Consider the following 57,671-nt stretch of genomic DNA (forward strand, 5'->3'; position numbering starts at 1 on the left):
GGAGGACGTGGCCGCGCTGGCCGCCGCCATCGGCCCGGCCGTGGAGCGCGCCCGCACCGCCGGCCTGAGCTGACCGGGGCGCCCGGCCGCCCCCTGCCCGGCCGCTGCGGCCGGGGCGGTCTCAGCCGAGGGAGCGGCGGACCAGGGCCAGGTAGCGGTCCCAGTCCCAGTGCGGCCCGGGGTCGGTGTGGTCCGCGCCCGCCACCTCGCTGTGCCCCACGATGTGCTCCCGGTCGGCCGGGAACCCGTACCGGCGGCAGATGCCGGCCGCCAGCCGGGCCGAGGCGGCGTACATGGCGGGGGTGAAGTCCCGGGGGCGGTCCACGAAGCCCACGTGCTCGATGCCGATGCTGCGCTCGTTCATCCGGCGGTTGTTCGCGTGGAAGGCCACGTCCAGCTCGCGCACCATCTGCCGGACGTGGCCGTCCCCGCGCACGATGTAGTGCGCCGAGGCCTTGTGCCGTGGGTTGCGGAAGGCGTCCACCGAGCCCTCGAACCCGCCCTGGGTGACATGCACCACGATCCGGTCCACCGGATAGTCGTCGGGCCGGTCGGCCATCCGCCAGTTCGCCGGAGAGGCCGCCGTCCAACTGGCGCCCTTGTGGTCGAGCTCGCCCTCCTTGCGGGGCTTGGAGACCCCCGGGAGCCGCCAGTAGCCGCGCCGTATGCCGTCCCGCTCGGCCACCGCGACCCCCGCCAGCACGCCCAGACCCGTGATCAGCAGCGCCCGCCGCCCGGGCCCCCGCTTGCTGCGGCCCACCCGCACCACCTCCGCCGGATAAGAACGCCCGTGCCCGCGGCACGGTTCCCCCCGTACCCTGGTGGGTGCTATGACTCAGAACCCGCAGCCGCGCCGCCCCCTCCGCGTACTCGCCGCCATGTCCGGCGGTGTGGACTCCGCCGTCGCCGCCGCCCGCGCCGTCGAAGCCGGGCACGACGTGACCGGCGTCCACCTCGCGCTCTCCGCGAACCCGCAGTCGTTCCGCACCGGCGCCCGCGGCTGCTGCACGATCGAGGACTCCCGAGACGCCCGCCGGGCCGCGGACGTCATCGGCATCCCCTTCTACTGCTGGGACCTCGCGGAGCGCTTCCGCGAGGACGTGGTCGAGGACTTCATCGCCGAGTACGAGGCCGGCCGCACCCCGAACCCGTGCCTGCGCTGCAACGAGAAGATCAAGTTCGCCGCGCTGCTCGACAAGGCCCTCGCCCTCGGCTTCGACGCCGTCTGCACCGGCCACTACGCCACGATCGTCGAGAACGCGGACGGCTCCCGGGAGCTGCACCGCGCCTCCGACATGGCCAAGGACCAGTCGTACGTCCTCGGGGTCCTGGACGAGAAGCAGCTGGCCCACGCGCTCTTCCCGCTCGGCGACACGATCACCACCAAGGACGAGATCCGTGCCGAGGCCGAGCGCCGGGGCCTGGCCGTCGCCAAGAAGCCCGACAGCCACGACATCTGCTTCATCGCCGACGGGGACACCCAGGGCTTCCTCGCCAAGCGGCTGGGCAAGGCCGAGGGCGACATCGTGGACGAGGCCGGCAACCGGATCGGCAGCCACGAGGGCGCGTACGGGTTCACCATCGGCCAGCGCAAGGGCCTGCGGATCGGCCACCCGGCCCCCGACGGCAAGCCGCGCTACGTCCTCGACATCTCGCCGGTGGACAACACCGTCACCGTCGGCCCCGCCGAGGCGCTCGACGTCACGGCCCTGACCGCGATCAGGCCGCGCTGGTGCGGGGCCGTCCCGGCCGCCCCCGGCACGTACACCGCGCAGCTGCGCGCCCACGGCGGCGAGACCGAGGTGTTCGCGGAGGTCGTCGACGGCGAGCTGCGGGTGGCCTTCACCGAGCCGGTCCGCGGGGTGGCCCCCGGCCAGGCGATCGTGCTCTACGACGGCACCCGCGTGGTCGGCTCGGCCACCATCGCCGCGACCACCCGGGCCGCCGCCTCGGTCTGAGGCCCGCCGCGGCCCGCTCGGCCGGCCGGCGGGTCCGCCCGGCCCGCTCGGTCGGCGGGCCGGCCCGGCCCGGGTCAGACGACCGACAGGACGATCTTGCCGGTGGTGCGGCCCTGCTCGCCCAGCTCGTGGGCCTTCGCGGCCTCGGCGAGCGGGAGCACCGCCTCGACCAGCGGCTTCAGCCCGCCCTGCTCGACCAGGGCGGCGATCTCCCGCAGGCCCAGGTGGTCCGGCTCGACCAGCAGCCATTCGGCGTGCACCTCACCGGGCTCGGCCGGGACGTCGCCGGGGCCGGGCAGGGTGATCAGCCGGCCGCCGGGCCGGAGCACCTTCAGGGAGCGCTCCGCGGTCTCGCCGCCGAGCCCGTCCAGGACCACGTCCACGTCCGCGACCACGTCCTCGAAGCGCACCGCGCGGTAGTCGACCACCTCGTCCGCGCCGAGGGAGCGCACCAGCTCGTGCTTGGCGGCGCTGGCCGTGCCGATGACGTACGCCCCGCGGGCCTTGGCGATCTGCACCGCGAAGTGCCCGACCCCGCCGGCCGCCGCGTGCACCAGCACCCGCTGCCCGGGCCGCACCCCGGCCGTGTCCACCAGGGCCTGCCAGGCGGTCAGCGCCGCCAGCGGCAGGGCCGCGGCCTCCACGTGCGTCAGGGAGGCCGGCTTGGGCGCGAGGTGCCGGGCCGGGGCCACGACGTACTCGGCGTAGCCGCCCGCCTGGCGCGGGAACAGCGGCATGCCGAAGACCTCGTCACCCGGCCGCAGGACGGTCACCCCGGGGCCCACGGCCTCGACCGTGCCGGAGACGTCCCAGCCGACCGCCGGGACCGCACCCCACTCGATCAGGGCCCCGGTGGCCCGGGTCTTCCAGTCCACCGGGTTCACCCCGGCCGCGTGGACCTTCACCAGGACCTCGCCCACGCCCGGCTCGGGGCGGTCCAGCTCGGCCACGGTCAGGGTCTCGGGTCCGCCCCACTGGTTGACGACGACGGCACGCATGGTGATCTCCAAGGAGTCGAGGAAATAAGGGGTTATCTGGGGGTTTCGGCTGGTTTTCCCAGGCGATGTGCCCAGCATGGCCGCGATCCGGGGTCCGTAGTGCTGGCCGGATGGCCACTATGTGACAGAATCTGGCCATGGCCATGGAACCCGCCGTGCACCGCGTCGCCGTCCTCGCCCTCCCCGGGGTGCCCCCGTTCGAGCTCGGGATCCCCTCCCGGGTCTTCGGCAGCGCCGTGGACGAGGCCGGCCGGCCCCTCTACGAGGTCACCGTCTGCACCGCCGACGGCGGCCCCGTGCTCAGCGACGCCGGTTTCACGGTGCAGCCGGCGGCCGGACCGGAGGCCCTGGCCGCCGCCGACACCGTGATCCTGCCCCCCACCCACGCTATGCCCGAGCTCGGCGAGGGCGGGCCGCTGCCCCCCGAGGTCACCGCCGCCATCGACGGGATCCGGCCCGGCGCCCGGCTGGTCTCCATCTGCACCGGCTCCTACGTGCTCGCCGCCGCCGGACTGCTCGACGGCCGCCCCGCCACCACCCACTGGAACCTGGCCCCCGAGTTCCGCCGGGCCTACCCCGCCGTCAAGGTGGACGAGGAGGTGCTCTTCGTCGACGACGGGGACGTGCTGACCTCCGCGGGCGTGGCCGCCGGAGTGGACCTCTGCCTGCACCTGATCCGCCGCGACCACGGGGCGGCCGTCGCCAACCGGGCCGCCCGGATGTGCGTCGTACCCCCGTGGCGGGACGGCGGCCAGGCCCAGTACATCGACCGGCCGGTCCCGGAACCCGTACTGGCCACCACCGCCGCCACCCGGGCCTGGGCCCTGGAGCGGCTCGGCGAACCGCTCTCGCTGGCGCAGCTGTCCGAGCACGCCCGGATGAGCCTGCGCACCTTCACCCGCCGCTTCCGCGAGGAGGTCGGCCTGACCCCCGTGCAGTGGCTCACCGCCCAGCGCATCGAACTCGCCCGCCAGCTCCTGGAGTCGAGCGACCTCCCGGTGGACCTGGTGGCGCACCGGGCGGGGTTCGGTTCGGCCAACTCGCTGCGCCAGCACATGCGTACCGCGCTCGGGGTCTCGCCCATCGCCTACCGCAGGACCTTCCAGGCCCGGGGCGCCGCCTGATCCCGGCGGCCGCCCGGACCGTGGCCCGGAGTCCCATCTTCCCCAACTGCCGTATTCGGACACGTTGTTGAGCAATGCCCCCGTCCGAGTGATACTGCCCCCTCCGGGGGGCGGGCCCCGTCCCCCGCGCGATGACCTCTTCAACCGGGGGAAGAATTGCGTAGAGAACCGAAACGGGCGGGTGCGGCGGGAGTCGCCGCGGCCGCCGCAGCGGCCCTGCTGGCGGGACTGACCACCCCGTCGGCGGCCCAGGAGGCCGCCGCCGTACGGCCGTTCGCCGCACCGGGCACCGCACGGCCGGCCGCCGCCAAGGGCTTCGCCCGCATCACCCTCGTCACCGGCGACCGCGTGGTCGTCGACGGCCGGGGCCGTCCCGTCGGCCTCGAACGGGCCCCCGGCCGGGCCCGGATGCCCTTCTCCGTCCAGCGCGTCGCCGGCCACACCCGCGTGGTACCGCTCGACGCACAGCGCCTCGTGGCCGAAGGGGTCCTGGACGCCCGCCTGTTCGACATCACCGAGCTCGCCCGGCCCGAGTACCGCTCCGGCCGCGGGGACCGGATCCGCCTGATCGTCGGCTACGAGGGCGCCGCCCCGGCCGCCCGGGCCGCGCTGCGCCGCGCCGGCGGGGCCGAGGTCCGCCGCACCTTCCGCTCCCTGGCCGCCGAGGCCGTCGGCGCGGCCGCCGCGGACGCCCCCGCCCTCTGGGAGGCCCTCACCGACCGGCAGGCCGGCGGCCGCCGCACCGCGGCCGCCGGCATCGCCCGCATCTGGCTGGACGGCATCCGCACCGCGAGCCTCGACAAGAGCACCCGCCAGATCGGGGCCGACAAGGCCTGGGCCGCCGGCTACGACGGCAAGGGCGTGAAGATCGCCGTCCTGGACACCGGGGTGGACTCCGGCCACCCCGACCTGGCCGGCCAGGTGCTCGCCGAGAAGAACTTCACCCCGGCCGCCGACGCCGGGGACCGCTACGGCCACGGCACCCACGTCGCCTCCATCGCCGCCGGCACCGGCAAGGCCTCCGGAGGCGCGTTCAAGGGGGTGGCCCCCGGGGCCCGGCTGCTGAACGGCAAGGTCCTCGACGACAACGGCGCCGGGGACGACTCCGGCATCCTCGCCGGCATGGAGTGGGCCGTCGCCGAGGGCGCCGACGTGGTCAACCTCAGCCTCGGCGGCCGGGACACCCCGGAACTCGACCCGCTCGAAGCCGCCGTGAACAAGCTGAGCGCCGACCGGGGCGTGCTGTTCGCCATCGCCGCCGGCAACAGCGGCCCCGGGCAGGGCACCGTCGGCTCCCCGGGCAGCGCCGAGGCCGCCCTCACCGTCGGCGCCGTCGACGACTCCGACGCGCTGGCGCCCTTCTCCAGCACCGGCCCGCGCACCGGCGACGGCGGGATCAAGCCCGACGTGACCGCGCCCGGCGTGGACATCACCGCGGCCGCCGCCCCCGGCAGCGTCATCGAGCGCGAGGTCGGCCAGCGCCCGCCCGGCTACCTGACCATCTCCGGCACCTCCATGGCCACCCCGCACGTCGCGGGCGCCGCGGCCCTCCTCAAGCAGCAGCACCCGCAGTGGCGGGGCGCCGAGCTCAAGGCGGTCCTGACCGGCTCGGCCGAGCCCGGCCGGTACACCCCGTTCCAGCAGGGCAGCGGCCGGATCGCGGTCGGCAGCGCCCTGCACCAGAGCGTGGTGGCCGAGACCGTCTCCCTCGGCTTCGGCATCCAGCAGTGGCCGCACCAGGACGACCGGCCGGCCACCAGGGACCTCAGGTACCGCAACCTCGGCGACACCCCCGTCACCCTCGACCTGGCGGTCACCGCCACCGGCCCCGACGGCAGGCCCGCCCCCGCCGGCTTCTTCACCCTCGGGGCCCGCAAGGTCACCGTCCCCGCCCGCGGCACGGCCTCCGTCCCCGTCACGGCCGACACCCGGCTCGGCGGCACCCTGGACGGGGCGTACAGCGCGTACGTCACCGCCACCGGCGGCGGACAGCGGGTCCGCACCGCGGCCGCCGTGGACCGCGAGGTCGAGTCGTACGAGGTCACCGTGAAGGCGCTGGGCCGGGACGGCGCACCCGCCCCCGCCGCCCTGTCCACCCTGATCGGCCTCGGCGGCCTGGCCGCCGGCCGCAGCTTCGACGGCTTCGACCCGAGCGGCACGTTCACCGTCCGGGCCCCGCGCGGCAACTACCTGCTCGACACGACCGTCTTCGCGGACGCGGAGGACTCCGGCAGGGGAGCGGACTGGCTGGTCCAGCCCCGGCTGACCGTCCGCGGCAAGGCCACCGTCACCGTGGACGCGCGCGCCGCCCGGCCCGTGGACATCACCGTGCCCTCGGCCGCGGCCGCCTCCGAGTTCGCCTCGCCCTCCTACTCGGTGACCACCCGGGACGGCCAGTACGTCTTCGGCTGGTGGCTCCGCTCCTACGAGGGCTTCCGCACCGCCCACCGCGGCCCCGCCGCCGCCCCCGGTGTCCTCACCCAGCAGTTCGACGGCCACTGGCTCCAGGGCGCGGCCGAGGAGTACCACGCCACCCTCGGCGGCCCCGTCACCCGCCTGGCCACCGGCTACACCCGGCACCTGAAGCCGGCCGACCTCGCCACCGTGAGGGTGGAGCAGGGCGGTCCGGTCCCCGGCAAGGAAGGCGGGACCGCCGCCCTCGGGTGGCTGCCGGCGGGCACCGGCGCCACCTCCGTCAGCGTCCCGCGCAAGCTGCCCGCCACCGCAGTCCTGCACCTGTCCGCCCTCGACGGGGCGCGCTGGGACACCGTGTTCTCCCAGTACGCCTCCCGCGACCCCCAGGGCTTCCCCGTGGTCGAGGCGCAGTACCTCGCGGACGGGCCGCGGAGCTACGAGGGCGGCAAGAGCTACCGCGAGCGCTTCAACACCGGTGTGTTCGGGCCGAAGGTGGACCGCGAGCTCGGCGTCCTGCGCCACCGCAACACCATCACCGGCTTCCTGCCGCTGTTCGCCGACGGCGCCGGCCACACCGGGGCGAGCACCTGGACCCGGGCCGAGACCGTGCTCTACCGCAACGGCGTGCCCGTGGGCCGCAACACCGACCCGCTGACCGGCAGCGCGGGCTTCACCGTCCCGGCCGGCGAGGCCGCGTACAAGCTGACCGCCACCGTCGACCGCAGCCCGCTGCTGTCGCGGGTCTCCACCCGGGTCAAGGCCGCCTGGTGGTTCCGCTCGGAGAAGACGGCCCGGGCCGAGCACCTGCCGGTCTCCTCCGTCCGCTTCGCCCCGCCGCTCGCCCTGGACAGCACCTCTCCGGCCGGGCGCACCGTCCGGGTCCCGCTGACCGTGCAGGGCCCGGCGGCGGGGGCCGGCCTCAAGTCCCTCGCCGTGTACGTCTCGTACGACGACGGGTACACCTGGAAGGCGCTGCCCGTGGCCGGGGGCGGGGTCTCCGTGAAGAACCCGGGCCCGGGCAAGGCCGTCTCGCTGCGGGCCGCGGTCGAGGACCGCGGCGGCAACAGGGCCGACCTCTGCATCATCCGCGCCTACCTCACCCGGTAGGCGCGCCGCCGGACTCCCGCAGGACCCGCGGGAGTCCGGCGCACCGCACGGCGGCCGGCCCGCCGGAGCACGGCTCCGGCGGGCCCCGCCATGACCTCCGGGGTCATCGACCGCCCCGGCCCGGCCCGCCAGGATGGCCGTGCGCCCGGCGCACCGGCCGGGCGGCGAGCGGAACCGACGAACCGAGGGAGCCACCGTGCCCGCCTACGCCATAGCCCACCTGCGCCCCCGGCAGCTGCACGCCGAGGTCTTCGCGTACCTGGAGCGGATCCAGCCCACCCTCGACCCCTTCGGGGGCCGGTTCCTGGTGCACGGGGCCCGGCCCGAGGTGGTCGAGGGCCCCTGGGAGGGCACCGTGGTCGTCATCGCCTTCCCGGACACCGGCGCCGCCCGCGCCTGGTACGACTCCCCGGCCTACCAGGAGATCCTGCCGCTGCGCACCCGCCACATCGACGGCGAGGCGATCATCGTCGAGGGCGTGCCCGCGGACTACGACCCGGCCGACCGGGCGGCAGCCCTGCGGGCGTCCGCACCGGGCGCCTGAGCGGGGCCGAGCGCCCGTACGGCTCCGGGCGGCCCGCACGGCGCCGCCCGGCGGCACGGGCAGCGCCGCCCCGGCGCCCGTACGGCAGCGCCCCCGATCGCGCCCGGCGCTCCTCGCGCGCCCGCCCCGCCGGGTGCGGCCGGGCGGTCCGCGGCGGGGTGCGAGCATGGGGGCATGGCTACTCATCTGATCACCGGTGCCGGCTCGGGTATCGGCGCCGCCGTCGCGCGCCGCCTGCACGAGCGCGGGGACGAGCTCGTGCTGCTGGCCCGCGACGCCGCCCGCGGCAAGGAGCTCACCGCCCGCTTCCCCGGCTCCCGCGCCCTCGTCGCGGACCTCGCCGACCCGGACCGGATCTCCTGGGCCTTCTCCCACCAGGCGCTGCCCGACCGGCTGGACTCGCTCCTGCACGTCGCCGGGATCGTGGACCTCGGCCCGGTCGCCGAGCTGCGGCCCAAGACCTGGCACCAGCAGCTCAACGTGAACCTGATCGCCCCCGCCGAGCTCACCCGCCTCCTGCTGCCCTCCCTGCGCGCGGCCCGCGGCCACGTCGTGTACGTGAACTCCGGCGCCGGGCTGAACGCCCACGCCGAGTGGGGCGCGTACGCCGCCTCCAAGCACGGCCTGAAGGCCCTCGCCGACTCCCTGCGGCACGAGGAGAAGCCCAACGGGGTGCGCGTCACCTCCGTCTACCCCGGCCGCACCGCCACCCCGATGCAGGCCAAGGTGCACTCCCAGGAGGGCAGGGAGTACGACCCGGCCGCCTGGATCGACCCCGAGTCCGTCGCCACCACCGTGGTCATGGCGATCGACCTGCCGCGGGACGCCGAGGTCAACGACCTGACCGTGCGGCCGGGGCGCTGAGCCCATGACCGCCACCGGAGTCGGCTCGCTGCCCGGCGGGGACGCGCGCGAGGCCGCCAAGACCGTGACGGGGACCTTCGAGGAGTTCCCGTACCTCCCCGAACTGCCCGCCCGCGGCCCCGGCGCCGACATGATCGGCCGCTCCCTGGGCCTGCTCGTCGACATGTACGCGCACGTCGAGCCGAGCGGCTGGCGGATCAGCGACCGGCCCGGCCGGGACACCCGGCGGGCCCGGTCCTGGCTCGGCGAGGACCTCGACGCGCTGGAGGAGTTCACCCAGGGCTACACCGGCCCGCTCAAGGTCCAGGCCGTCGGCCCCTGGACCCTCGCCGCCGCGCTCGAACTGCGCAGCGGGGAGGCGGTGCTCCAGGACGCCGGCGCCTGCCGGGACCTGGCCGGCTCCCTCGCCGAGGGACTGCACGGCCACCTCGCCGACCTGCGCAAGCGGGTGCCCGGCGCCGAGATCGTGCTCCAGTTCGACGAGCCCTCGCTGACCGCGGTGCTGCGCGGCCAGGTGAAGACCGCCAGCGGGTACCGGACCTACCGGGCCGTGGACCGGCAGGTCGTCGAGGGCGCCCTGCGCGAGCTGTTCGCCGTCCACGAGGGCCCCGTGACCGTGCACTCGTGTGCCCCCGCCGTGCCCTTCGCCCTGCTGCGCCGGGCCGGTGCCACCGGGGTCTCGTTCGATTTCTCACTGCTCACCGAGCGCGAGGACGAGGCGATCGGGGAGGCCGTCGAAGGGGGCACGCGACTCTTCGCCGGAGTGGTCCCCGGCACCGACACCGCGTTGTCCGACCCGGCCGGTAGCGTCATGGGTGTCAGGAAGCTCTGGCGCAGGCTGGGCCTGTCCCCGGGGACCCTCGCGGAGTCCGTCGTGGTGACCCCGTCGTGCGGTCTGGCGGGCGCTTCGCCCGCCTATGCCCGCGCGGTGCAGGCCCACTGCGTCCGGGCGGCGAGGTCGCTCGCCGACAACCCTGAGTGACGGTTCAACGGGAGGACAGGCATGGCAGCCGAACAGCAGCAGGGCGACTCGGTACCGGTGGAGGCGCGTGAGCGGCACGCCCTGCTCGCCGAGCAGGTCGAGGAGCACCGCTTCCGGTACTACGTGAAGGACCAGCCGGTCGTCAGCGACGCCGAGTTCGACACGCTGCTGCGCTCCCTGGAGGCCCTGGAGGAGGAGTACCCGGAGCTGCGCACCCCCGACTCGCCCACCCAGAAGGTGGCGGGGGCCTACGAGACGGAGTTCACCGCCGTCGAGCACCGCGAGCGCATGCTCTCCCTCGACAACGCCTTCGACGACGAGGAGCTGTCCGCCTGGGCCGACCGGGTGGCCCGGGACGTGGGCAGCTCCGCGTTCCACTACCTGTGCGAGCTCAAGGTGGACGGCCTCGCGGTCAACCTGACGTACGAGAACGGCCGGCTGACCCGGGCCGCCACCCGCGGCGACGGCCGCACCGGCGAGGACATCACGCCCAACGTGCGGACCATCGCGGAGATCCCCGACCGCCTCAAGGGGGACCGGATCCCGGCCCTCGTCGAGATCCGCGGCGAGGTCTTCTTCCCGATGGAGAAGTTCGAGGAGCTCAACGCCCGCCTGGTGGCGGCCGGGGACAAGCCCTTCGCCAACCCGCGCAACGCGGCGGCCGGTTCGCTGCGCCAGAAGGACCCCAAGGTCACCGCCACCCGCCCGCTCCACATGGTGGTGCACGGCATCGGGGCCCGCGAGGGGCTCGCCATCGACCGCCTCTCGCAGGCGTACGAGCTGCTGCACGCGTGGGGGCTGCCCACCGCCCGGCACAACCGGGTGGTGGACTCCCTCGACGAGGTCCGCGCCTTCATCGCCCGGTTCGGCGAGAACCGCCACTCGGTCGAGCACGAGATCGACGGCGTGGTGGTCAAACTCGACGAGATCCCGCTCCAGGGCCGGCTCGGCTCCACCGCCCGCGCCCCGCGCTGGGCGATCGCGTGGAAGTACGCGCCGGAGGAGGTCAACACCAAGCTGGTGGACATCAAGGTCGGCGTCGGCCGCACCGGCCGGGTCACCCCGTACGCCCAGGTGGAGCCGGTGAAGGTGGCCGGCTCCGAGGTGGAGTTCGCCACCCTGCACAACCAGGAGGTCGTCAAGGCCAAGGGCGTGCTCATCGGGGACACCGTGGTGCTGCGCAAGGCCGGCGACGTCATCCCCGAGATCCTCGGCCCGGTGGTGGACCTGCGCGACGGCACCGAGCGGGAGTTCGTCATGCCCGCGGAGTGCCCCGAGTGCGGCACCCCGCTGCGGGCGATGAAGGAGGGGGACATCGACCTGCGCTGTCCCAACGGCCAGACCTGCCCCGCGCAGCTGCGCGAACGGCTGTTCTACCTGGCCGGCCGGCAGTGCCTGGACATCGAGAACTTCGGCGCGGTGGCCGCCGCCGCGCTCACCCGCCCGCTGGAGCCGGCCACCCCGCCGATGCTGGACGAGGGCGACCTGTTCTCGCTGACGGTCGAGCAGCTCCTGCCCATCAAGGCGTACGTGCTCGACGCCGACAGCGGCCTGCCCAAGCGGGACCCGAAGACCGGCGAGGAGAAGATCGTCACCGTCTTCGCCAACCAGGACGGCGAGCCGCGGAAGAACACGCTGTCGATGCTGGCGAACATCGAGGCCGCCAAGAACCGTCCGCTCGCGCGCATCATCAACGGCCTCTCGATCCGCCACGTCGGCCCGGTCGCCGCGGAGGCGCTGGCCCGCGAGTTCCGCTCCATCGAGCGGATCGAGCAGGCCACCGAGGAGGAGCTCACCGCCACCGAAGGGGTCGGCGCGATCATCGCGGCCTCCCTCAAGGAGTGGTTCGCCGTGGAGTGGCACCAGGAGATCCTGCGCAAGTGGCGGGAGGCCGGGGTCCGGATGGAGGAGGAAGGTTCCGCCGAGGAGCAGGGGCCGCGGCCGCTGGAGGGGCTGACCGTCGTCGTCACCGGCACCCTGCAGAACCACACCCGCGACGGGGCCAAGGAGGCCCTCCAGAGCCGCGGGGCCAAGGTCACCGGTTCGGTCTCGAAGAAGACCTCCTTCGTGGTCGTCGGCGACAACCCCGGTTCCAAGTACGACAAGGCGATGCAGCTGAAGCTCCCCGTGCTCGACGAGGCGGGCTTCGCCGTGCTGCTGGAGCAGGGGCCGGAGGCGGCTCGCGAAGCCGCCCTTCCGGTCGAGGGGGAATAGTCCCCGCACGGGACTGGCCAGGCGACCGTCAGCTGTCGGATCATCAGATGGGTGACAGGGGGGTCCTGGTCGGGCCTCACACGTTCGGCGGATACCGTACTGATGAGGATGGCTGGGTCGCATTCGGGCAACCACTGCCGACCGCTGCCCCTGGGAGCCTGCTGCGGCCTACTGTTGAGGGGTGCGCCTGTCGTGCACGGCTGCGTGGGGCAATTCCAGCCGTGATGGCATGACATCGGGGCCATCGCGTGGCATCGGCATTGCCGGCTGTGAGAGGGACGGGCATGAAACCGACCGAAAGCGCCGACCCGTCACCTGAATTCGGCGGGGCGTCCCCCTTCGTGCGGGGCGGACGGCTCGGCGTCCTGGGGTCCAGGACGCCCGAGGCGCACCCGCTCGACACCGGGACCGGGCGGCGCGCCGTCCTGCCGGTCGCCGTCATCGCCGCCGCCGCGGTCGTGCTCGTCGCCGGCATCGTCCGCGCGGTCGACGACGGCCGCGCCCTCTTCCCCGGCGCCACCGTCGGCTGGTGCCTGGCCCTGCTCACCGGGATCATCGTCGGCCACCTCGTCGCCCTCGGCCGGGACCGCTGGTGGGGCGGCACCGGCTCCGGAGCCGCCCTCACCCTCGGCGTCCTGCTGCTCTACGGCTGGGTGCCCGCCGGACTGGTCAGCCTCTCCGTGGTCTCCCTCGTCGGGGCGGCCCGCCGGCACCGCTGGCGGCAGGGCCTCCTGCACGGCGCCGTCGACGTGCTCGGCATCGGCGCCGGAGCCCTGGTCCTCGCCGCCTTCGGGGACACGCCCGGAGTCGAGGAACCCTGGCTGCCCACCACCTGGGACCTCGCCGCCGCCCCCGAGGTGGTCCTCGTCGCCCTGGCCTACCTCCTCGTCACCCGCGTGCTGCTCTGGTGCGCCCTCGCACCGCGCGGCGGCGGACTGCCCACCGTCGCCCGCACCGCGATGCTCCGCCAGGCCCTCGTCGCCGTCGCCCTGCTCGGCATCGCCCCGCTGATCTGCGTGGTCGCCGTCACCCTGCCGGTGCTGCTGCCGCTGTTCGCCGTACCGCTGATCGCCCTCGACTCCACCCTGTGGATCGCCCGGGCCCGCGCCGAGGAGCAGCTGCGCGACCCGCTCACCGGCCTGCCCAACCGGTCCTGGCTGCTGGAGCGCGCCTGGACCGCGCTCGACGAGGCTGAACGTATCGGCACCCGCTCCGCACTGGTCCTGATCGACCTGGACCGCTTCCGTGCCGTCAACGACACCCTGGGCCACCTCGCCGGGGACCGCCTGCTCCTCCAGATCGCCGAACGCCTCCGGCTGGCCCTGCCGCGCAACGCCGAGGCGGCCCGGCTGGGCGGGGACGAGTTCGCCGTCCTGCTCCCCGTGGCCGACTCCACCACCAGCGCCCAGCGCATCGCCCGCCACCTCGTCGCCGAGCTCAGCTCCCCCCTCGACCTCGACGGGCTCACCCTCGTCCTGGAGGCCAGCGCCGGACTCGCCGTCTTCCCCGACCACGCCCTCGACGCCGAGGGCCTGCTGCGCCGCGCCGACGTGGCCATGTACCAGGCCAAGCGGGACCGCACCGGAGTGGAGGTCTACGAGTCCAAGCGGGACAGCAACACGCCCGACCGGCTCGGCCTCCTCGGGGACCTGCGCCGCGCCCTCGACGCCGGCGAGGTGGAGCTGCACTACCAGCCCAAGGTGCGCTTCGACGGGCAGGTGGCCGGACTGGAGGCGCTGGTCCGCTGGGTGCACCCGGAACGCGGCCGGGTCCCCCCGGACGAGTTCATCGCGATCGCCGAGACCTCCGGCCTGATGCCGCACCTGACCGAGTACGTACTGGAGACGGCCCTCGCCCAGGTCGCCCGCTGGCGCGCCCAGGGCCTGAAGGTGCCGGTGGCCGTCAACGTCTCCCCGCGCGACGTCCACACCCCCGGATTCGCCGGTGCGGTCGCCGCCCGGCTGGCCCGCCACGGGGTGCCCGCCGGGGCCCTCCAGCTGGAGATAACCGAGCACGTGCTCCTGGAGGACCCGCAGCGGGCCGCCGACACCATGGCCGGGCTCACCGGCCACGGGGTGAAGATGTCCCTCGACGACTTCGGCACCGGCTACTCCTCCCTGGTCCACCTGCGCCGGCTGCCGGTCAGCGAGCTGAAGATCGACCGCTCGTTCGTGGCCCGGCTCGCCGTGGACGCGCAGGACGCCGAGATCGTGCGCTGCACCGTCGACCTCGCCCACTCCCTGGGCCTCCTCGTGGTCGCCGAGGGCGTCGAGGACGACGAGACCTGGGAACGCCTGCGCGACCTGGGCTGCGACGCCGTACAGGGCTGGCTGGTGGCCGCCGCCATGCCCCCGGCCGAGGCCACCGCCTGGCTGCTGGCCCGCGGGGAGCGCGGCTGGCGCCGCCCGGCCGACGTCACGGCGGAACTCGCGGCCTCCTCGGCCGCCGAGACCGCGGACCGGGTGCGGCGCGCCCTGCCGTGACCCGCCCGGGCGGGCCCGTACCGAAAGGACCCGGGCGGGCCCGCACCGAAAAATAAGTACGAAAAAAGTGTTGTCTGCACCTCGGTGGCGGGTCTCCCTCTGTAGCCGGACATCCCGGCGGAACAGAGAACGGAGATCCATGCCCCAGCACGACGACCCCCGCCCCGCCCCCGCCCGCCACCGCCGCTCCCGGGGCCGCACGACCGTCCTGTCCGTGGCGGCCGCCGCCTCCGCCGCCACCGCGGCCGCGTTCCTGTGGCCCGCGGCCGGCCACGCGGGCACCGTCGCGGACGCCCGGCCCGCGGCCCCCGCCCGTCAGGCGATACCCGCGGCGCAGGCCGCACCGGCGGCCTCCGCCAAGGCCGCCCGCTACGCCCGGAAGGTCATCGAGCTCGCCAACGCCGAGCGGCGCCGGGCCGGCTGCGCCCCGCTGCGCACCGACAAGCGCCTGATGAAGGCCGCCCAGGCGCACGCCGACGACATGGCCAAGCGCAACTACTACTCCCACACCAGCCCCGAGGGCCGCAGCGCCGGGGACCGGATGACCAGGGCCGGCTACCCCTGGATGCGCTGGGGCGAGAACATCTACAAGAGCCCCCGCACCCCCGCCAAGGCCATGGCCGGCTGGATGGACAGCCCCGGCCACCGCGCCAACATCCTGGACTGCCGCTTCAAGGACATCGGGGTGGGCGTGAACCTCAAGGGCAACGGACCCTGGTGGGTCCAGAACTTCGGCGCCCGCCGCTGACCACCGGGGTCCCGCACGGGGGCCCGTGCAGCGGGTCGTACCGACCGCGGACAGGGCCCCGTACGCGCCCCCGCAGCGGTCCCGGAAGCGGTCCGGCGGGGGCCGTGCCCCCGGCTCCCGCCAAACCGTTTCGTGCAGTGAGGGCCCCGCCCCCTAGGATTGGGCCCGAAACCTACACGCACACCACCCTCAGAGGATCGCTGCATGCCTGGCATCACGCGCGAGGAGGTCGCCCACCTCGCTCGGCTGGCGCGTCTGGAGCTGAAGCCCGCGGAGCTGGATCACTTCGCCGGACAGCTGGACGACATCATCGGCGCGGTCGCCCGCGTCTCCGAGGTCGCCGACCAAGACGTCCCGCCGACCTCCCACCCGCTGCCGCTGACCAACGTCATGCGCGCGGACGAGGTCCGCCCGTCGCTCACCCCCGAGCAGGCGCTCTCCGGAGCCCCCGCCCAGGAGCAGCAGCGTTTCAAGGTGCCGCAGATCCTGGGGGAGGACTAACCACCATGTCGGAGATCATCAAGCTCACCGCCGCCGAGATCGCGGAGAAGATCGCCTCCGGCGAGCTCACCGCGGTCGAGGTCACCGAGGCCCACCTGGCGCGCATCGCCGCCGTCGACGAGAAGGTGCACGCCTTCCTCCACGTCGACACCGAGGGCGCGCTGGCCCAGGCCCGCGCCGTCGACGCCAAGCGCGCCGCCGGCGAGAAGCTGGGCCCGCTGGCCGGCGTCCCGCTCGCGCTGAAGGACATCTTCACCACCAAGGGCGTCCCGACCACCGTGGGATCCAAGATCCTCGAAGGCTGGATCCCGCCGTACGACGCCACCCTGACGCGCAAGCTGAAGGAAGCCGACGTCGTCATCCTCGGCAAGACCAACATGGACGAGTTCGCCATGGGGTCCTCCACCGAGAACAGCGCCTTCGGCCCCACCGGCAACCCCTGGGACCTCACCCGGATCCCCGGCGGCTCGGGCGGCGGCTCCTCCGCGGCCCTCGCCGCGTACGAGGCCCCCCTCGCCATCGGCACCGACACCGGCGGCTCCATCCGCCAGCCCGCGGCCGTCACCGCCACCGTCGGCGTCAAGCCGACCTACGGCGGCGTCTCCCGCTACGGCATGGTGGCCTTCTCCTCCTCCCTCGACCAGGGCGGCCCCTGCGCCCGCACGGTCCTCGACGCGGCCCTGCTGCACGAGGTCATCGCCGGCCACGACCCGCTCGACTCCACCTCCATCGACGCCCCGGTCCCGCCGGTCGTCGAGGCCGCGCGCAACGGCTCGGTGGCCGGCATGCGCGTCGGCGTCGTCAAGCAGTTCCGCGGCGAGGGCTACCAGGCCGGCGTCGTGCAGCGCTTCGACGAGTCGGTCGAGCTGCTCAAGGAGCTCGGCGCCGAGATCGTCGAGCTGGACTGCCCGTCCTTCGACCTCGCGCTGGCGGCGTACTACCTGATCGCCCCGTCCGAGTGCTCCTCGAACCTGGCCCGCTTCGACGCCATGCGCTACGGCCTGCGCGTCGGCGACGACGGCACCAGGTCCGCCGAGGAAGTCACCGCCCTGACCCGCGAGGCCGGCTTCGGCGACGAGGTCAAGCGCCGCATCATCCTCGGCACGTACGCGCTCAGCTCCGGCTACTACGACGCGTACTACGGCTCGGCCCAGAAGGTCCGCACCCTCATCACGAAGGACTTCGAGAAGGCCTTCGAGCAGGTGGACGTGATCGTCTCCCCGACGACCCCGACCACCGCCTTCGCGATCGGCGAGCGCGCCGACGACCCGATGGCGATGTACCTCGCGGACCTGTGCACCATCCCGACCAACCTGGCCGGCAACTCGGCCATGTCGCTCCCGTGCGGCCTGGCGCCCGAGGACGGCCTCCCGGTCGGACTGCAGATCATCGCCCCGGCGATGAAGGACGACCGCCTGTACAAGGTCGGTGCCGCCGTCGAGGCCGCCTTCGTCGAGCGCTGGGGCCACCCGCTGCTGGAGGAGGCTCCGTCGCTGTGAGTGCACTGACCAAGGCCAAGGGCTTCAAGAAGTCCAAGTCCGGTACGTACCTGTCGATCGGCACCACCGCCTTCGGTGCCATCAGCGTGATCAAGCAGGCCCGCAAGGCCCGCACCGAGCACGACACGCTGCAGCTGGTCGACGCCGTTGTGTCCGCCGCCGCCATCGTCACCGGCCTCGCGATCCTGTACCGCGAGCTGAAGCGCCTCGGCGACGACGACGTCCTGCTGGGCTGAGAGGGAAAGTTTCAACGTGACCGTCACTGAACTCCTGTCGTACGACGCGGCCCTCGCGGCGTACGACCCCGTCATGGGCCTCGAAGTCCATGTCGAGCTCGGTACCCGCACCAAGATGTTCTGCGGCTGCTCCACCGAGCTGGGCGCCGAGCCCAACTCGCAGACCTGCCCCACCTGCCTCGGCCTGCCCGGCTCGCTCCCGGTCGTGAACGCGGTCGGCGTGGAGTCGGCCGTCAAGATCGGCCTCGCGCTGAACTGCGAGATCGCCGAGTGGTGCCGCTTCGCCCGGAAGAACTACTTCTATCCGGACATGCCGAAGAACTTCCAGACCTCCCAGTACGACGAGCCCATCGCCTTCAACGGCTACCTGGACGTCCAGCTGGAGGACGGCGAGGTCTTCCGCGTGGAGATCGAGCGCGCCCACATGGAGGAGGACACCGGCAAGTCGACCCACGTCGGCGGCGCCACCGGCCGCATCCACGGCGCGTCCCACTCCCTGCTGGACTACAACCGCGCCGGCATCCCGCTCATCGAGATCGTCACCAAGCCGATCGAGGGCGCGGGTGCGCGGGCCCCCGAGGTCGCCAAGGCGTACGTGGCCGAGCTGCGCGAGGTCATCAAGGCCCTGGGCGTCTCCGAGGCCCGCATGGACAAGGGCCAGATGCGCTGCGACGTGAACCTGTCGCTGCGCCCCCACGGCACGCAGAAGTTCGGCACCCGCAGCGAGACCAAGAACGTCAACTCGCTCCGGTCGGTCGAGCGCGCGGCCCGCTTCGAGATCCAGCGCCACGCGGCCGTCCTGGAGTCCGGCGGCACGATCGTCCAGGAGACCCGTCACTTCCACGAGGACGACGGCTCCACCACCTCCGGCCGCATCAAGGACAACGCCGAGGACTACCGGTACTTCCCGGAGCCCGACCTGGTCCCCGTCGCGCCCTCGCGCGAGTGGGTCGAGGAGCTGCGCGCCGCCCTCCCGGAGATGCCGCGCGTGCGCCGCAACCGGCTCGTCCAGGAGTGGGGCATCAGCGAGTTCGACATGCAGTCGATCCTCAACGCCGGCGCCGTGGACTCCATCGTCGCGACCATCGAGGCCGGCGCCGACTCCGTCGCCGCGCGCAAGTGGTGGATGGGCGAGCTGGCCCGCAACGCCAACGAGCAGGGCATCGGCGTGGACGAGCTCGCGATCACCCCGGCCCAGGTGGCCCGGGTGGCGGAGCTGGTCGCGGCCGGCGACCTGAACGACAAGCTGGCCCGCCAGGTCCTCGAAGGCGTCCTCGCCGGCGAGGGCGGCCCGGACGAGGTCGTCGAGAAGCGCGGCCTGAAGGTCGTCTCGGACGAGGGCGCGCTCGGCGCGGCCGTGGACGAGGCCATCGCCGGGAACGCGGCCATCGCGGACAAGATCCGCGGCGGCAAGGTCGCGGCGGTCGGCGCCCTGGTCGGCGCGGTCATGAAGACCACCCGCGGTCAGGCGGACGCGGCCCGCGTCAAGGAGCTCATCCTGGAGAAGCTGGGCGTCGAGGGCTGAGCCCGCACTGCACAGCGGGGAGCCCCCGCCGGCCGTGGCCGGCGGGGGCTCCCGTGCGTCGGTGTGCCCGCCTCCCCGTGCGTACGGCTCACTCCGCGCCGAGGGAGGCCAGGCCGTGGAAGGCGTACAGGGCGAACAGGACGGCGAGGAGCGCCGTCACCGCCGCCGCGGGCAGGGCCCACCGGAAGGTCCGGCGGGCCGCCGGACCCCGGCCGGCCCGTGGTGCGCGTACCGCCATGCCGCCCCCTTCGACCGCCCGTGGATGACCGGGGCCAGCCTCCCGCCCGCGGGCGGTGCGGTCAACCGTCCCGGCGGTCCCGTCAGCGTTCCGGCGGTCCCGTCAGCCGTCCCGGCGGGCCGGAGCCTTCAGGAAGCCCAGCCGGGCCCGCTTCGGGGCGAGGTGGACCTCGGGGAGGTCGATCTCCGGCAGCTCGATCTCCGGCCCCATTTCGAAGCCGATCCGCTCCAGCAGGGCGATCGCCTTGTCGTTGCGCGCGTCGGGCTCGGCGACCAGCCGGGTGGCCCCGGAGCCGAAGAGGTAGCCGAGGAAGACGCCGATCAGCCTGCCCGTGAACCCGCGCTCGGCGGTGCCGGAGACCGGGCCGAGCAGCAGGTGCACCCCGGTGTCCCCGGCCTGCACCTCGTAGCACTCGCCCACCCGGTCCTCGGCGGGCTCGTAGGACTGGAACAGTGCCACGGGCAGGCCGTCGCGGCGCACGAGGAAGGCGTGGTGGGTGGTGCGCCGGTCCACGTCCTCGTAGATCTCCCGGACGAGCTCCTCGCTCGCCTCGGACATGCCCCAGAAGCGGGCCCGCTCCTCGGTGACCCAGCCGTGGATCAGGGGGGCGTCGGCGGCCGGGTCCACCGGGGTGATGGTCACGGTGCCGAAGCCCGCGACCTCCTCGGTGTGGACGGGCTCCCGGGGGGTCCGGGCGGCGGGGGCGGGGGCGGGGACGGGCGAGGTCATGCGGATTCCTTGGTGAGTCGGGCCCAGTCGGTGACGACCGGAACGAGTTCGCCGCGGGCCCAGAGGGCGAGCTGGTCGCGGTGGTGGGCGGCGCCGGTGACCCCGTCGGCGCCCAGCGGGACCACCCACAGGCTGTCCTCGCGGGAGCCGAGGTCCCAGACGTAGCGGGCCGAGGGGCCCCGGGTGGTGAGATCGGTGAAGCCCGGCACGCTGGAGGTGGCGAGCACGCAGTCGTGGTCCCCGCCCAGGCCCGGCCACTCGGCCTCCGGGTCCGGTACGGCCTGCCAGGGGGTGAGGCGGTGCAGCTCGGACCAGGGGGCGGGCTCCCCGGGGCGGGCCGCGACCTCCTCCAGCGCGGCCCGTACCAGCGCGGGCCGGTCCAGGCCGGGCAGCAGCCGGGTGGTCAGGATGCCCTCCAGCGCGTAGCCCACCTTGGGCAGCAGGTACAGCCACGGGTGGAAGACCTCCGGCGCGCCCGGGGTGCCGGCCAGCCCGGCCAGCGCCGGATCGGCGGCGACGGCCCGGACCACGGAGTGGCGCAGGGCGGCGAACAGGCTTGCGTCGGTGCTGTCGGCGTCCATGTGCCGGTCCCAGGCCAGCAGCCGGGCGCGCAGGTCCTCGGCGGCGGGGGAGAGGCCGGTGAGCGGTCCGAGCAGGTCGAGCAGCGGGGCCGCGGAGGCCAGGAAGGTGTCCGTGTGGACGGTGGCCATGCCCTCGGCGGTCCAGTCGGCGGAGCCGCTGAGCAGCTCGCGGATCCGGTTGGCCCGGTGCGGGGGCGCGAACTCGATGCCGAACGGGGAGGCGATGCCGCGGGCGTTGGCCATCACGGCGAAGCCCTGGACCGGCTCGCCGGCGGTCGCGGCCCAGCCCTGCCACTCGTGGCCGGGCTCCCAGGCGGGCACCAGGCGCAGCTTGTTGTCCCGGGAGCGCACCGGGACGGCCCCCGCCACGCGGTGCAGCAGGCCGCCCTCGGTGTCCGCGGCGTGCACCACGTTCACCGGCTCGGCCCAGCCGTCGAGGGCGCGGTCGATGTCGGCGACCGTACGGGCCCGCAGCAGGGCGGGGAGCACGGCGAAGCCGAGGTCGGCGCGGACCCTGGGCGGGTAGCGGAGGCTGACGCACTCCTCGCCGCCGGCCGGGCCGCCGGGGGTCCCGCCCGCAGGGTCGCCGGAGGCGGCTGCGGCAGCGCCCGCGGTGATCCCCGCGAGGTGTCCGGCGATCACCGGACCGCGCGCGGTCTCCGTGATCTCGACCTGCACCGGCTCGGCCCCGGCCACCTCGATGGTCTCGGTGTGCCGGGACACCGGCTCCCAGGTGCCGTCGGGGCCCAGGGCCTCGGTGCCGCCGCCGGGGGCCGGGCGCAGCCGCTCCCGGTAGAGGTCGTGGTAGTCGGCCATGGCGTTGGTGATGGCCCAGGCGGCGCTGCCGGTGTGGCCGAAGTGCGCGAGGCCGGGGACCCCGGGCACCGCCAGGCCCAGGACGTCGTACTCCGGGCAGGAGAGGCGGATCTGCTGGTAGATGCCCGGGTCCTCGATGAACCGGTGCGGGTCGCCGGCGATGAGCGCGGCTCCGGTGGCGGTGCGGTCCCCGGGGACCATCCAGCCGTTGCTGCCGGAGGTGCCGGGGCCGTCGGTCGCGAAGAGGGTGAGGGCCTCGTCGCCGAGGACGCGGGCCACCTGCTCGCGCCAGATCTTGGTGGGGAAGCCGGCGAACAGGATGTGGGTGGAGATCCAGATGCCGAGCGGGACCCACGGCTCCCAGGGGACGGTCTCCAGGCCGGTGCGGGCGAACCGCTCGTCGCGGGCCGCACCCGCGGCCATCCCGGCGTTGACCCCGTCCACGTACGCGCGCACCCAGTCGGCGGTCTGCGGGTCCAGGGCCGCGTGGCAGCGCTGCGCGGTGTCGTCGAGCCGGGCCTGCCGGGCGAACCGGTCCCAGGCCACGGACTCGGGCCCGAGGAAGGCGGCGGTGGTGCCCTGCGAGCGCCGCCGCTCCACCTCCAGCTGCCAGGCACGGTCGGTGGCGGTCACCCGGCCCTGGGCGAAGGCGAGTTCGCGGGCGTCGGCGGCGCGCAGATGCGGGACGCCCCAGGCGTCCCGGTAGACCTCGATACTCACACTGCTCCCCGAAGTGCAATTAGGTTAGGCTTCCCTAAGTGTACGCACGGGGTCGGGGCAGGTGGCAGGGGGTCCGGGCCCGCACTCTCACACCGCTTCCGGCCGCCGCTCCGGCAGCGGCCGCACGGCCGGCCACCGGGCCCGCATGCGCGCACGCAGCGCGAGGGCGAGCGCGCCCACCGCGCGCAGGTCCTCGCGGCCCGCGGCCAGCGCGCCGACCACGCCCAGGCGGTGCGAGAGCCGCTGCCGGGCACCCGCCGTGCCCCACGTCCAGTCCCGGCGGAGCGCCCTGGCCAGGTGGTCGGTGCCGTCCCGGCGGGCCCGCGGCACCAGTGCGTCCCCCCGGATCAGCCAGCCGGCGCACGCGTCCGCCAGTCCGCCCCCGACCTCCGTGCCGGTCTCCGCCCGCCAGGCCTCGGCGTACGCGGACTCGGCGCGGGCGAGCAGTTCCGCGGCCGGGCCGGTCGCGCACCAGCAGCTGGGGAACCCGATGCGCAGATAGGCGAGTTCCGTCACCCCGCTGCCGAGGCAGGCCTGCTCGAAGTCCACGAACCTGATGCCCTCGCCGGTGTGCAGGTCGTTGCCGGGGCAGGGGTCCCCGTGCAGCAGGGCGTGCCCCGGCAGGGCGGCCAGCCGCCCGGCCAGCGCGTGCAGCTCGTCCGCTGCCGCCGCCGGCGCCGGTACCCCGAGTGCGTCGGCGAACCCGAGGAAGGCCGCCACGTCCCGCTCGCCGGGCCCCTGCACACGGGGCAGCGCCCCGGCGTCCTGCGGCCCGGCCGCGGCGTGCAGCCGGGCCAGCGCCGCGGCGTAGCCGACCTGCCAGTGCGGACCCGGCGGCCGGTGCTCCAGCCATTCCAGGACGAGGACCCGCTCGACGGGGTCCGCGCCGAGGACCCGCGGGGCGACCGGACTCCGGCCGGGGCCGCGGCCGGCCCGGGCCGCCAGGCCCAGCGCGGTCCGCTCCCGGAGGAAGCGCTCGTCCGCGTCGGGCCCGCCCGTGCTCTGCTTCACCACCGCGGGCCCGCCGGGCAGTTCCACCCGCCAGACGCGCGAGCGCGGGCTGCTGTCCAGGAGCACGGCGGCGCTCGGCCGGCCCAGCCCGGCGCCGAGCGCCGCCCGCAACGGCACTCCGCGGACCGCCACCTACGCCCCCACCGTCCCGTCGATGGCCTCGCGCAGGAAGTCCGCGTGGCCGTTGTGCCGCGCGTACTCGTGGATCATGTGGAGCATCACCAGCCGCAGGGACACGTCCGCGTTCCAGCGGGGCTGGTGGCCCAGGGTGTCGAGGGATTCCGCGGCCGCCTCGATCCGGCGGGCGCGGGCCACCTCGGCCTCCCACGCGGCGAAGGCCTCGGAACGGGTCGCGGAGCCCGCGTCGTACGCCGCCTGGTAGTCCCCCTCGTCCGACCACAGCAGCGGTACGTCCTCGCCGGCGATCGCCCGGCGGAACCACGCCCGCTCCACCTCCGCCATGTGCCGGACCAGGCCGAGCAGGGTGAGCGTGGACGGCGGGCTGGAGCGCCGCCGCAGCTCCTCGTCGCCGAGCCCCTCGCACTTCAGGGCGAGGGTGGCCCGCTGGTAGTCGAGGAAGGCGCGCAGGGTCTCGCGCTCGCCGCCGGTCAGCGGCGGGGGCACGCGCGGGTCGGACGGCTGCGCCCCGGCCGCTCCGGTGCCGGGTGCCGTACCGGCTCCGCTGCCATTGCCCTTGCCGTTTTCGGGTCCGGTTCCGGCTCCGGATCCGGCTCCCGTTCCCGTTCCGAGGTCCCCGGTCACTGCTCGCCCTCCGGCCGCAGTCCGGGCCAGACGTACGGCACGGTCACCCCGAGCGGCGCGAAGCCCAGCCGCTCCAGGATGGGCCGGCTCTGGTCCGAGGCGTCCACCTGCAGGTACCGGATGCCGTGCGCGGCCGCGATGCCGGCCCGGTAGGCGACGAGGGCGCGGTAGATGCCCCGGCCGCGCCACTCCGGGGCGGTGCCGCCGCCCCACAGGCCCGCGAAGGGCGCCCCCGGCCGCATCTCCAGCCGCGCCGCGCTCACCGGGACCTCCCCGGCCATCGCGACCACCGCGGCGACCCGCTCGGGTTCCCCGGTGACCAGGTCCAGCAGCTGCCGGTGCAGGTCCGGCCGGGGCGCCCCGCCGAAGGCGCGGTCGTGCACCGCCATCATCAGCTCCACCCCGGCCGCGTCGGTGACCGGCCGCAGCTCGATCCCCGGCGGCGGGGTCTGGTCGGTGGACAGCCCGGCCACCTCGGCGACCATGAGGGTCTCCGGCTCCTCGGGCTCCAGCCCGGCCGCCTGCAGCCGGGCGCCCAGGTCCGCCGGGGTGTCGTGCAGGTAGAGCTTCCACTCCCAGGTGCGGCCGCCCTCCAGGGAGGCGAAGTGCGCGATCTGCTCGGCGATCACCCGATCCGCCCCGGACTCGTCCAGGTCCGACCACAGGACCCCGTTGAAGCCGAGCGGCGGGGCGCTCTGGCGCACCACCCGCTCCAGGCGCTCCACCCGGGCCCCCGGCCCGTCGGGCGCGGCGTTGCGCCGCATCTCGAGGTCGTACAGTTCGCGTACCGAAGCATGATCCATGCCCCCACCCCAGCAGGCCCGCGGGCCCGCCTGCAACCGGATTGCCCGCACGCCCCGGCCCTACGCTCCGTGCCATGACAGAGCACACCTCAGAGAACGTGTACGTGGGCAACGCCGGCAAGGACGCCCCCCTCGACCACGGCTGGCTGCTCGGCCACTTCAAGGAGCCGGGTGATCCCCGCCACAGCGCGGACGTCGAGATCAAGTGGGGGATCCACCCCCGGGGGGACCGGCGGGCGCAGTGGGTGCGGGGCGAGGCGCGGACCGCGCTCCAGGTCCTGGTCAGCGGTCGCTTCCGGGTCGAACTCCCGGGCCGCAGCGTGGTCCTGGCCGAGCAGGGCGACTACGTGGTCTGGGGACGCGGGGTGGACCACTCCTGGTACGCCGAGGAGGACTCCGTGGTCCTCACCGTGCGCTGGCCCTCGGTGCCCGGGTACCGGGTGACCCCCGATCAGGGCGTGGACGAAGGTTGACGCCTCACATAAATATTAGGTAAGCCTTCCCTGAGTGATTGGTGCCGAGCGGAGGAGGCGGTCATGGCGGTGGGCATGCCGGAGGTGGCGAAGGGCAGACCGGGACCGCTCCGGGTCTACGACTCCTGGTGGACGGTCTCCGCCACCGGCCTCGGAGCGGTGCTCCTCATCACCGGGGCGCTGTGGGTCTCCGCCCACCTGCGCGTCGACCCCGCACTCCACAACGCCGCCCTCTTCGTCCACCTCGCCTCCCTCGTCCTCGGCTTCGGAGCGGTGCTCTCGGCCGACTGGTACGGAGCGCTCTGGCTCACCGGGCGCTGCACGCTCGCCGAGGTCACCGCCGCCACCGCCCGGCTGCACACCCCGATCTGGGCCGGCCTGGCCGGGCTCGTCGGCAGCGGGGTCATGCTCCACCCGGACCTCGGCTCGCCGCTCACCCAGACCAAGCTGCTCCTCGTCCTCGTCCTCACCGTCAACGGACTCCAGGCCGGCACCCTCGGCGAGCGCCTCAAGGGCCACCTCGGCGCCGAGGGCGCGTCCGGCGCCGCGGCCCTGCCCGCCGCCCTCACCCTGCGCTGCGCCGCCACCGCCGGCATCTCCCAGGTGTGCTGGTGGGGAGCGGTCGTGATCGGCTTCGTCAACACGCGGAGCTGATCCGGCGGCGCGCCCGCCGGGACGTCGCAGGGCGCTCGACGGGCCCTCGACCCCCGCTCGCAGGTCGCCCCCGAGACGCTCGACGGGTGCCCGAAGGACGCTCGAAGGGCGCCTGTAACCGACGGCCGGGGCCACCGTCCCGGGGCGAAGGTCCCCACCGCGCGGAAGCCCCTGTGACGATGCACACGAAACGGACCAACGATCACCAATCGCTGCAATGGTGTCCCTGGTCCGGTGTGACCGTTGAGTGATCAGGCACAGCGTTCTTTGCGTCGGGTGTTCCCGGTAAAGATCCGAACCACCAGGGAGCACGTCCGTTGGCAGCAATCGCACGGTGGTGCATCCGGCACCGCCTCGTCGCCGTCCTCCTCTGGCTCCTCGCGTTCGGCGGCACCGCCGCCGCAGCGGCCGTCGCCGGCACCGCGTACTCCAACGACTACGAGGTACCCGGCACCGAGTCGGGACGCGCGACCGAGCTGCTCCGCGAGGGCTTCCACGGCCAGGGCGGGGACACCGACACCGTCGTGTGGCACACCCCGGCCGGCCGGACCGCCCGCACCCCCGAAGTCGAGCAGCGCATGAGCCGCGTGCTCGACCGGATCGCCGACCTGCCCGGCATCGGCTCCGTCAGCGGCCCCTACCGCCCCGAGGGCGCCGCCCAGATCAGCGCCGACGGGCGCACCGCCTACGCCGTGGTCACCTTCGACCGGCAGGCCGACGCCGTACCCAAGAGCCAGGCCCAGGCCGTGGTGGACACCGCCAAGGCCGCCGAAGGGGACGGGCTCCAGGTCGAACTCGGCGGCCGGGCCGTCGGCCTCACCGAGGCCCCCACCGCCCACCTCGCCGAGGTCATCGGCGTGGCCGTGGCCGCCGTGGTCCTCTTCCTCGCCTTCGGCTCGCTGGCCGCCAGCCTGCTGCCCATCGCCACCGCCCTGGTCAGCGTCGGCACCGCCTACGCGGGCATCGTGCTGCTCGGCCACGCCATGTCCGTGGCCGACTTCGCGCCCATGCTCGGCATGCTCATCGGCCTCGGCGTCGGCATCGACTACGCGCTCTTCATCGTCACCCGGCACCGCAAGGGCCTCAAACGCGGCCTGACGGTCGAGGAGTCCGCGCAGAACGCCGTGGCGACCACCGGCCGGGCCGTCGTCTTCGCCGGCGCCACCGTCTGCATCGCCCTGCTCGGCATGCTGATCCTGCGGCTGAACTTCCTCAACGGGGTCGCCCTCGCCGCCTCCCTCACCGTCGTGCTCACCGTCGCCGCCTCGGTGACCCTGCTGCCGGCGCTCCTCTCCCTCATCGGCACGCGCGCCCTGTCCCGCCGCGAACGCCGCCGGCTCGCCGAGCACGGCCCGGAACCGGAAGTGCTCACCGGCTTCGCCGCCCGCTGGTCGGCCTTCGTCGAACGCCACCCCAAGCTGCTCGGCGCCGTCGCCGCCGTGGTCATGGCCGTCCTCGCGCTGCCCACCCTCTCCCTCCACCTCGGCACCTCCGACCAGGGCAACAACCCGGCCACCTCCACCACCCGGCAGGCCTACGACCTGCTGGCCGACGGATTCGGCCCCGGAGTCAACGGGCCGCTCGCCCTCGTGGCCCGCCTCGACGGGGCCGGCGACCGGGTGGCCCTCGACCGGCTCGCCGAGACCCTCCGCACCACCCCCGGAGTCGCCTCCACCGGCCCGGCCGTCTCCAACCGCAGCGGGGACACCGCCGTCCTCACCGTCATACCGGAATCCGCCCCGCAGTCCCGCGACACCAGCGCCCTCGTCGACCGGCTCCGCGGCACCGTGATCCCCGAGGCCGAGCACGGCAGCACCATGCAGGTCCACGTCGGCGGGGTGACGGCCGGCTACGACGACTTCGCCGAGGTCATCATCGGCAAGCTGCCGCTGTTCGTCGGCGTGGTCATCACCCTCGGCTGCGCCCTGCTCCTGCTGGCGTTCCGCTCGATCGGCATCCCCCTCAAGGCCGCCGCGATGAACGTGGCCGCGGTCGCCTCCTCCTTCGGCATCGTCGTCGCGATCTTCCAGTGGGGCTGGGGCAGCGAGCTGCTGGGCCTCGGCAGCGCCGGCCCGATCGAGCCCTTCCTCCCGGTGATCATGGTCTCCGTGCTCTTCGGACTGTCCATGGACTACCAGGTCTTCCTGGTCAGTCGGATGTACGAGGAGTGGCTGGAGACCGGGGACAACACCCGGGCGGTCCGGGTCGGCCTGGCCGAGACCAGCCGGGTCATCAACTCCGCCGCCGTGATCATGATCTCCGTCTTCCTCGCCTTCGTGCTCAGCGGGGACCGCATCATCGCCATGTTCGGCATCGCGCTGGCCGCGGCGGTGGCCCTGGACGCCTTCGTGCTCCGCACCCTCCTCGTACCGGCCCTCATGCACATGCTCGGCGGCGCCAACTGGTGGCTGCCCCGCTGGCTGGACCGGCGGCTGCCCCGCATCAGCATCGAACCGCCGGACTTCGTACGGCATGCGACACTTCCGACGCAGCGGGCGAGCGAAGGCAGCGCGGAACCCGCCGCCACGACACCCGTGTCCCGGTAACCGCCGAAGGAGCCGCATGTTCGCGATAGACCTGGCCGAAGACGCCCAGCTCAAGCCGCTGGAAATGTGGCACGCCGAGGAGTTCTTCGCGCACATGGAGCGCGGCCGCGAGTTCATCGGCCAGTACGTGGGCTTCCCCGACCGCGCCAAGGACGTGGACTCCGCCCGCGAGTTCCTCCGCCTCAACGCGGAGAAGGCCGCCAACGACAGCATCCGCCTCTTCGGCATCTGGGTGGACGGCACCCTCCGCGGCGGCGTCCTCTTCCCCCATTTCGACGCCGCCCAGGGCAACTGCGAGGTCGGCTGCTGGCTGGAGCCCGCCGCCGCCGGCCGCGGCCTTGTCACCCGGGCCTGCCGGGTCCTGATCGACTACGCCTTCCACGTGCGCGGCATGCACCGCGTGGAATGGCACGTCTGCACCGAGAACACCAAGAGCATCGCCGTCGCCGCGCGCCTGGGCCTGACCCGCGAGGGCGTCCTGCGCGAGAACCACCTGCACCGCGGCAAGCGCCAGTCCACCGAGGTCTGGTCCGTCCTCGCCAACGACTGGCCGAAGCCCTGACGCCCCCCGCTCCATCCGACGGCGCCTGCTCCGCCTGAGGGCAGCCGTCCCGCCCGACGGAGCCTCGTCCGCCCCGCGCCGGGGCGGACGGGCAGCCGGGGGGAACGGCTCCCGGGTGTTCTCAGAAGGCTCTCAGAAAGCCCGCCTACGGTGCCCGCATGGACACCACGAAGACCGCCGGCACCGCGGACGCGGCCCCGGACGAAGAGACCGCCGCGGCCCCCGCAGAGGACCTGCTCGACGCCCTCGACACCGACGAGGACGACAACGACGGCCTCACGCCGGACGAGCTCGACACCCGCCCGCCCTCCGGAGTGGGCGCCGCCACCGCCGCGCTCACCGCCGCCGGCCTCGGCGTGGTCGGCCTCAGCGGCAGCTGGCTGTCCCGCACCCTCGCCGAACGCCAGACCCTCATCGGCCAGATCGACTCGGCCACCGCCGGCTCCACCGCGGCCAAGATCGAGGCCCTCTACGGCAACGCCTGGCACACCACCGCCCTCGTCAACGGCGGCTTCGCGGTCCTCGCCCTCCTCACCGGCCTCCTCGTCCTGGCCCGCCCCGCCTTCGGCGCCCCCGGCCGCACCCTCCCCGTCTGGGTCCGCGCCGTCTCCGGCGCCGCCGTGGCCCTCGGCCTCCTCGGCGTCCTCCTCTCCGCCCTCATGTACGCGGACCTCCTCGCCCCCCTGCCCACCGCCCCCTGACCCGGCCGGGGGCCGGTCTAAGGCCCCGGCCCGGCCCGGGGACCCCGCCTAGGCACCGGCTTAGGCGGCCCCCGGGCGCCCGAGGCCGGGACTAAGGACCCCGGGCCCCGACACATGCGGCACACGCCCGATGTGCCGGCACCCCCTGGCAGGCGAACCTTGGATCACACCGAACGAGGTGCCCGGAAAACCAGCCAGGAGATGACGAGATGTTCGAGTACGAGATCGCCACGATGCGCAGCGCCGACCTGATCCGCGAGGCCGACGCCTTCCGCCGGGCCAAGCTGTTCCGCAAGGCCGTGGCCCGCGGCACGAGCGGCAACGATGAACAGGAAGGCCGGGTGAAGGCGAACCGGCACCGGTTCACCAAGGCCGCGTAACCCGCCCGCCCGCGGACGGATACCGGCCGACCATGACCCCGCCCGTGATAACGACTGCCGCCCGACCGGATCTCTGTGCGATGCTCGGCGGCGTGGAAACCAGGTCCGTCAGCCCGGTGTTCGTCGGCCGAGCCGACGAACTGGCCGTGCTCACCGATGCACTCGCCCGCGCCGCCCGGCAGGAGCCTCAGGCCCTGCTCATCGGCGGTGAAGCCGGAGTCGGCAAGACCCGGCTCACCGAGGAGTTCCTCTCCGAGGCCGCCCGGCGCGAAGCCGTCGTGGCCGTCGGAGGATGTGTGGAGATCGGGGCGGAGGGGCTTCCCTTCGCCCCCTTTTCCACGGCCCTGCGCGCCCTGCGCCGGATGCTCCCCGAGGAGCTCGCCGCCGCGGCCGCCGGCCAGGAGGACGAACTCGCCCGCATCCTGCCCGAGCTCGGCGACACCCCCAAGGGCCCCCACGACGAGGAGAGCACCGCACGGCTCTTCGAGCTGACCGCCCGCCTCCTGGAGAAGCTGGCCGCCGAACGCACCGTCGTGATCGTCCTGGAAGACCTGCACTGGGCGGACACCTCCACCCGGCACCTGCTGTCCTACCTCTTCCGCACCCTCGCCGGCGGACGCCTCGTCCTGGTCGCCACCTACCGCGCCGACGACGTCCACCGCCGCCACCCGCTGCGGCCCCTGCTCGCCGAACTCGACCGGCTGCGCACCGTCCGGCGCGTGGAGCTCGCCCGCTTCACCCGCGCCGAAGTCCGTCGCCAGCTCGCCGGCATCCTGTCCACGGACCCCGACGAGAACCTGGTCGACGCCGTCTTCGACCGCTCCGACGGCAACGCCTTCTTCGTCGAGGAACTCGTCGCCTCCATGGCCAGCGGCTGCCGCACCGGCCTCACCGAATCCCTGCGCGACCTGCTCCTCGTCCGGGTCGAGGTGCTCCCCGAGGCCACCCAGCGCGTGGTCCGGCTCGTCGCCGAGGGCGGCTCCACCGTCGAGTACCCGCTGCTGCTGGCCGTCTCCCGGCTCTCCGAGGACGAGCTGATCGAGGCCCTCCGCGCGGCCGTCGGCGCCAACATCCTCATCGCCACCCCCGACGGCGACGGCTACCGCTTCCGGCACTCCCTCGTCCGCGAGGCCGTCGGCGACGACCTCCTGCCCGGCGAACGGGCCCGGGTCAACCGCCGCTACGCCGAGGCCCTCGAAGCCGACGACTCCCTGGTGCGCGCCGAGGAGCGGGTCATCCGGCTCGCCAACTACTGGTACTACGCCAACGACCCGGCCAAGGCCCTGCCCGCCGCGCTGGAGGCCTCCGTGGCCGCCCGCCGCCGGCACGCCTACTCCGAGCAGCTGCGCCTGCTGGAACGCGCGCTCGACCTGTGGGACGACGCGCCGGCCGAGGTCCGCGAGGAGCTGCGCCCCGCGGACGACGCCGCGGTGTACCCGCCGTGCGGCTGCGACCCCGAGTCCACCCCGCTGCGCCGGCTGGACCTGCTCGCCGAGGCCACGGTCGCCGCCCGGTTCGGCGGCGAGCGCGAACGCGCCCTCAAGCTGACGAAGACGGCGCTGCACATGCTGGAGGAGGAGAACGACCCGCTGCGCGCGGCCTGGTTCTGGACCGAGCGCTCCCGGCTCGTCTCCGGCCTCTCCCGCGGCGACGGCTGGGAGGAACTCGCCATCGCCCAGGACCTGGTGCGCGGGCTGCCCCCGTCCCAGGTGCACGCCGAGGTGCTGGTCCTGGTCGCCGGCTGGGGCATGCTCAACCGCCCCGGACCGGACAACCTGGCCACCGCCGAACGCGCAGTGGAATACGCCCGGATGATCGGCGCCGAGGACGTGGAGCTCAACGCGCGCCTCACCGTGGGCTGCCTGCTCGCCGACACCGACGTGGACCGCGGGGTCGCCGAGATGCAGGCGGTCAAGGACCGCGCCCGCGAACTCGGCCTGTCCCTGCTCGAAGGCCGTGCACATATCAACATCTCCTCCCAACTCGAAAACGCCGGCCGGTCCCACGAGGCCGTGGAACTGGCCGCCCAGGGGGTGGAGCGGGTCCGCTCCTACCGTCTCTACGACTCCGAGGCCTGGGTCAGCGGCAACATGGCCGAGTCCCTCTACAGCCTCGGGCGCTGGGACGAGGCCGCCACCGTCGCCCAGCGCGCCCTGCGCGCCGCCCAGAGCGCCCGGCCGCGCGGCTCGGGCGCGGCCCGCCTCGCCCATCTCGCCCTGGCCCGGGGCGAGCTGACCGAGGCAGCGGCCCAACTGGAGGCCGCCACAGGACACTTCGGTGCCCAGGAGTCCTCTCCGCAGCACCGCATCCCGCTGTTCCGCCTCGCCCTGGGCATCGCCGCGGCCGAGGGCCGGATCCTCGACGCCCGTGCCGAACTCCGGCGCGCCGTGGAATTCGGCTTCCCCCTCGGCCAGCACCGCTACGCCTGGCCGCTGCTGCTGGCCGCGGCCACCGCCGAGGCGGACGCCCGCGGGCTGCCCGCGGCCGAGGCCGGCCGGGCCGAGGCGCTGGCCCTGATCCGCGCCGAGGCCCGCGGACTCCCCACACCCGTCCCGGTGTGGGCGGCCCACTCCCTCTACGTCCGCGCCGAGCTGCGGCGGGCCGAGGGGGAGGACACCCTCGCCGACTGGGAGGAGACCGAAGCGGCCGTCCGACCCCTGCACCGGCCCTACCTGCTGGCCCGGGTCCTCCACCGGCTCGGCGAGGCCCTGCTCGCCGGCGGCGGGGACCGGGAGCGGGCCGCCGGGCTGCTGCGCGAGGCCCTGGAGAGCGCCGAGCGGCTCGGCTGCCGCCGGCTGCGGGAGGACCTGGCGCTGCTCGCGCAGCGGGCCCGGCTCTCCCTGTCGGCCCCGGCCGGGGTCCTCGTCGGCGAGGTCGTCGAGGATCCGGCCGAGGCGCTGGGGCTCACCAGCCGGGAGCGGGATGTGCTGCGGCTGGTGGCGGTGGGGCGGAGCAACCGGCAGATTGCGGAGGAGCTGTTCATCTCGCCGAAGACGGCGAGTGTGCATGTGTCCAACATCCTGGCGAAGCTGGGGGTTGGGGGGCGGGGGGAGGCCGCTGCGCTGGCGCACCGGCTGAGGTTGTTCGGCCCCTCCGCGGCCCCGTCGGCCTGACCGCTTGCCCCGCCCGCCCCTTCCCGAACCGGGGCTCCGCCCCGGACCCCCGCGCCTCAAACGCCGGCGGGGCTGGGTTTGGCTCCCGCGCTGGCGGGGCTGGATTTGGTCCGGCCGGTCCTGAGGGTGCGGGGCGCCGTGTGGTTTCGGGGGCTCCGCCCCCGGACCCCCGCGCCTCAAACGCCGGCGAGGCTGGGTTTGCCTCAAGCGCCGGCGAGGCTGGGTTTGCCCGAGGCGCCGGTGAGGCTGCGTTTGCCTGAGGCGCCGGCGGGGGCTGGGTTTGGCGGGCCTGGAAGGTGCCGGTGTTGCCGTGGGTTCCGTCAGTGGACCGTGAGCGACAGGATGCGGTCGTCTTCCGGGGTGGGGGTGCCGCGGCCGTCCGTTTCGCTTGTTATGAGGAGGAGGTGGTTGCCGCCGGTGGAGAGGACCGTGCGGAGGCGGCCGTATTTCTCCGCGAGGAAGGCCTGGGGGGCGGCTGCGGGCCGGGTGCCGTCCAGGGGGATGCGCCACAGGCGCTCGCCGCGGAGGCCCGCCATCCACACCGAGCCCTCGGCGATCGCGATCCCGCTGGGCGAGGCCTGGTCGGTCCGCCACTGGGCCACCGGGTCCTTGAACCCGCTCCGGCCCGCCTTGCCCTCCACGACCGGCCAGCCGTAGTTCCCGCCCGGCTCGATCCGGTTCAGCTCGTCCCAGGTCTGCTGCCCGAACTCCGCCGCCCACAGCCGCTTCCCGGCGTCCCAGGCCAGTCCCTGCACGTTCCGGTGGCCGTACGAATAGACGACCGAGTCCGCCTCCGGATTGCCGTGCACCGGCTCGCCGTCCGGGGTCATGCGCAGGATCTTCCCGCCCAGCGACTTCCGGTCCTGGGCCAGCGAGGAGTCGCCCGTCTCGCCCGTGCCCGCGTACAGCATGCCGTCCGGGCCGAAGGCGATCCGCCCGCCGTTGTGGATCACCCCCTTGGGGATGCCCCGGAACACCGTGTCCGGCGCCCCCAGCTGCCGGCCCGCAGGTCTCTTCTCCTCGTACCGCATCCGGGCGATGCGGTTGTCCGACTCCGTCGTGAAGTACGCGTACACCAGCCGGTCCGAGGCGAAATCGGGGGAGAGGGCCAGGCCCAGCAGCCCGCCCTCGCCGCCCGGGGACACCCCCGGCACCTCGCCGACCACCGTCACCGTGCCGCTGCCCGCATCGACCCTGCTGATCGTCCCCTCGTCCCGCGAGGCGACCAGCAGGTCCCCGCCGGGCAGCGGGGCCGCGCCCCACGGGCTCTTCAGCCCCTTGGCCACCACGCCCGTGACCGTCACCGACCCCTTCGCCGGCGCCGGTCCCGCACCGCTCGGATCCGCCGCCGACGGGCTCGCGGAAGCCCTCGCCGAGGACTTCGCCGGCGAGGCGCCCCCCGACAGCTCCGGCAGTCCCGCCCCGCCCCCCGACGAACACCCCGCCGCCAGCAGTGCACCGCACCCGGCCAGCACCCCGGCCGCCACCGCACCCCTCGTCCGCCTGCTCATGGCCTGCTCCTTCCCCCGTCCCGCTCCTCCATCCGCCTACACCCTCCTCAACCCCGACCCGCCCCCGCCGAGTTCCGCCACTCGTACACCCGATCGAGTGGGTTTGCCGCCGGCCGCTCAGTCCCAGGAGCCCACCGCGGCCGGCAGTGCCGCTATCTCCGCCAGATCCTCGGCCGTCAGCAGCACCCCGGCCGCCCGGGCGTTCTCCGCCGCCCACCGGGCCCGCTTCGTCCCCGGCACGGGCACCACGTGCGGCCCCTGCGCCAGCACCCACGCCAGCGCCACCTGCGCCGCCGTGACCTGCGGCCCGTGCCGCAGCGCGATCCGCCGCAGCCCCGCCGGCAGCGACTGGTTGGCCGCCATCGCGTACGCCGTGAACCGCGGGTGCCGGGCCCGCACGTCCTCCGGTTCGAAGCCCTGTCCCGGCGTCAGCGTCCCCGGCAGGAAGCCGCTGCCCAGCGGCATGGCCGCCAGGAAGCCCACTCCGCGCGCCGCGCACCACGGCAGCAGCTCCCGCAGCGCCGCCGGCGACCACACCGAGAGCTCGGCCTGCACCGTGCTCACCGGGAACACCTGCTGCACCCGCTCCAGCTGCCCGAGCACCGCCTCGAACGGCCCCGCCCCGCGCCGGGCCCGCGCCCCCACCGCGCAGAACCCCAGCGCCCGCACCTTGCCCGCCGTCACCAGCTCCGCCATCGCCCCCCAGGTCTCCTCGACGGGGACCTCCGGATCCGGCCGGTGCAGCTGGTACAGGTCGATCACGTCGGTCTGGAGCCGCCGCAGCGAGGCGTCGCAGGCCCGGCGCACGTACCCGGGCCGCCCGTTCGTGACCACGTGCTGGTCGCCCACCCGGAGGCCGACCTTGGTGGACACGAAGGCCTCGGACCGCCGCTCCTTCAGCACCCGCCCGACCAGCAGCTCGTTGGTGAACGGCCCGTACATGTCCGCCGTGTCCAGCAGGCTCACCCCGAGGTCCAGGGCCGTGTGCACCGCGCGCACCGACTCCGCACCGCGCCGCTGGGAGGCGGCGTAGGCCCAGCTCATCGGCATGCAGCCGAGCCCGACGGCGCCGACCTCCAGGGCCGCCGCGCCGATAGTCCTGCGCTCCACCTGCTCGCACCCCTCCCTCTCCCGCTCCCCAAACTAACGGTCCCCGCCGCGGGCTTGATCATCGGCGGTTGCCATAGCCTCCTCGCATGACGAAAGACGTGTGGCTGCCGATAGCGGCCGACGAGATCGACGGCCTCCCCGAGGGCCTGCACTACCGGTTCTGGGACGGCGGCCCCGAGTTCCCCGCCGATCCGGCCGACTGCTCCTACTACGTGGTCCCGTACATGAAGGGACCCGAGGTCGCCACCCGCCCGCTGCCCGGCATGACCGGGGTCGAGGTCGTCCAGACCCTCTCGGCGGGCATCGACCACGTCCTGCCCGGCCTCGGCGCGCTGCGCCCGGGCGTACGGCTCTGCAACGCGCGCGGGGTCCACGAGGCCAAGCACCGCCGAGCTGACCCTCGCGCTCGTCCTCGCCTCGCTGCGCGGCTTCCCCGGCTTCGTCCGCGGGCAGGACCGCGAGGAGTGGCGGGACGGCTTCTACCCGGCCCTCGCCGACAAGTCCGTGCTGATCGTCGGCTACGGCTCCATCGGCGCGGCCATCGAGGACCGCCTCGCCCCCTTCGAGTGCGCCCGCATCGACCGCGTGGCCCGCACGGCCCGCACCGTCGCCCGCGGCCCGGTCCACGCCCTGGCCGACCTGCCCGCGCTGCTGCCCGAGGCCGACGTCGTGATCCTGTCCACGCCCCTCACCGAGCAGACCCGGGGCTTGGTGGACGCCGTCTTCCTCGGCCGCATGAAGGACGGGGCCCTGCTCGTGAACGTGGCCCGCGGCCCGGTCGTCGACACCAAGGCCCTGCTCGCCGAGCTGGAGTCGGGACGGCTGCGCGCCGCGCTCGACGTGACCGACCCGGAACCGCTGCCGGCCGGGCACCCGCTCTGGCATGCTCCGCATGTCCTGATCACACCGCATGTCGGCGGCAGCACCTCGGCGTTCATGCCCCGCGTCAAGCGTCTGCTGGCCCGCCAGCTGTCCCTCTTCGCAGCAGGAGAGCAGGTGCAGAACACCGTAATGATCACGGAATGAGTCCGGTTGTGCACGCTCCGGAGCAGATCGTGTGCACTCCGTGCCCATATGTTCCCGCTGGTCACGCAGCGTAGAGGTGCTATGTCCCTGAGTGACGAAACTGGTGTATCGTCCGGAACAAGGGGCTGCGCCGCGAACGTACGGCGCTGGGGAGTGATCGGACACTTTGGGGGGCGACGGGCGATGCACGGCCAATGGACCAAGATTCCGAGGCGGCGAGGCAGCCGCCGGCGGCGCCGCAGGGCGCCGATTTCAGCCAGGGAGCCCCGGTGAGCGCCCCCGGGGCGCTCCTGACCCGCCAGCCGGTCCCCGGCGGGCGGGGCCTCGGCGCCCAGCTCCTCCTCGCCGTGGTGTGCGGCGGGTACGCCGTGGGCGCCGCCCTCGGCTGGGGCTCGGAGCAAGTCGCCTACGTGATGGGCGACTTCGGGCTCAGCGCCGCGGGCCTGCTCGCCGCCGTCGCGTGCCACTCGTACGCGCGCTCCCATGCCGGCCGCGAGCGGCCCGCCTGGCTGCTCTTCGCCTTCTCCTCCCTCATGGGCGCCGGCGGCAACGCCATCTGGGGCTGGTACGAGGTCGTGCTCGGCCGGCAGGTGCCCGAACCCTCCCTCGCCGACTTCTTCTTCCTCTGCTTCGCGCCGCCCGCCATCGTCGGCCTCCTCGTCCTCGCCAAACGCCCGGTCTCCCGGGCCGGCTGGGTGTGCCTGGCCCTCGACTCCTGGCTGATCGGCGGCTCCCTGCTCACCCTGTCCTGGAGCCTCGCCCTCGCGCACACCGCCGAGTCCGTGGCCTCCGGCGGCTCCGGCACCGTGTCCCGGGCGGCCCTCTCGCTCGCCTACCCGCTGCTCGACATCGCCCTCGTCTCGATCGTCCTGGTGCTGCACTTCCGCCGCACCGCCGGCAACCGCTCCGCGGTGAACACCGCCGTGGCCGCCCTCGCCCTGACCGTGCTGAGCGACGCCCTCTTCACCTCCCCGCTGCTGCGCGCCAACTACCAGTCCGGCCAGCTCCTCGACGCCGGCTGGTTCGCCGGCTCGCTGCTCCTCGCGTACGCCCCCTGGGGAGCCCGCAGGATGTACGGGCCGGAGGGCCCCGTCCGGCCCCCGGCCCCGCGCCCGCACGGCCGCCCCCTCACCGGATCGCTGCCCGCCCTCACCCCGTACCTGGCGGCCGCCGTCTGCACCCTCGGGATCCTCTACAACGTGCTCGACGGGCGCCGGGTGGACCGGGTCGTCGTCTTCACCGGCTGCACCGTGATCCTCGCCCTCGTGGTCCGCCAGGGCATCATGCTCCTGGACAACATGGCCCTCACCGCGGAGCTGGCCCAGAAGGAGAACCACTTCCGCTCCCTGGTCCAGGGCTCCAGCGACGTGATCATGATCGCCGCCCCGAACGGCGTGCTCCGCTACGTCAGCCCCGCCGCCGCCGGGGTCTACGGGCGCGAGGCCGAGGAACTCGTGGGCACCGAGCTGGCCGCCCTCATCCACCCCGACGACCTCGGCCGGGTGGTCCACGAGGTGCGCCGCTTCCTCGCCGCGCCGCCCGCCGAGGAGCCCACCACCCGCATCGAGTGCCGCTTCGAGTCCGGCACCGGCGAGTGGCTCAACGTCGAGTCCACCGTCAACCGCCACCAGGGCGGGCTGATCCTCAACAGCCGGGACGTCACCGAGCGCGTCCGGCTCCAGGCCCAGCTCCAGCACAGCGCCGAGCACGACCCCCTCACCGACCTGCCCAACCGGGCCCTGTTCACCCGCCGGGTCCGCCAGGCGCTGGGCGGCCGCCGGGCCGGGGACCACGGCAGCGCCGTGCTCTTCATCGACCTCGACGGCTTCAAGGCCGTCAACGACACCATCGGCCACCAGGGCGGGGACGAGCTGCTGGTGGAGGCCGCCCGGCGGCTCCAGGAGGCCGTACGGGCCGGGGACACCGCCGCCCGGCTCGGCGGGGACGAGTTCGCCGCCCTCATCCTCGGCGACGCCGGCCGAGACCGCTCCGCCCGCGAGCACCAGGCCCGCGAGATCGCCGAACGGCTCCGCATCACCCTCTCCCGGCCCTACCGCATCGCGGACAGCGAGGTCCGGGTGGCGGCCAGCATCGGCGTGGCCTTCGCGGACCCCGGCATCACCCCCTCGGACCTGATGCGCAACGCCGACCTCGCGATGTACCGGGCCAAGGCGGGCGGCAAGGACCGGGTGGAGCTGTACGTCCCCCAGATGCAGTCCGAGACCGCCCGCATGGCCGAGACGGCCGGCCGGCTGCGCACCGCGGTCCACGAGGGCGAGTTCACCCTGCTCCACCAGCCCGTCGTGGCCCTGGCCACCGGCACCGTGACGGCCGTGGCCGCCCAGGCCCGCTGGCGCTCAGCCCAGGGCATCCTGTTCACCCCGGCCGAGCTCCTGAGGGTCGCCGAGGGCCCGGACGCAGCCGCCGGCCGCGGGCTCCCGGCCGGCGACACCTCCCGGATCGACGGGCTGGGCCGCCGACTGCTGGAGGAGGCCGTGGTGCAGGCGGCCGAGCGGCGCCGGGCCGGACACGGCATCCCGGTGGCCGTGCGCATCTCCGCGCACCGGCTGCTGGACCAGGCCGCCCAGGACTCCGTGGAGGCCCTCCTCGCCCGGCACGGGCTCCCCTCGGGCTCCCTGGTCGTCGAGCTCGCCGTCAGCGACCCCCGGGTGCCCTTCGACGAGCTGGAGCGCCGTCTGGCGGCGCTGCGGAGGCTCGGGGTCCGGATCGCCCTGGACGGCTTCGGGAGCGGCTACGCGGCCATCAGCGCCCTCCGCAGGCTGCCCGTGGACCTCTTGAAGATCGACCGAGGACTGGTCGAAGGGGTCGTGGAATCGGCCAGACTCCACAAGATCACGGCCGGGTTGTTGCGCATCGCAAATGACCTGGGCATGCAATCCGTGGCCGAGGGCGTGGACCTGCCGGAGCAGGTGATGGCCTTGCGCGCCATGGGGTGCACCCACGGCCAGGGCATGGCGTTTTCCGGCCCTCTGGACGAGTACCGGCTGCGCCGCGCGCTCGTCCGCGGTACGTTCCCAGTACCTGGAGGAAACGCCATGGCGGTTCTGGCAGGCGGTTCACTGGGGGGCCGTAGGGGCTCAAATAATGAGACGTCCATCCCACCCACTTGACACCGGCCTCCCGCCAGAGGGAGGGTCAGTGCCATGCGCACCCGAATTCTCGTACTTGGAAAGCGCGTCGGCTGAAGCTGGGCCAGTCATGTCCCCGCTGATCGAACCCGACGCGCTCCCCTCGCTTGCCTGCCGGCACGAGGGGTTTTTTGTTGCACTGGCAAAACCGAAACCTCGCTAAAACCCTCAGCTTCGAGAAGAGAATGCCGATGACCGAGCAGGCCACCGGGGCCCACCATCCGCAGCCGCGGGCCCGTACCGGAGGACAGCAGACCGCTGCGACCGAGCGCGTCACGGGTGCGCAGTCCCTCATCCGTTCTCTCGAAGAGGTGGGGTGCGACACCGTCTTCGGCATCCCGGGCGGGGCCATCCTCCCGGCCTACGACCCGATGATGGACTCGACGAAGGTCCGTCACATCCTGGTCCGCCACGAGCAGGGGGCCGGCCACGCCGCCACCGGCTACGCACAGGCCACCGGCAAGGTCGGCGTCTGCATGGCCACCTCCGGCCCGGGCGCCACCAACCTCGTCACCCCGATCGCCGACGCGCACATGGACTCCGTCCCGCTCGTCGCGATCACCGGCCAGGTCTCCTCCAAGGCGATCGGCACCGACGCCTTCCAGGAGGCGGACATCGTCGGCATCACGATGCCGATCACCAAGCACAACTTCCTGGTCACCAAGGCCGAGGACATCCCGCGGACGATCGCCGAGGCCTTCCACATCGCCTCCACCGGCCGCCCCGGCCCGGTCCTGGTCGACATCGCCAAGGACGCCCTCCAGGCCCAGACCACCTTCACCTGGCCGCCGGCCCAGGACCTCCCGGGCTACCGGCCGGTCACCAAGCCGCACGCCAAGCAGATCCGCGAGGCCGCGAAGCTCATCGTCCAGGCCAAGCGCCCGGTCCTGTACGTCGGCGGCGGGGTCATGAAGTCCGGCGCCACCGCCGAGCTGAAGGTCCTGGCCGAGCTGACCGGCGCCCCGGTCACCACCACCCTGATGGCTCTGGGCTCCTTCCCCGACAGCCACCCGCAGCACGTCGGCATGCCGGGCATGCACGGCGCGGTCACGGCCGTCACCGCCCTCCAGAAGGCCGATCTGCTGATCGCCCTGGGGACCCGCTTCGACGACCGCGTCACCGGCAAGCTCGACAGCTTCGCCCCCTTCGCCAAGGTCATCCACGCGGACATCGACCCGGCCGAGATCGGCAAGAACCGCGCCGTGGACGTCCCGATCGTCGGCGACGCCCGCGAGGTCATCGCCGACCTGGTCCAGGCCGTCCAGGCCGAGCACAACGAGGGCCACACCGGCGACTACACCGCCTGGTGGGCCGACCTCAACCGCTGGCGCGACACCTACCCGCTGGGCTACGACCTGCCCGAGGACGGGATGCTCTCGCCGCAGCAGGTCATCGAGCGGATCGGGCAGCTCGCCCCGGCGCACACCATCTACGCGGCGGGCGTCGGCCAGCACCAGATGTGGGCCTCGCACTTCGTCAACTACGAAGAGCCCCGCACCTGGCTGAACTCCGGCGGCGCCGGAACCATGGGCTACGCGGTCCCCGCCGCCATGGGCGCCAAGGTCGGACAGCCGGACCGGACGGTCTGGGCGATCGACGGCGACGGCTGCTTCCAGATGACCAATCAGGAACTCGTCACCTGCGCCCTGAACAACATCCCGATCAAGGTCGCGATCATCAACAACGGTGCGCTGGGCATGGTCCGCCAGTGGCAGACCCTGTTCTACAACCAGCGGTACTCCAACACCGTTCTGCACGCGGACGAGACCGGCCACGGCACCGTCGGCTCCCAGCTCGGCGAGTCCACCGCCCCCCGCCAGGGCACCCGCGTCCCGGACTTCGTCAAGCTGTCCGAGGCCATGGGCTGCGTCGCCCTGCGCTGCGAGGACCCGGCCGACCTGGACAAGGTCATCGCCGAGGCCAACGCCATCAACGACCGCCCGGTCGTCATCGACTTCATCGTCCACGAGGACGCCATGGTGTGGCCGATGGTCGCCGCCGGCACCTCCAACGACGAGGTCATGGCCGCCCGCGGGGTCCGCCCCGACTTCGGCGACAACGAAGACGACTGAGCGCAGAGCGCAGAGAGAGACCGACTCACATGTCCAAGCACACGCTCTCCGTCCTGGTCGAGAACACGCCCGGCATCCTGGCCCGGATCGCCGCCCTGTTCTCCCGCCGCGGGTTCAACATCGACTCCCTCGCGGTCGGCGTCACCGAGCACCCCGACATCTCGCGCATCACCATCGTCGTGAACGTCGAGGACCTGCCTCTGGAGCAGGTGACCAAGCAGCTCAACAAGCTGGTCAACGTGCTCAAGATCGTCGAACTGGAGCCGGCCTCCGCCATCCAGCGCGAACTCGTCCTCGTGAAGGTCCGCGCCGACAACGAGACCCGCTCGCAGATCGTCGAGATCGTCAAGCTGTTCCGCGCCAAGACGGTGGACGTCTCCCCGGAGGCCGTCACCATCGAGGCCACCGGCGGCGCCGACAAGCTGGAGGCCATGCTCAAGATGCTGGAGCCGTTCGGCATCAAGGAGCTCGTCCAGTCCGGCACGATCGCCATAGGGCGCGGCGGACGGTCCATCACGGACCGCAGCCTGCGGGCGCTCGACCGCAGCGCCTGACCGGTCGCCGGCTCCGGCGTGCCCTGCACACCGGACCGGCCGGCCGCTCGTATACCGAGACCGCAAGACTTCCCTTCCGTCCCCCGCCGTACGGTGGGAGCAACACCAGCGCACCAAGGAGATATCCCAGTGGCCGAGCTGTTCTATGAGAACGACGCCGACCTGTCCATCATCCAGGGCCGCAAGGTCGCGGTCATCGGCTACGGCAGCCAGGGCCACGCCCACGCCCTGTCGCTCCGCGACTCCGGCGTCGACGTCGTCGTCGGCCTGAAGGAGGGCTCCAAGTCCAAGGCCAAGGCCGAGGAGCAGGGCCTGAAGGTCCTCCCGGTCGCCGAGGCCGCCGCGTGGGCCGACCTCATCATGATCCTCACCCCGGACCCGATCCAGGCCGAGGTCTACGAGGAGTCCATCAAGGACAACCTGAAGGAGGGCGACGCGCTCTTCTTCGGCCACGGCTTCAACGTCCGCTACGGCTTCATCCAGCCGCCGGCGAACGTGGACGTCGCCCTGGTCGCCCCGAAGGGCCCGGGCCACCTGGTCCGCCGCCAGTACGAGGAGGGCCGCGGCGTTCCGTGCATCGCCGCCGTCGAGCAGGACGCCACGGGCAACGCCTTCGCCCTGGCCCTGTCGTACGCGGCCGGCATCGGCGGCACCCGCGCCGGCGTCATCAAGACCACCTTCACCGAGGAGACCGAGACCGACCTGTTCGGTGAGCAGGCCGTCCTCTGCGGTGGCGCCTCCGCGCTGGTCAAGGCCGGTTTCGAGGTCCTGACCGAGGCCGGCTACCAGCCGGAGATCGCCTACTTCGAGTGCCTGCACGAGCTGAAGCTCATCGTCGACCTCATGTACGAGGGCGGCCTGGAGAAGATGCGCTGGTCGGTCTCCGAGACCGCCGAGTGGGGCGACTACATCACCGGCCCGCGCGTCATCACCGACGCCACCAAGGCCGAGATGAAGAAGGTCCTCGCGGAGATCCAGAACGGCGAGTTCGCCAACACCTGGATGGCCGAGTACAAGGCCGGTCTGCCCAAGTACAACGAGTACAAGAAGGCCGACGAGGAGCACCTGCTCGAGACCACCGGCAAGAAGCTGCGCAAGCTGATGAGCTGGGTCGACAGCGAGGAGAACTAGTCTCCGGCGCGGGGGGGGGGGGAGGGGGCTCCCCCCCCCCCCCCCCCCCCCCACCCCCCCCTCCCCCCCCCCCCCCCCCCCCCCCCCCCCCACGTCCGGCGGCCCCCCGGTTGTCCACCCCGGCCAACCCCGGAAGGGTGATCCTTCCGGACAGGCGGAAAACCGCCCCCACCGCGCCACTACACTGCTCAACACATACGCGTCAGGCCCACAGTGTCGTGCGTCTTCCACGCGGCTACCCCCTCCACCGCCTGCGGCCGTCGGGACGGCCGTCCGCACTGGAATCGTGAGGACCCACGTGAGCTCGAAACCTGTCGTACTCATCGCCGAAGAGCTGTCGCCTGCCACCGTCGAGGCGCTCGGCCCGGACTTCGAGATCCGCCACTGCAACGGAGCCGACCGCGCGGAGCTGCTGCCCGCCATCGCCGACGTGGACGCGATCCTGGTCCGCTCGGCCACCAAGGTGGACGCCGAGGCCATCGCCCTCGCCAAGAAGCTCAAGGTCGTCGCCCGCGCCGGCGTGGGCCTGGACAACGTGGACGTCTCCGCCGCCACCAAGGCCGGCGTGATGGTCGTCAACGCACCGACCTCCAACATCGTGACCGCCGCCGAGCTGGCCTGCGGCCTCCTCGTCGCCACCGCCCGCAACATCCCGCAGGCCAACACCGCCCTGAAGAACGGCGAGTGGAAGCGGAACAAGTACACGGGCGTCGAGCTGAGCGAGAAGACCCTCGGCGTGGTCGGCCTCGGCCGCATCGGCGTCCTGGTCGCCCAGCGGATGTCCGCCTTCGGCATGAAGATCGTCGCGTACGACCCCTACGTGCAGCCCGCGCGCGCCGCCCAGATGGGCGTCAAGATGCTCTCGCTGGACGAGCTGCTGGAGGTCGCCGACTTCATCACGGTGCACCTGCCCAAGACCCCGGAGACCCTCGGCCTCATCGGCGAAGAGGCCCTGCACAAGGTCAAGCCGTCCGTCCGCATCGTCAACGCCGCCCGCGGCGGGATCGTGGACGAGGCCGCGCTGTACTCCGCGCTCAAGGAGGGCCGCGTCGCCGGCGCCGGTCTCGACGTGTACGCGAAGGAGCCCTGCACGGACTCCCCGCTGTTCGAGCTCGACCAGGTCGTCTGCACCCCGCACCTCGGCGCCTCCACCGACGAGGCCCAGGAGAAGGCCGGCATCGCCGTCGCCAAGTCGGTGCGCCTCGCGCTCGCCGGCGAGCTGGTGCCGGACGCGGTCAACGTCCAGGGCGGTGTGATCGCCGAGGACGTCCGCCCGGGCCTGCCGCTCGCCGAGAAGCTCGGCCGGATCTTCACCGCCCTCGCGGGCGAGGTCGCGGTCCGGCTCGACGTGGAGGTCTGCGGCGAGATCACCCAGCACGACGTCAAGGTGCTGGAACTCTCCGCGCTCAAGGGGGTGTTCGAGGACGTCGTCGACGAGACGGTCTCCTACGTCAACGCCCCGCTGTTCGCCCAGGAGCGCGGGGTCGAGGTGCGCCTGACCACCAGCTCGGAGTCCCCTGACCACCGCAACGTGGTGACCGTGCGCGGCACCCTCTCGGACGGTCAGGAGGTCGCGGTCTCCGGCACCCTGGCCGGCCCCAAGCACCTCCAGAAGATCGTCGGCATCGGCGAGTACGACGTGGACCTGTCGCTGGCCGACCACATGGTCGTGCTCCGCTACACCGACCGCCCGGGCGTGGTCGGCACCGTCGGCCGGATCCTCGGCGAGGCCGGTCTGAACATCGCCGGCATGCAGGTGGCGCGGGCGGAGGAGCACGGCGAGGCGCTGGCCGTCCTCACCGTGGACGACACCGTCCCGCAGTCCGTGCTCACCGAGATCTCGGTCGAGATCGGCGCCACCTCGGCCCGTTCGGTGAACCTGGCCGGCTGATCCGGCCGTTGTGACGTGGGCGGAAGGGCCCGGGGACCACTCCCCGGGCCCTTCCGCTTTCGTGCGCCCCGTCTCACCGCCCCCGTCTCACCGCCCCTCCGCACCACCTTCTCTTACGTCGTTCAGCAGACGGGGTCGGCCTGCCGGGGGAGTCGCCGCCCGGCCGGAGCCGGGCTCCGGCGGAGCAGGGCCGCGGTCGCGACGGCCGCCGCCAGGAGCAGTGCGGTGGCCCCCAGGGCCGCGTACTGCATGCCGTGGACGAAGGCCTCCCTGGCCAGGCCGAGGACCTGCTCGCCTGCCGGGCCGCCGATCCGGGTCGCGGTGGCCGCCGCGCCGCCGAGGGTCTCGCGGACCGCGGGCTCGGCGCCGGCGAGGTCGGAGCGGTAGACGGCGGTGCCGAGGCTGCCCAGCAGGGCCATGCCCAGGGCCCCGCCGAACTCCTGGCCGGTCTCCAGCAGGGAGGCGGCCGAACCCGCCTTCTCGGCGGGGGCGGAGGACAGGGCCATGTCCGAGACCAGGGACATCACGGTGACCATCCCCGAGGCGAGCACGGCGCAGCCGGTCAGCAGCAGCCACAGGGAGTCGGTGTCCACGAGGCCGATCAGGGCGAACCCGGCCGCGGCGGTCGCGAAGCCGCCGGCGATGACGGGGCCGCGGCCGAACTTCTGGCCGAGGGCGGCCGCGGCCGGGGCGGCGGCGCCCACCGCGAGCGAGGGGGCCAGGCTCCACAGCGCGGCCTCCAGGGTGCCCATGCCGAGCACGGACTGCAGGTACTGGGTGGAGAAGTAGGCCGAGCCCATTATGGCGAAGGCGGCCAGGGTGTTCAGGCCGATGCCCGCACCGAAGCGGCGGTCGCGGAACAGCGTCCGGCTGATCATCGCGTCCTCGCGGCTGCGCTGGCGGCGGACGAAGACGTACCCGAAGGCGAGGCCGGCCGGCAGGCAGGCGAGGCGGGGGAGGGTGAAGCCCTCGGCGGCGATCTCCTTGAGCCCGTAGACGACGGGGAGCACGGCGGCCGCGGACAGCGGCACGCCGAGCAGGTCGAAGCGGCCGGGCGCCGGGTCCTTGAACTCGGGGACCAGTACGGGGACCAGGACCAGCAGCAGCACCATCGCGGGGACGTTCACCAGGAAGACGGAACCCCACCAGAAGTGCTCGAGCAGCAGTCCGCTGAAGACCGAGCCGAGGGCGATGCCGCCCGCCATGGCGCCGGACCAGACGGCGATGGCCCGGGTGCGCTGGGCGTCGTCCCGGAACAGGTTGCGGACGAGGGCCAGTGTGGACGGCATCAGGGTGGCCCCGCCGATCCCGAGCAGGGCGCGGGCCGCGATCAGCATCTCGGCGCTCTGGGCGTAGGCGGCGCCGACGGAGGCGAGTCCGAAGGCGGCGGCGCCGGCCAGCAGGAGCCGGCGGCGGCCGATCCGGTCGCCGAGCGAGCCCATCGTGATCAGCAGGCCGGCGAGGGCGAAGGCGTAGCTGTCGAAGATCCACAGCTGCTGCGCGGCGCTCGGGTCGAGCTCCCGGGTGATGGCCGGGATGGCGAAGTACAGGACGGAGACGTCCATCGAGACCAGGAGGAGGGGCAGCAGGAGGACGGTGAAGGCGGTCCATTCCCGGCGGCCGGCGCGAGGCGCTGCGGAGTTCGTCATGGGCGGCAATGTACAAGCGTCATAAACGTCTGTCTAGTACGTGTGTATAGAACGGCCGTGTGGAACGCTCGTCTTGGACGGTTGTCTTGGACGGTTGTCTTGCTAAGGTCGGCCCATGGGACACAAAGAGGACCTGCTCGAAGGCGCGAAGAAGTGCCTGACCGAGAAGGGGTTCGTGCGGACCACCGCGCGGGACATCGTCAACGCCTCGGGAGCCAATCTGGCCTCCATCGGCTACCACTACGGCTCCAAGGACGCCCTGCTCACCCAGGCCTTCATCGCCCTGATGGAGGAGTGGGGCGAGGGTTTCGCGGGCTCGGTCGCCGGAGAGCCGGGCTCGCTCGACCGCTTCCGCTCCGTGTGGGAGGGCGTGGTGGCCCGGCGGTCCGAGTCCACCCCGGTGTGGGCGGCGAGCATGGAGGTCGCCCTCAGCGGTGACCGGCTGCCCCAGCTGCGGGAGCTGCTGGCCGCCTCGCAGGGCGAGGGGCGCCGGGGGCTGATCTCGATGCTGACGGGCACCCCGGAGGACGAGATCGACGAGCGGGCGGTGCGCACGCTCGGCGCCTTCTACCAGGCCCTGCTGAACGGGCTGATGATCCAGTGGATGTTCGACCCGCAGTCGGCCGCCACCGCGGAGGAGCTGACCGAGGGCATGCGCCGCGCGGCAGAGACGGCACTGGGGTCGGGGTCGGGGACGGGGTCCGGTGCCGCGGCCGGATCCGGCGCGAGCTCGGAAGGCGCCGGCTCGGAAGCTGCGGGCCCGGAAGGCGCGGCCTAGAGCCGGGCGGCCTTCAGGGCCATGTGGAGCAGCAGCCGGTCCTCGCCCTCGTCGAGGTCCAGGCCGGTGAGCTGCTCCACCCGGGACAGCCGGTAGTACAGGGTCTGGCGGTGGATGCCGAGGGCAGCAGCGGCCCGGCCGGCCTGCCCGGCGCAGTCGAGGAACACCTCGGCCGTACGGGAGAGTTCCGGGTGCGCAGGGGAGAGCAGGGCGGCCGTCGCCGGGTCCTGCGCCGCCTCCGGGGGCAGCGCCGCGAGCATCCGGTACGGGCCGATCTCGGCCCACTGCGCCACCGGGCCCAGCCGCGGCTGGGCCGCGGCCGCGCGGGCCGCCGCCACCGCCTCCTGCCAGGCGCCGCCCAGCTCGGCCAGGCCCCGGCGGGGGGCCGCGATCCCGGCGCTGGGCCGGCCGGGCCCGCCGGGCCCGGTGCCGTTCCCGCCGGCCAGCAGCCGCTCCGCCGCCACGGCCGCCGGCCCCGCGGCCTCCGCGGAACGCAGCCGGACCAGCACCGCGAGGGCCTTCGGGCCCTCCGGCCGCCACGGGGCCAGGCAGACGGCCGCCGCACCCGGCACCGACTGCGGGGGCTCCGCCTGCCAGGGTGTGACGCACACCAGCGCGTGCGGCCCGTCCGCCGCGGGTCCGAGCGCCGAGCGCAGGGCGGCCACCGCCATGTCCTGCTGCCAGCCCCGCTCGGCGGTGAGCACCGCGTGCAGCTCCCGGGACAGGTCCGCCCCCGCCTTGGCCTCGTCGGCCAGCAGCACCCCGATCCGCGCGGCCACTTCCATCGCGGCGTCCAGCTGCTCCTGCCCGGGGCCCGGCTCGGTGTCCAGCAGCCACACGTACCCGTGGACGATGCCGCGGTGGCGCACCGGCAGGCAGATGCGGCCGCGGAAGACCCCCGCCTCGGGGGCGGCCGGGATGCGGACCGGGCCGGTGGCCCGGGCGATGCCGAAGCCCTCGAACCAGCTGCGCACCGCGGCCGTGGACTGGCGGGTGAGGATCGAGCGGGTCCGCACCGGGTCCATCGCCAGGTCGTCGTCGCTGTCGTGCGCGCCGAAGGCGATCAGCCGGAAGTCCCGGTTCTCCAGCGTTGCCGGCGCGCCCAGCAGCGCCGAGATCTCGTCCACCAGATCCTGGTAATCGCCCTTCACCCGGCCATTCTCCCATCGCGCCCGGCCGCCTTCAGACATCTGTCTGAGATCGCGGCCACGGATGCGTGACAGCTGTCGATGGCAGAGGATCGGATCGATCCTTAGGTTTCACGGTGGTTCTCCGTGTCGCGACGGGATAAGGATGATCTGTTCATCTTGATGACGTTCGTGGCGCTTCACTGCTTTTCTGCCACCCGTTGGAGGTGCCCCGTGCTGGGTCCCGTGATCCTCGCCGCGTCGCGCAGCGACAAGATGCGCAAGATCGTCTCTGCTGCCCCGGTGACCAAGCCCGTGGTGAACCGGTTCATCCCCGGCGAGACCGTCGATCAGGTCATCCCGATCGTCACGGAGCTCACCGACAAGGGCCTCGAGGTCACCCTCGACGTGGTGGGCGAGGACATCACCCGGGTCGAGCAGTCGTACGCCGCCCGGGACGCCTACCTGGAGCTGATCGGCCGCCTCAAGGACCTGGGCCTGGGCACCCGGGCCGAGATGTCCGTCAAGCTGTCGATGTTCGGCCAGGCGCTGGAGGGCGGCCACGAGCTCGCCCTCGCCAACGTCCGCCCGGTCGTCGAGGCCGCCGCCGCCATCGGCACCACGGTCACCCTGGACGCCGAGGACCACACCACCCTCGACTCGATGTTCGCCATCCACGAGGAGCTGCGGAAGGACTTCCCGCAGACCGGCTGCGTGATCCAGGCCTACCTGTTCCGCACCGAGGCCGACGCCCGCCGGCTGGCCGCCAACGGCAGCCGCGTCCGCATCGTGAAGGGTGCGTACAAGGAGCCCGCCGAGGTCGCGTACCAGGACAAGGCGGAGATCGACAAGGCGTACGTCCGGATCCTGAAGATCCTCATGGACGGCGAGGGCTACCCGATGATCGGGTCCCACGACCCGCGTCTGATCGTCATCACCCAGGAGCTCGCCCGCAAGGCAGGCCGCAAGCTCGACGAGTACGAGTTCCAGATGCTGTACGGCATCCGCAGCGAGGAGCACGTGCGGCTCGCCGCCGAGGGCCACCGCATGCGCGTCTACACGGCGTACGGCACCGACTGGTACGGCTACTTCATGCGCCGCCTGGCCGAGAAGCCGGCGAATCTGCTCTTCTTCGTCCGATCTTTGATCACCAAGAACTAGCTTCAGGGCCGAGCACCCCCCGGTCGGCAGAACACCCCTCATCAAGGAGTTGCACCCCTCATGGACGCTGTGACCCAGGTCCCCGCGCCGGTCAACGAGCCGGTCCACTCGTACGCCCCGGGCAGCCCGGAGCGCGCGCGTCTCGAAGCGCAGCTCAAGCAGCTGGCCGAGAACCCGATCGAGCTTCCGATGACCATCGGCGGCGTCAAGCGCATGGGCGGCGGCGACCGCTTCGACGTGGTCCAGCCCCACGCCCACAAGTCGGTCATCGGCACCTACGCGAACGCCACGCAGCAGGACGCGCAGGACGCCATCGACGCCGCCCTGGCCGCCGCCCCGGCCTGGCGCTCGATGTCCTTCGACGACCGCGCCGCGATCATCCTGCGCGCCGCCGAGCTGCTGTCCGGCCCGTGGCGCGAGAAGCTGGCCGCCTCGACCATGCTCGGCCAGTCCAAGACCGCCCAGCAGGCCGAGATCGACACCCCCTGCGAGCTCGTCGACTTCTGGCGCTTCAACGTGCACTTCGCCCGCCAGATCCTGGCCGAGCAGCCGATGGCGAACTCCGCCGGCGTGTGGAACCGCAGCGACCACCGCCCGCTGGAGGGCTTCGTCTACGCGATCACGCCGTTCAACTTCACGGCCATCGCCGGCAACCTGCCGACCGCCCCGGCCCTCATGGGCAACGTGGTCGTGTGGAAGCCGTCCCCGACGCAGACCCACGCCGCCGTGCTCCTCATGGAGCTGCTGGAGGAGGCCGGCCTGCCCAAGGGCGTCATCAACCTGGTCACCGGCGACGGCATCGCCGTCTCCGAGGTCGCCCTGGAGCACCCGGAGCTGGCGGGCATCCACTTCACCGGCTCGACCAAGACCTTCCAGTACCTGTGGAAGACGGTCGGCAACAACATCGAGAAGTACAAGTCCTACCCGCGCCTGGTCGGCGAGACCGGCGGCAAGGACTTCGTCGTGGCGCACCCGTCCGCGGACCGCGCCGTGCTGAAGACCGCCCTGACCCGCGGCTCCTTCGAGTTCCAGGGCCAGAAGTGCTCGGCCTCCTCGCGCGCCTACATCCCGGCCTCCATCTGGAACGACGGCTTCAAGGAGCAGTTCGCGGCCGAGGTCGACGGCATCACCATGGGCCCGGTCACCGACCTGTCCAACTTCATCGGCGCCGTCATCGACGAGCGCTCCTTCGCGAAGAACAAGGCCGCGATCGACCGCGCCAAGGCCGACCCGACCTGCACCATCGTCGCCGGCGGCACGTACGACGACTCCGAGGGCTACTTCGTCCGCCCGACCGTCATCGAGTGCACCGACCCGGAGAACGAGGTCTTCACGACCGAGTACTTCGGCCCGATCCTCGCCGTGCACGTCTACGAGGACGAGAAGTACGACGAGATGCTGGAGCAGATGGAGAGCGTCTCGGCCTACGCCCTGACCGGCTCCGTCATCGCCGCGGACCGCTACGCCGCCGCGCACACGATGGAGAAGCTCCGCTTCGCCGCGGGCAACTTCTACATCAACGACAAGTCGACCGGCGCCGTCGTCGGCCAGCAGCCCTTCGGCGGCGGCCGCGCCTCCGGCACCAACGACAAGGCCGGCGCCGCGTCCAACCTGCTGCGCTGGACCTCGACCCGCTCCATCAAGGAGACCCTGGTCCCGCCGACCGAGTACGGCTACCCCCACATGGGCTGACGCCCGAGGGCCGGAAGACGGCCCCAGTGAACCCCGCCCCCGCCCCGGTACCCCCAAGTCCGGAGCGGGGGCGGTTTCCATTGACCGGGCCGTGCCCGCGGCGGCGCGCCGGCTCAGACCTCGATCATCACCTGATCGAGGGACTTGCGGACCAGGTCCGGGACCTCGCAGTCCTCGGCGGGGTAGCCGACCGGGATGACGGCGAAGGCCTTCTCGTTCTCCGGGCGCTTCAGGACGTGGCCGAGGAAGCGCATCGGGCTCGGGGTGTGGACCAGGGCGGCCAGCCCGCTCAGGTGCAGGGCGCTGAGCAGCATGCCGACCGCTATGCCCACGGACTCGTCCACGTAGTAGTGCTTGCGCTTGGTGCCGTCGGGGCCCAGCCAGTAGCGCTGCTGGAAGACGACCAGCAGGGCGGGCGCGTCCGTCAGGTGGTGCTTGACGGAGTCCGTGCCCAGGGGGCGCAGGGCGGCGAGCCATTCGTCGCCGAGCCGGCCGTCGTAGGAGATCTGCTCCTCCTGCTCGGCGGCGGCCCGGATCTGCCGGCGGACCTCCGGGTCCTTCACCAGGACGAACGTCCACGGCTGCTGGTGGGCGCCGGAGGGGGCGGTGGCGGCGCAGGCTATGGCGTCGAGGACGACCTGCTCGGGCACCGGATCGGTCGAGAAGCTGCGTACGGTGCGCCGCTCGTCCATCCGCCGGCGCAGCTCGGCGGCGCGGGCGAGCGACTCCTCGCGGGGCATCCGGGCGGGCCGGTAGGGGACGGGGCGGTAGGGCTGGCCGTGGACCGGCGCCCACGGCTGAGTGGGAGACGACATACGCCGAAGTCTCCCTTCGCGCAACCGCGTTGACCACCCGGACGTCCCGAAGAAGTGTCCGGTGTGTACCGACAGGAGGACTATGACCGACGCGCATGCCAGCCGAATCCTTGCGTGGGAAGGATGTTTCAACGTCCGCGACCTGGGAGGCCTGGGCCGGGTCGCCCCCGGCAGCCTGGTCCGCGCCGACCGGCTCGGCGCGCTCACCGCGCGCGGCTGGGAGCAGCTGTACGCCCACGGCGTCCGCACCGTCATCGACCTGCGCAACCCGGACGAGACCGCAGGTCCGGACCAGGACGCGGCGCCCCGGCCGGCGGGGGTGGCCACCCTGCACATCCCGCTCGACGGAGTCGAGCACCGGGACTTCTGGGACCGCTGGTGGGGCACTCCGGCATTCGGAACCCCCGCCTATTTCCGGCCTTTCCTGCGCCGCTTCCCCGACCGCGTGGCCGCGGTGGCCACCGCGATCGCCCGCGCCGAGCCCGGCGGGGTGGCCTTCCACTGCGCGCTGGGCCGGGACCGCACCGGGCTGGTCGCCCTCGTGCTGCTGCGCCTGATGGGCGCCCTCCCCTCGGAGGTGGCCGTCGACCACGGGCTGAGCGAGCCGCAGGTGCGGGCCCTGTACGAGGCTCTGGGCCGCCCGTACGACCGGTCGGAGGTGGACGCCTACCTGGCGGAGCACAACACCACCGTGTACGAGCAGGCCCGGGCCGCGGCGCACTGGCTGCTGCGCCCCGGGGAGTACCTGCTGCACGCCGGTGTGAGCCGGCAGGACCTCGGGCGGCTGGAAGAGCGGCTTGCGGGTGGGGCGGTTGCGGGGGGCGGTCCGGTCGGGGAAGGGGGAGTGGTCAGCCGGTGATGCTGGGGGAGCCGGTTTCGATGTGGCCGGTGTAGCGGCGGGACCAGGTGCCGTCGGAGTCCGCGAGGACCGTGAAGTCGTACCAGCCCTGGGTGTAGGCCACCGCGTTGAAGAAGTCCTCGCGGGAGGAGTTCGCGGGGACCGTGTAGGTCCACGGGCCGTCGCTGCGGTAGGCGTTGGAGCGGATGGTGAACGTGACCGGGGCGGCGGAGGAGTTGGTCATCCTGAACCAGACCGCCGTCTTGCCCGTGCCCTGCTCCACCGCGTAACGGGCCGCCACCTCCAGGGACTTGCCGGGCTTGTTGGCGTCTCCGATGAAGCGGCGCAGGAAGCGGTTCGGGCCGTACATGGAGATGTCGTACTTCCCCGCGCCCGAGCCCAGGCCGATGGAGAACCAGTCGGACGCGGTGGTGCCGGGGTCCACCGTGTACTGCCAGGCCTCGGTGTTGCGGTACTGGTGCGGATGGATCGAGAAGTGCGCCGCCCGCTTCGCCTCGGTGCCCAGGTTGCTCATGTCGAACCAGGCGAGGATCTTGCCCGCGGCCCCGAACTCCAGCCGGGTCAGGTTGCCGTTCGGCTGGTACGGCAGGGGCCGGGCGGGCCGGGTGCCGGGCTCCTGGACGGGCAGGGCGTTGTTCTGCGGGGCCGGGTTGGGCAGCGGCCCGCAGGTGGCCTGGCCGATGACCTTCGCGGTCGGGGGGAGCCCGGCGGGGATCCCGTAGACCGGGTGGGCGAAGTCGAAGAGCCCGGTGAGGTCCCCGGTCACCTTGCGCCGCCAGGCGCTGATGTGCGGGCAGACCGCGGGGGTGCCCAGGGCGGCGGTCCACTGCTCCAGGAAGCGCAGCACGCTGGTGTGGTCGAAGACCTCGGAGCTGACCCAGCCGCCCCGGGTCCACGGGGACATCACCAGCATGGGCACCCGGAAGCCGAGGCCGACGGGGACCCCGTCGAGGTACTCGCCGGCCGTGCCGGGCGGGGCCACGGGAGGCGGCACGTGGTCGAAGAAGCCGTCGTTCTCGTCGTAGTTGAGGAAGAGGACGGTGGAGTCGAACACCTCCGGGTCCGCGGCGAGCGCCCGGTAGACCAGGTCGACGAAGTGGGCCCCGTCGCCGGGCGGGGCGTACGGGTGCTCGGAGAAGGCCTCGCTCGCGACCACCCACGAGACCTGGGGCAGGGTGCCGGCGAGCACGTCGGCGCGGATGGCGGCGGCGATGTCGTCGGGGGTGGAGCCGGTGACCCGGGGGACCGAGGCCATGCCGCGGTCGTGGAGCGGGTCCCCGGGGCGGGCGTCGGTGAACTTCTTGAAGTAGGCGAGGCCGTTGTCCCCGTAGTTGTCCTGGGCGTTCTGGTAGACCCGCCAGCTCACGCCGGCCCGCTGGAGGGCCTCCGCGTACGTCTCCCAGGTGAGCCCGGACTCCTCGCCGCCGTCCTTGCTGGCGGCGTCGATCTTCCCGCTCCACAGGAAGGTGCGGTTGGGTCCGGTCGCGCTGAGGGCGGAGCAGAAGTAGGCGTCGCACACCGTGTAGTGGTCGGCGAGCGCGTAGTGGAACGGGATGTCCGCGCGGTCGAGGTGTCCGAGGGTGCGGACGTTGCCCACCCCGGTGACCCAGTTGTCCAGCCGGCCCTTGTTCCACGCGGCGTGCTGGGAGGTCCAGCTGTGCGGCAGGTCTCCGGTGCACTGGGCCAGGGTCGCGCCGTCGGCCCCGCCGGCGGGCGGGGTGTCGCCGAGCCGCCACGGGTACTGCCGGCCGCCCCAGGCGGGTTGGTTGAACGTGCCCCAGCCGCCCGGGATGTTGCCCGCCGCCCGGTCGCCGAAACCGCGGACCCCCTTGAGGCGGCCGAAGTAGTGGTCGAAGCTGCGGTTCTCCTGCATGAGGACCACCACGTGCTGCACGTCGGTGAGGGTGCCGGTGGCGGCCGCTGCCGCCGCCGAGGCGGGCGCGGCGGGCAGGGCCGCCCCCGCCGCCAGCCCGGCCCCGATCCCCACGAATCCCCTGCGGCTGATGGGAGTCATGCCCTGCCTCTCGTGTCCCGTGCGTGCCCGGGCGGCACGCCGAGGCAAGGGTGGGGGAGGGCAGTCCAAAGGTCTAGGTCCGTGCAGTAAGGGATCGGTGAACTTCCGCTGCCGGAGCGGGAGTTCGTTCAGTCCTGTACCTGGACGAGCATTTTGCCGGTGTTCTCGCCGCGCAGCATGCCGAGGAAGGCCTCGACCGTGCGGTCGAATCCCTTGACCACGGTGTCGTCGGAGGTGACGGCCCCGCTGCGCAGGTGCGGCACGAGGAACTCCTCCAGCTCCTCCTGGACATTGGTGTGGTTGCGGACCAATACGCCTTCCATGCGCAGCGACTTCTCCACGATCTCCAGCAGGTTGCGCGGGCCGGGGGCGCTGCCGCCCCGGTGGTACGAGGAGATGGCCCCGACGGCCGCGATGCGGCCGAAGGGACGCAGGTTGTCGATCGCGCCCTCCAGGTGGTCCCCGCCCACGTTGTCCACGTAGACGTCGATGCCCCCGGGGGCGGCCTTCGCGAGCTGCTCGCCCACCGGCCCGTCGTGGTAGTCGAAGGCCGCGTCGAAGCCCACGTGCGCGGTCAGGTGGGCGGCCTTGGCGGCCGATCCGGCGCTGCCGACGATCCGGCCGGCCCCGAGCAGCCGCGCGATCCGGGCGGTGGCGGTCCCGACCCCGCCCGCCGCGGCGGACACGAACAGGTCCTCGCCCTCGCGCAGGGCGGCCGTGCGGGTGAGGGCGACGTACGCCGTCAGTCCCGTGCCGCCGAGGATGCCCAGGTGCGCGGAGAGCGGCACCCCCTCGTACGCGCGGACCTTGCGGGTGCCGTTGGCGCCCGCGGTCACCAGGGCGTGGGTGCGCCAGCCCTGCCGGTGGAAGACGAGGTCGCCCTCGCGCAGCCCGGGGTCCGCGGACTCCACGACCCGGCCGACGGCCCGGCCCTCCAGCGGGGAGCCCAGCTCGAAGCCGCCCTCGCCGCCGTCCATCATCTGGCGGTGGTACGGGTCGACGGACAGGAAGAGGTTCTCCACCACGGCGGTGCCGGGGGCGGGGGAGGGGACCGGGGCCGCCACGACGTCGAACTCGGCGGCGGTCGGGAATCCGTTGGGGCGGGCGGTCTGGTGGATGGCGTAGCCGGTCTGCGTGCTCATGACGGTGACGTTAGGAGGGAATGCGGCGGCCGGGCAGGGGGTTGGGTTCATGGCAGCCGCAGTTGCATGAATTCTGCTCATAGAACGAGGTGGGGGACCTGATGGCCGAGCTCGGACCGCAGGAGCTGAGGATCCTGGTGGCCGTCGCGGACGCGGGCGGCTTCTCCGCGGCCGCCGCCGCACTGGGCCTGACCCAGTCGGCAGTCTCGCACTCGGTGCGGGCCAGCGAGGCCAAGATCGGCGCGGTGCTCTTCGAGCGCGGCCGGCGCGGCGCCCGCCCCACCCCGGCAGGCGAGCGGGCCGCGGGCCACGCCCGCCGGATCCTGCGGCTGCTGGACACCCTGGCCGCGGAGGCCCGGGCCGCCGGGCAGGGCGAGGGGGGCGCGGACCGTCCCGTCGACGGGACGGTCCGCATCGCGGCCTTCCGCAGCGCGGCCCTGCACCTGCTGCCGCCGGTCCTGGAGCGGCTGCGGGTCCGGCACCCCGCCCTGACGGCGGAGGTGCGGGTGGTCCGGGAGCTGGGCGCGGGCACCTCGGGCGAGGTCCTGGCCGGCCGGGCCGACCTCGGCATCGCCACCCTCAACGCCAGGGACGGCAAGGACGGCATCCCCGCGGGCCTGACCGGCGGGGTGCTGCTGGAGGAGGACTACGCGCTGGTGCACCCGGCCGGCCACCCCGACCCGCGCAGCCTGCCGCTGCTGGA

The 57,671-nt window shown here is 73.5% G+C and carries 46 protein-coding genes and 1 pseudogene (2 of these 47 cut by a window edge); 32 read left to right on the forward strand and 15 right to left on the reverse strand.

Features of this window, described 5'->3' with window-relative positions; genetic code table 11:
* A protein-coding gene (locus ACZ407_RS25190) for a cysteine desulfurase family protein (RefSeq protein WP_468131938.1) crosses the window boundary here: on the forward strand, nucleotides 1–73 show its final stretch. It extends 1,091 nt beyond the left edge of the window; only the last 73 of its 1,164 coding nucleotides appear in the window; its start codon lies off the left edge, out of view; its stop codon occupies nucleotides 71–73.
* A 48-nt stretch (nucleotides 74–121) separates the two neighbouring features.
* On the opposite strand, the gene ACZ407_RS25195 is transcribed toward ACZ407_RS25190, so the two are convergent.
* On the reverse strand, nucleotides 122–769 hold the full coding sequence (locus ACZ407_RS25195) for an N-acetylmuramoyl-L-alanine amidase (protein WP_468131939.1): 648 nt from the start codon (nucleotides 767–769) through the stop codon (nucleotides 122–124).
* 61 nt (nucleotides 770–830) lie between these two features.
* Between ACZ407_RS25195 and mnmA the strand changes: the two genes are divergently transcribed.
* On the forward strand, nucleotides 831–1,958 hold the full coding sequence (gene mnmA / locus ACZ407_RS25200) for a tRNA 2-thiouridine(34) synthase MnmA (RefSeq protein WP_468131941.1): 1,128 nt from the start codon (nucleotides 831–833) through the stop codon (nucleotides 1,956–1,958).
* 74 nt (nucleotides 1,959–2,032) lie between these two features.
* Here the strand turns inward: mnmA and ACZ407_RS25205 are convergent, their stop codons facing one another.
* The gene (locus ACZ407_RS25205; protein ID WP_468131943.1) at nucleotides 2,033–2,956 is read right to left on the reverse strand and encodes an NADP-dependent oxidoreductase; all 924 of its coding nucleotides are present in this window, start codon (nucleotides 2,954–2,956) and stop codon (nucleotides 2,033–2,035) included.
* Between the two features lie 137 nt (nucleotides 2,957–3,093).
* Here ACZ407_RS25205 and ACZ407_RS25210 point away from each other — a divergent pair, with 137 nt between their 5' ends.
* The 12 genes from ACZ407_RS25210 to gatB all read left to right on the forward strand — a co-directional run bounded on the left by ACZ407_RS25210 (nucleotide 3,094) and on the right by gatB (nucleotide 19,198).
* Entirely contained in the window at nucleotides 3,094–4,080 is a 987-nt protein-coding gene (locus tag ACZ407_RS25210; RefSeq protein WP_468131945.1) for a GlxA family transcriptional regulator, read from the forward strand.
* Between the two features lie 156 nt (nucleotides 4,081–4,236).
* Nucleotides 4,237–7,602, forward strand: a complete 3,366-nt coding sequence (locus ACZ407_RS25215; protein ID WP_468131947.1) for a S8 family peptidase — start codon at nucleotides 4,237–4,239, stop codon at nucleotides 7,600–7,602.
* Between the two features lie 196 nt (nucleotides 7,603–7,798).
* Entirely contained in the window at nucleotides 7,799–8,146 is a 348-nt protein-coding gene (locus ACZ407_RS25220; RefSeq protein ID WP_468131949.1) for a DUF1330 domain-containing protein, read from the forward strand.
* Between the two features lie 174 nt (nucleotides 8,147–8,320).
* Nucleotides 8,321–9,010 (forward strand): SDR family oxidoreductase, encoded by a 690-nt coding sequence (locus ACZ407_RS25225; protein WP_468131951.1) that lies wholly within the window; start codon nucleotides 8,321–8,323, stop codon nucleotides 9,008–9,010.
* A gap of 4 nt (nucleotides 9,011–9,014) precedes the next feature.
* On the forward strand, nucleotides 9,015–9,992 hold the full coding sequence (locus ACZ407_RS25230; RefSeq protein WP_468131953.1) for a methionine synthase: 978 nt from the start codon (nucleotides 9,015–9,017) through the stop codon (nucleotides 9,990–9,992).
* Between the two features lie 21 nt (nucleotides 9,993–10,013).
* Entirely contained in the window at nucleotides 10,014–12,206 is a 2,193-nt protein-coding gene (gene ligA / locus ACZ407_RS25235; protein ID WP_468131955.1) for an NAD-dependent DNA ligase LigA, read from the forward strand.
* A 341-nt stretch (nucleotides 12,207–12,547) separates the two neighbouring features.
* Nucleotides 12,548–14,689: a putative bifunctional diguanylate cyclase/phosphodiesterase gene (locus tag ACZ407_RS25240; protein ID WP_468132060.1), complete on the forward strand. Its 2,142-nt coding sequence runs from the start codon at nucleotides 12,548–12,550 to the stop codon at nucleotides 14,687–14,689.
* A 139-nt stretch (nucleotides 14,690–14,828) separates the two neighbouring features.
* Nucleotides 14,829–15,437 carry a CAP domain-containing protein gene (locus tag ACZ407_RS25245; protein WP_468131957.1) on the forward strand — a complete coding sequence of 203 codons (609 nt, stop codon included), beginning with the start codon at nucleotides 14,829–14,831 and terminating at the stop codon, nucleotides 15,435–15,437.
* 204 nt (nucleotides 15,438–15,641) lie between these two features.
* On the forward strand, nucleotides 15,642–15,938 hold the full coding sequence (gatC, locus tag ACZ407_RS25250) for an Asp-tRNA(Asn)/Glu-tRNA(Gln) amidotransferase subunit GatC (RefSeq protein ID WP_226734775.1): 297 nt from the start codon (nucleotides 15,642–15,644) through the stop codon (nucleotides 15,936–15,938).
* Between the two features lie 5 nt (nucleotides 15,939–15,943).
* On the forward strand, nucleotides 15,944–17,437 hold the full coding sequence (gene gatA, locus ACZ407_RS25255; protein ID WP_468131959.1) for an Asp-tRNA(Asn)/Glu-tRNA(Gln) amidotransferase subunit GatA: 1,494 nt from the start codon (nucleotides 15,944–15,946) through the stop codon (nucleotides 17,435–17,437).
* Nucleotides 17,434–17,673, forward strand: coding sequence for a hypothetical protein (locus ACZ407_RS25260; RefSeq protein ID WP_468131961.1), 240 nt, complete (start codon nucleotides 17,434–17,436; stop codon nucleotides 17,671–17,673). Before gatA ends, ACZ407_RS25260 begins: the two co-directional genes overlap by 4 nt.
* 16 nt (nucleotides 17,674–17,689) lie before the next feature.
* Complete coding sequence (gene gatB, locus ACZ407_RS25265) at nucleotides 17,690–19,198, forward strand: Asp-tRNA(Asn)/Glu-tRNA(Gln) amidotransferase subunit GatB (protein WP_468131963.1); 1,509 nt, start codon at nucleotides 17,690–17,692, stop codon at nucleotides 19,196–19,198.
* An 88-nt stretch (nucleotides 19,199–19,286) separates the two neighbouring features.
* Here the strand turns inward: gatB and ACZ407_RS25270 are convergent, their stop codons facing one another.
* The 6 genes from ACZ407_RS25270 to ACZ407_RS25295 form a co-directional block, all read right to left on the reverse strand.
* Nucleotides 19,287–19,436 (reverse strand): hypothetical protein, encoded by a 150-nt coding sequence (locus ACZ407_RS25270; RefSeq protein WP_468131965.1) that lies wholly within the window; start codon nucleotides 19,434–19,436, stop codon nucleotides 19,287–19,289.
* Nucleotides 19,437–19,538: 102 nt separating this feature from the next.
* On the reverse strand, nucleotides 19,539–20,165 hold the full coding sequence (locus ACZ407_RS25275; RefSeq protein WP_468131967.1) for a GNAT family N-acetyltransferase: 627 nt from the start codon (nucleotides 20,163–20,165) through the stop codon (nucleotides 19,539–19,541).
* Complete coding sequence (locus ACZ407_RS25280) at nucleotides 20,162–22,282, reverse strand: penicillin acylase family protein (protein ID WP_468131969.1); 2,121 nt, start codon at nucleotides 22,280–22,282, stop codon at nucleotides 20,162–20,164. Before ACZ407_RS25280 ends, ACZ407_RS25275 begins: the two co-directional genes overlap by 4 nt.
* 87 nt (nucleotides 22,283–22,369) lie before the next feature.
* A complete protein-coding gene (locus ACZ407_RS25285; protein WP_468131971.1) occupies nucleotides 22,370–23,425 on the reverse strand; it encodes a phosphotransferase family protein in 1,056 nt (351 codons plus the stop codon).
* The gene (locus ACZ407_RS25290; protein ID WP_468131973.1) at nucleotides 23,426–23,917 is read right to left on the reverse strand and encodes a DinB family protein; all 492 of its coding nucleotides are present in this window, start codon (nucleotides 23,915–23,917) and stop codon (nucleotides 23,426–23,428) included.
* Nucleotides 23,918–24,051: 134 nt separating this feature from the next.
* Nucleotides 24,052–24,858, reverse strand: coding sequence for a GNAT family N-acetyltransferase (locus ACZ407_RS25295; protein ID WP_468131975.1), 807 nt, complete (start codon nucleotides 24,856–24,858; stop codon nucleotides 24,052–24,054).
* A gap of 74 nt (nucleotides 24,859–24,932) precedes the next feature.
* On the opposite strand from ACZ407_RS25295, the gene ACZ407_RS25300 reads away from it, so the two are divergent.
* The 7 genes from ACZ407_RS25300 (at nucleotide 24,933) to ACZ407_RS25330 (ending at nucleotide 33,287) form a co-directional block, all read left to right on the forward strand.
* Entirely contained in the window at nucleotides 24,933–25,331 is a 399-nt protein-coding gene (locus ACZ407_RS25300; protein ID WP_468131977.1) for a cupin domain-containing protein, read from the forward strand.
* A 63-nt stretch (nucleotides 25,332–25,394) separates the two neighbouring features.
* Nucleotides 25,395–25,985: a hypothetical protein gene (locus tag ACZ407_RS25305; RefSeq protein ID WP_468131979.1), complete on the forward strand. Its 591-nt coding sequence runs from the start codon at nucleotides 25,395–25,397 to the stop codon at nucleotides 25,983–25,985.
* A 317-nt stretch (nucleotides 25,986–26,302) separates the two neighbouring features.
* A complete protein-coding gene (locus tag ACZ407_RS25310) occupies nucleotides 26,303–28,531 on the forward strand; it encodes an MMPL family transporter (RefSeq protein WP_468131981.1) in 2,229 nt (742 codons plus the stop codon).
* 16 nt (nucleotides 28,532–28,547) lie between these two features.
* Nucleotides 28,548–29,093 carry a GNAT family N-acetyltransferase gene (locus ACZ407_RS25315; RefSeq protein WP_468131983.1) on the forward strand — a complete coding sequence of 182 codons (546 nt, stop codon included), beginning with the start codon at nucleotides 28,548–28,550 and terminating at the stop codon, nucleotides 29,091–29,093.
* Nucleotides 29,094–29,251: 158 nt separating this feature from the next.
* Complete coding sequence (locus ACZ407_RS25320; protein ID WP_468131985.1) at nucleotides 29,252–29,794, forward strand: hypothetical protein; 543 nt, start codon at nucleotides 29,252–29,254, stop codon at nucleotides 29,792–29,794.
* 209 nt (nucleotides 29,795–30,003) lie between these two features.
* Nucleotides 30,004–30,174, forward strand: coding sequence for a hypothetical protein (locus ACZ407_RS25325; protein WP_468131987.1), 171 nt, complete (start codon nucleotides 30,004–30,006; stop codon nucleotides 30,172–30,174).
* An 80-nt stretch (nucleotides 30,175–30,254) separates the two neighbouring features.
* The gene (locus ACZ407_RS25330; RefSeq protein WP_468132062.1) at nucleotides 30,255–33,287 is read left to right on the forward strand and encodes a helix-turn-helix transcriptional regulator; all 3,033 of its coding nucleotides are present in this window, start codon (nucleotides 30,255–30,257) and stop codon (nucleotides 33,285–33,287) included.
* Between the two features lie 320 nt (nucleotides 33,288–33,607).
* On the opposite strand, the gene ACZ407_RS25335 is transcribed toward ACZ407_RS25330, so the two are convergent.
* Both ACZ407_RS25335 and ACZ407_RS25340 read right to left on the reverse strand, forming a co-directional pair.
* Nucleotides 33,608–34,798, reverse strand: coding sequence for a PQQ-dependent sugar dehydrogenase (locus ACZ407_RS25335; RefSeq protein WP_468131989.1), 1,191 nt, complete (start codon nucleotides 34,796–34,798; stop codon nucleotides 33,608–33,610).
* A gap of 117 nt (nucleotides 34,799–34,915) precedes the next feature.
* Entirely contained in the window at nucleotides 34,916–35,908 is a 993-nt protein-coding gene (locus tag ACZ407_RS25340) for an aldo/keto reductase (RefSeq protein WP_468131991.1), read from the reverse strand.
* A gap of 86 nt (nucleotides 35,909–35,994) precedes the next feature.
* On the opposite strand from ACZ407_RS25340, the pseudogene ACZ407_RS25345 reads away from it, so the two are divergent.
* From ACZ407_RS25345 to serA, 6 genes and pseudogenes are all read left to right on the forward strand, one after another.
* Nucleotides 35,995–36,934, forward strand: a pseudogene (locus tag ACZ407_RS25345) (2-hydroxyacid dehydrogenase).
* Nucleotides 36,935–37,203: 269 nt separating this feature from the next.
* A complete protein-coding gene (locus ACZ407_RS25350) occupies nucleotides 37,204–40,065 on the forward strand; it encodes a putative bifunctional diguanylate cyclase/phosphodiesterase (protein WP_468131993.1) in 2,862 nt (953 codons plus the stop codon).
* A gap of 203 nt (nucleotides 40,066–40,268) precedes the next feature.
* Nucleotides 40,269–42,155 (forward strand): acetolactate synthase large subunit, encoded by a 1,887-nt coding sequence (locus ACZ407_RS25355; RefSeq protein WP_468131995.1) that lies wholly within the window; start codon nucleotides 40,269–40,271, stop codon nucleotides 42,153–42,155.
* 29 nt (nucleotides 42,156–42,184) lie between these two features.
* On the forward strand, nucleotides 42,185–42,709 hold the full coding sequence (ilvN, locus tag ACZ407_RS25360; protein WP_226734790.1) for an acetolactate synthase small subunit: 525 nt from the start codon (nucleotides 42,185–42,187) through the stop codon (nucleotides 42,707–42,709).
* 129 nt (nucleotides 42,710–42,838) lie between these two features.
* Entirely contained in the window at nucleotides 42,839–43,840 is a 1,002-nt protein-coding gene (ilvC, locus tag ACZ407_RS25365) for a ketol-acid reductoisomerase (protein ID WP_468131998.1), read from the forward strand.
* Between the two features lie 298 nt (nucleotides 43,841–44,138).
* Nucleotides 44,139–45,731 (forward strand): phosphoglycerate dehydrogenase, encoded by a 1,593-nt coding sequence (serA, locus tag ACZ407_RS25370; RefSeq protein ID WP_468132000.1) that lies wholly within the window; start codon nucleotides 44,139–44,141, stop codon nucleotides 45,729–45,731.
* Nucleotides 45,732–45,853: 122 nt separating this feature from the next.
* On the opposite strand, the gene ACZ407_RS25375 is transcribed toward serA, so the two are convergent.
* Complete coding sequence (locus ACZ407_RS25375; RefSeq protein WP_468132002.1) at nucleotides 45,854–47,380, reverse strand: MFS transporter; 1,527 nt, start codon at nucleotides 47,378–47,380, stop codon at nucleotides 45,854–45,856.
* Nucleotides 47,381–47,495: 115 nt separating this feature from the next.
* Here ACZ407_RS25375 and ACZ407_RS25380 point away from each other — a divergent pair, with 115 nt between their 5' ends.
* Nucleotides 47,496–48,158, forward strand: coding sequence for a TetR/AcrR family transcriptional regulator (locus tag ACZ407_RS25380; RefSeq protein ID WP_468132004.1), 663 nt, complete (start codon nucleotides 47,496–47,498; stop codon nucleotides 48,156–48,158).
* Here ACZ407_RS25380 and ACZ407_RS25385 read toward each other — a convergent pair.
* Nucleotides 48,155–49,348: a PucR family transcriptional regulator gene (locus tag ACZ407_RS25385; protein ID WP_468132006.1), complete on the reverse strand. Its 1,194-nt coding sequence runs from the start codon at nucleotides 49,346–49,348 to the stop codon at nucleotides 48,155–48,157. The two genes, ACZ407_RS25380 and ACZ407_RS25385, sit on opposite strands and share 4 nt — an antisense overlap.
* Before the next feature lie 171 nt (nucleotides 49,349–49,519).
* Between ACZ407_RS25385 and ACZ407_RS25390 the strand changes: the two genes are divergently transcribed.
* Nucleotides 49,520–50,446, forward strand: a complete 927-nt coding sequence (locus ACZ407_RS25390; protein ID WP_468132008.1) for a proline dehydrogenase family protein — start codon at nucleotides 49,520–49,522, stop codon at nucleotides 50,444–50,446.
* A 60-nt stretch (nucleotides 50,447–50,506) separates the two neighbouring features.
* A complete protein-coding gene (gene pruA / locus ACZ407_RS25395) occupies nucleotides 50,507–52,138 on the forward strand; it encodes an L-glutamate gamma-semialdehyde dehydrogenase (protein WP_468132010.1) in 1,632 nt (543 codons plus the stop codon).
* A 113-nt stretch (nucleotides 52,139–52,251) separates the two neighbouring features.
* Here pruA and ACZ407_RS25400 read toward each other — a convergent pair whose 3' ends face one another.
* Complete coding sequence (locus tag ACZ407_RS25400; RefSeq protein WP_468132012.1) at nucleotides 52,252–52,953, reverse strand: nitroreductase family protein; 702 nt, start codon at nucleotides 52,951–52,953, stop codon at nucleotides 52,252–52,254.
* Nucleotides 52,954–53,035: 82 nt separating this feature from the next.
* On the opposite strand from ACZ407_RS25400, the gene ACZ407_RS25405 reads away from it, so the two are divergent.
* Nucleotides 53,036–53,812, forward strand: a complete 777-nt coding sequence (locus ACZ407_RS25405) for a tyrosine-protein phosphatase (protein ID WP_468132014.1) — start codon at nucleotides 53,036–53,038, stop codon at nucleotides 53,810–53,812.
* Here the strand turns inward: ACZ407_RS25405 and ACZ407_RS25410 are convergent.
* Both ACZ407_RS25410 and ACZ407_RS25415 read right to left on the reverse strand, forming a co-directional pair.
* Nucleotides 53,802–55,826, reverse strand: a complete 2,025-nt coding sequence (locus tag ACZ407_RS25410) for a phosphocholine-specific phospholipase C (protein WP_468132016.1) — start codon at nucleotides 55,824–55,826, stop codon at nucleotides 53,802–53,804. The genes ACZ407_RS25405 and ACZ407_RS25410 overlap by 11 nt on opposite strands.
* A gap of 128 nt (nucleotides 55,827–55,954) precedes the next feature.
* The gene (locus tag ACZ407_RS25415) at nucleotides 55,955–56,968 is read right to left on the reverse strand and encodes a zinc-binding dehydrogenase (RefSeq protein WP_468132018.1); all 1,014 of its coding nucleotides are present in this window, start codon (nucleotides 56,966–56,968) and stop codon (nucleotides 55,955–55,957) included.
* Between the two features lie 101 nt (nucleotides 56,969–57,069).
* Here ACZ407_RS25415 and ACZ407_RS25420 point away from each other — a divergent pair, with 101 nt between their 5' ends.
* On the forward strand, nucleotides 57,070–57,671 hold the 5' portion of the coding sequence (locus ACZ407_RS25420; protein ID WP_468132020.1) for a LysR family transcriptional regulator. Its footprint extends 295 nt past the window's final position; 602 of the gene's 897 nt are visible here — the first part of the coding sequence; its start codon is at nucleotides 57,070–57,072; its stop codon lies off the right edge, out of view.

The organism is Streptomyces sp. NPDC030809 (genome assembly GCF_055572195.1).

Bases quoted from the DNA above. Each gene is read 5' to 3' on its own strand.
- mnmA (WP_468131941.1), top strand. From the start codon at position 831: ATGACTCAGAACCCGCAGCCGCGCCGCCCCCTCCGCGTACTCGCCGCC.
- ACZ407_RS25205 (WP_468131943.1), bottom strand. From the start codon at position 2,956: ATGCGTGCCGTCGTCGTCAACCAGTGGGGCGGACCCGAGACCCTGACC.
- ACZ407_RS25210 (WP_468131945.1), top strand. From the start codon at position 3,094: ATGGCCATGGAACCCGCCGTGCACCGCGTCGCCGTCCTCGCCCTCCCC.
- ACZ407_RS25225 (WP_468131951.1), top strand. From the start codon at position 8,321: ATGGCTACTCATCTGATCACCGGTGCCGGCTCGGGTATCGGCGCCGCC.
- ACZ407_RS25230 (WP_468131953.1), top strand. From the start codon at position 9,015: ATGACCGCCACCGGAGTCGGCTCGCTGCCCGGCGGGGACGCGCGCGAG.
- ligA (WP_468131955.1), top strand. From the start codon at position 10,014: ATGGCAGCCGAACAGCAGCAGGGCGACTCGGTACCGGTGGAGGCGCGT.
- ACZ407_RS25245 (WP_468131957.1), top strand. From the start codon at position 14,829: ATGCCCCAGCACGACGACCCCCGCCCCGCCCCCGCCCGCCACCGCCGC.
- gatC (WP_226734775.1), top strand. From the start codon at position 15,642: ATGCCTGGCATCACGCGCGAGGAGGTCGCCCACCTCGCTCGGCTGGCG.
- gatA (WP_468131959.1), top strand. From the start codon at position 15,944: ATGTCGGAGATCATCAAGCTCACCGCCGCCGAGATCGCGGAGAAGATC.
- ACZ407_RS25270 (WP_468131965.1), bottom strand. From the start codon at position 19,436: ATGGCGGTACGCGCACCACGGGCCGGCCGGGGTCCGGCGGCCCGCCGG.
- ACZ407_RS25275 (WP_468131967.1), bottom strand. From the start codon at position 20,165: ATGACCTCGCCCGTCCCCGCCCCCGCCCCCGCCGCCCGGACCCCCCGG.
- ACZ407_RS25295 (WP_468131975.1), bottom strand. From the start codon at position 24,858: ATGGATCATGCTTCGGTACGCGAACTGTACGACCTCGAGATGCGGCGC.
- ACZ407_RS25300 (WP_468131977.1), top strand. From the start codon at position 24,933: ATGACAGAGCACACCTCAGAGAACGTGTACGTGGGCAACGCCGGCAAG.
- ACZ407_RS25305 (WP_468131979.1), top strand. From the start codon at position 25,395: ATGGCGGTGGGCATGCCGGAGGTGGCGAAGGGCAGACCGGGACCGCTC.
- ACZ407_RS25315 (WP_468131983.1), top strand. From the start codon at position 28,548: ATGTTCGCGATAGACCTGGCCGAAGACGCCCAGCTCAAGCCGCTGGAA.
- ACZ407_RS25320 (WP_468131985.1), top strand. From the start codon at position 29,252: ATGGACACCACGAAGACCGCCGGCACCGCGGACGCGGCCCCGGACGAA.
- ACZ407_RS25325 (WP_468131987.1), top strand. From the start codon at position 30,004: ATGTTCGAGTACGAGATCGCCACGATGCGCAGCGCCGACCTGATCCGC.
- ACZ407_RS25330 (WP_468132062.1), top strand. From the start codon at position 30,255: ATGCTCGGCGGCGTGGAAACCAGGTCCGTCAGCCCGGTGTTCGTCGGC.
- ACZ407_RS25335 (WP_468131989.1), bottom strand. From the start codon at position 34,798: ATGAGCAGGCGGACGAGGGGTGCGGTGGCGGCCGGGGTGCTGGCCGGG.
- ACZ407_RS25355 (WP_468131995.1), top strand. From the start codon at position 40,269: ATGCCGATGACCGAGCAGGCCACCGGGGCCCACCATCCGCAGCCGCGG.
- ilvN (WP_226734790.1), top strand. From the start codon at position 42,185: ATGTCCAAGCACACGCTCTCCGTCCTGGTCGAGAACACGCCCGGCATC.
- ACZ407_RS25375 (WP_468132002.1), bottom strand. From the start codon at position 47,380: ATGACGAACTCCGCAGCGCCTCGCGCCGGCCGCCGGGAATGGACCGCC.
- ACZ407_RS25380 (WP_468132004.1), top strand. From the start codon at position 47,496: ATGGGACACAAAGAGGACCTGCTCGAAGGCGCGAAGAAGTGCCTGACC.
- ACZ407_RS25385 (WP_468132006.1), bottom strand. From the start codon at position 49,348: ATGTCTGAAGGCGGCCGGGCGCGATGGGAGAATGGCCGGGTGAAGGGC.
- pruA (WP_468132010.1), top strand. From the start codon at position 50,507: ATGGACGCTGTGACCCAGGTCCCCGCGCCGGTCAACGAGCCGGTCCAC.
- ACZ407_RS25400 (WP_468132012.1), bottom strand. From the start codon at position 52,953: ATGTCGTCTCCCACTCAGCCGTGGGCGCCGGTCCACGGCCAGCCCTAC.
- ACZ407_RS25405 (WP_468132014.1), top strand. From the start codon at position 53,036: ATGACCGACGCGCATGCCAGCCGAATCCTTGCGTGGGAAGGATGTTTC.
- ACZ407_RS25410 (WP_468132016.1), bottom strand. From the start codon at position 55,826: ATGACTCCCATCAGCCGCAGGGGATTCGTGGGGATCGGGGCCGGGCTG.
- ACZ407_RS25415 (WP_468132018.1), bottom strand. From the start codon at position 56,968: ATGAGCACGCAGACCGGCTACGCCATCCACCAGACCGCCCGCCCCAAC.